The sequence below is a fragment of the Paenibacillus sp. FSL H7-0703 genome (assembly GCF_038003485.1).
Lineage (GTDB): Bacteria > Bacillota > Bacilli > Paenibacillales > Paenibacillaceae > Paenibacillus > Paenibacillus polymyxa_B.
Genome location: NZ_JBBOPF010000001.1, coordinates 2,611,372 through 2,669,042, shown reverse-complemented (window position 1 = coordinate 2,669,042; position 57,671 = coordinate 2,611,372). Strand labels below are relative to the sequence as shown.

At 46.7% G+C, this 57,671-nt stretch carries 52 protein-coding genes (2 of these 52 only partly in view); 36 read left to right on the top strand and 16 right to left on the bottom strand.

What is annotated here, in order from left to right:
- Window positions 1-649 carry the final stretch of a CoA-disulfide reductase gene (locus MHB46_RS11645; protein ID WP_341162400.1) on the top strand. The gene continues 1,016 nt to the left of window position 1, outside the view, so the window shows 649 of its 1,665 coding nt (coding positions 1,017-1,665); the start codon falls outside the window, past its left edge; its stop codon occupies window positions 647-649.
- Here the strand turns inward: MHB46_RS11645 and MHB46_RS11640 are convergent.
- Window positions 634-1,002: a VOC family protein gene (locus MHB46_RS11640; RefSeq protein WP_209940887.1), complete on the bottom strand. Its 369-nt coding sequence runs from the start codon at window positions 1,000-1,002 to the stop codon at window positions 634-636. The genes MHB46_RS11645 and MHB46_RS11640 overlap by 16 nt on opposite strands.
- Before the next feature lie 141 nt (window positions 1,003-1,143).
- Here MHB46_RS11640 and MHB46_RS11635 point away from each other — a divergent pair, with 141 nt between their 5' ends.
- The 6 genes from MHB46_RS11635 to MHB46_RS11610 all read left to right on the top strand — a co-directional run bounded on the left by MHB46_RS11635 (window position 1,144) and on the right by MHB46_RS11610 (window position 7,017).
- Window positions 1,144-1,473: a hypothetical protein gene (locus MHB46_RS11635; RefSeq protein WP_023986776.1), complete on the top strand. Its 330-nt coding sequence runs from the start codon at window positions 1,144-1,146 to the stop codon at window positions 1,471-1,473.
- A 338-nt stretch (window positions 1,474-1,811) separates the two neighbouring features.
- Complete coding sequence (locus MHB46_RS11630) at window positions 1,812-1,934, top strand: hypothetical protein (RefSeq protein WP_257785344.1); 123 nt, start codon at window positions 1,812-1,814, stop codon at window positions 1,932-1,934.
- A 99-nt stretch (window positions 1,935-2,033) separates the two neighbouring features.
- On the top strand, window positions 2,034-2,342 hold the full coding sequence (locus MHB46_RS11625; protein ID WP_023986779.1) for a hypothetical protein: 309 nt from the start codon (window positions 2,034-2,036) through the stop codon (window positions 2,340-2,342).
- 785 nt (window positions 2,343-3,127) lie between these two features.
- On the top strand, window positions 3,128-4,630 hold the full coding sequence (locus MHB46_RS11620) for an HD-GYP domain-containing protein (protein WP_341162399.1): 1,503 nt from the start codon (window positions 3,128-3,130) through the stop codon (window positions 4,628-4,630).
- 173 nt (window positions 4,631-4,803) lie between these two features.
- Window positions 4,804-6,249 (top strand): ATP-binding protein, encoded by a 1,446-nt coding sequence (locus tag MHB46_RS11615; protein WP_190298517.1) that lies wholly within the window; start codon window positions 4,804-4,806, stop codon window positions 6,247-6,249.
- A gap of 48 nt (window positions 6,250-6,297) precedes the next feature.
- Window positions 6,298-7,017, top strand: coding sequence for an NAD(P)H-binding protein (locus MHB46_RS11610; RefSeq protein WP_341162398.1), 720 nt, complete (start codon window positions 6,298-6,300; stop codon window positions 7,015-7,017).
- Window positions 7,018-7,094: 77 nt separating this feature from the next.
- On the opposite strand, the gene MHB46_RS11605 is transcribed toward MHB46_RS11610, so the two are convergent.
- Window positions 7,095-8,363, bottom strand: coding sequence for a DUF4179 domain-containing protein (locus MHB46_RS11605; RefSeq protein WP_341162397.1), 1,269 nt, complete (start codon window positions 8,361-8,363; stop codon window positions 7,095-7,097).
- Window positions 8,360-8,887, bottom strand: a complete 528-nt coding sequence (locus tag MHB46_RS11600; protein WP_165178857.1) for an RNA polymerase sigma factor — start codon at window positions 8,885-8,887, stop codon at window positions 8,360-8,362. The genes MHB46_RS11605 and MHB46_RS11600 overlap by 4 nt, the downstream gene beginning before the upstream one ends.
- Window positions 8,888-9,150: 263 nt before the next feature.
- Between MHB46_RS11600 and MHB46_RS11595 the strand changes: the two genes are divergently transcribed.
- On the top strand, window positions 9,151-9,531 hold the full coding sequence (locus tag MHB46_RS11595; RefSeq protein WP_069290971.1) for a RidA family protein: 381 nt from the start codon (window positions 9,151-9,153) through the stop codon (window positions 9,529-9,531).
- A gap of 329 nt (window positions 9,532-9,860) precedes the next feature.
- Here MHB46_RS11595 and MHB46_RS11590 read toward each other — a convergent pair whose 3' ends face one another.
- The gene (locus tag MHB46_RS11590; protein ID WP_165178859.1) at window positions 9,861-10,616 is read right to left on the bottom strand and encodes a tryptophan-rich sensory protein; all 756 of its coding nucleotides are present in this window, start codon (window positions 10,614-10,616) and stop codon (window positions 9,861-9,863) included.
- Between the two features lie 241 nt (window positions 10,617-10,857).
- On the opposite strand from MHB46_RS11590, the gene MHB46_RS11585 reads away from it, so the two are divergent.
- The 3 genes from MHB46_RS11585 to MHB46_RS11575 all read left to right on the top strand — a co-directional run bounded on the left by MHB46_RS11585 (window position 10,858) and on the right by MHB46_RS11575 (window position 13,883).
- Window positions 10,858-11,808 (top strand): bile acid:sodium symporter family protein, encoded by a 951-nt coding sequence (locus tag MHB46_RS11585; protein ID WP_165178860.1) that lies wholly within the window; start codon window positions 10,858-10,860, stop codon window positions 11,806-11,808.
- Between the two features lie 252 nt (window positions 11,809-12,060).
- Entirely contained in the window at window positions 12,061-13,185 is a 1,125-nt protein-coding gene (locus MHB46_RS11580) for an NADH-dependent flavin oxidoreductase (protein WP_069290975.1), read from the top strand.
- 110 nt (window positions 13,186-13,295) lie between these two features.
- Window positions 13,296-13,883 carry a GNAT family N-acetyltransferase gene (locus MHB46_RS11575; RefSeq protein ID WP_341162396.1) on the top strand — a complete coding sequence of 196 codons (588 nt, stop codon included), beginning with the start codon at window positions 13,296-13,298 and terminating at the stop codon, window positions 13,881-13,883.
- Here the strand turns inward: MHB46_RS11575 and MHB46_RS11570 are convergent.
- Window positions 13,849-15,483 (bottom strand): response regulator transcription factor, encoded by a 1,635-nt coding sequence (locus MHB46_RS11570; protein WP_165178862.1) that lies wholly within the window; start codon window positions 15,481-15,483, stop codon window positions 13,849-13,851. The genes MHB46_RS11575 and MHB46_RS11570 overlap by 35 nt on opposite strands.
- Before the next feature lie 7 nt (window positions 15,484-15,490).
- Window positions 15,491-17,305 carry a sensor histidine kinase gene (locus tag MHB46_RS11565; protein WP_341162395.1) on the bottom strand — a complete coding sequence of 605 codons (1,815 nt, stop codon included), beginning with the start codon at window positions 17,303-17,305 and terminating at the stop codon, window positions 15,491-15,493.
- A gap of 208 nt (window positions 17,306-17,513) precedes the next feature.
- On the opposite strand from MHB46_RS11565, the gene MHB46_RS11560 reads away from it, so the two are divergent.
- From MHB46_RS11560 to MHB46_RS11550, 3 genes are all read left to right on the top strand, one after another.
- Entirely contained in the window at window positions 17,514-18,395 is an 882-nt protein-coding gene (locus tag MHB46_RS11560; protein WP_025721893.1) for a carbohydrate ABC transporter permease, read from the top strand.
- A complete protein-coding gene (locus MHB46_RS11555; protein WP_025721894.1) occupies window positions 18,396-19,232 on the top strand; it encodes a carbohydrate ABC transporter permease in 837 nt (278 codons plus the stop codon).
- A gap of 86 nt (window positions 19,233-19,318) precedes the next feature.
- Entirely contained in the window at window positions 19,319-20,614 is a 1,296-nt protein-coding gene (locus tag MHB46_RS11550; RefSeq protein WP_341162394.1) for an ABC transporter substrate-binding protein, read from the top strand.
- An 82-nt stretch (window positions 20,615-20,696) separates the two neighbouring features.
- Here the strand turns inward: MHB46_RS11550 and MHB46_RS11545 are convergent, their stop codons facing one another.
- Complete coding sequence (locus MHB46_RS11545) at window positions 20,697-21,236, bottom strand: dihydrofolate reductase family protein (protein ID WP_341162393.1); 540 nt, start codon at window positions 21,234-21,236, stop codon at window positions 20,697-20,699.
- Between the two features lie 107 nt (window positions 21,237-21,343).
- On the opposite strand from MHB46_RS11545, the gene MHB46_RS11540 reads away from it, so the two are divergent.
- The 9 genes from MHB46_RS11540 to MHB46_RS11500 all read left to right on the top strand — a co-directional run bounded on the left by MHB46_RS11540 (window position 21,344) and on the right by MHB46_RS11500 (window position 31,616).
- Window positions 21,344-22,297, top strand: a complete 954-nt coding sequence (locus MHB46_RS11540; RefSeq protein WP_341162392.1) for a helix-turn-helix transcriptional regulator — start codon at window positions 21,344-21,346, stop codon at window positions 22,295-22,297.
- Between the two features lie 157 nt (window positions 22,298-22,454).
- Entirely contained in the window at window positions 22,455-25,580 is a 3,126-nt protein-coding gene (locus MHB46_RS11535) for a DEAD/DEAH box helicase (RefSeq protein ID WP_341162391.1), read from the top strand.
- 20 nt (window positions 25,581-25,600) lie between these two features.
- Window positions 25,601-26,326: a phosphoribosylglycinamide synthetase gene (locus MHB46_RS11530; RefSeq protein WP_165178867.1), complete on the top strand. Its 726-nt coding sequence runs from the start codon at window positions 25,601-25,603 to the stop codon at window positions 26,324-26,326.
- Between the two features lie 151 nt (window positions 26,327-26,477).
- The gene (locus MHB46_RS11525; protein WP_069079829.1) at window positions 26,478-27,383 is read left to right on the top strand and encodes a M15 family metallopeptidase; all 906 of its coding nucleotides are present in this window, start codon (window positions 26,478-26,480) and stop codon (window positions 27,381-27,383) included.
- Window positions 27,384-27,473: 90 nt separating this feature from the next.
- Window positions 27,474-28,031, top strand: a complete 558-nt coding sequence (locus MHB46_RS11520) for a hypothetical protein (RefSeq protein WP_341162390.1) — start codon at window positions 27,474-27,476, stop codon at window positions 28,029-28,031.
- Window positions 28,031-28,369 (top strand): hypothetical protein, encoded by a 339-nt coding sequence (locus tag MHB46_RS11515; RefSeq protein WP_023986799.1) that lies wholly within the window; start codon window positions 28,031-28,033, stop codon window positions 28,367-28,369. The genes MHB46_RS11520 and MHB46_RS11515 overlap by 1 nt, the downstream gene beginning before the upstream one ends.
- 1 nt (window position 28,370) lies before the next feature.
- Window positions 28,371-29,804, top strand: coding sequence for a glutathionylspermidine synthase family protein (locus tag MHB46_RS11510; protein ID WP_341162389.1), 1,434 nt, complete (start codon window positions 28,371-28,373; stop codon window positions 29,802-29,804).
- A 94-nt stretch (window positions 29,805-29,898) separates the two neighbouring features.
- The gene (locus MHB46_RS11505) at window positions 29,899-30,312 is read left to right on the top strand and encodes a DUF350 domain-containing protein (protein ID WP_341162388.1); all 414 of its coding nucleotides are present in this window, start codon (window positions 29,899-29,901) and stop codon (window positions 30,310-30,312) included.
- Between the two features lie 227 nt (window positions 30,313-30,539).
- Window positions 30,540-31,616 (top strand): Gfo/Idh/MocA family protein, encoded by a 1,077-nt coding sequence (locus MHB46_RS11500; protein ID WP_341162387.1) that lies wholly within the window; start codon window positions 30,540-30,542, stop codon window positions 31,614-31,616.
- A 165-nt stretch (window positions 31,617-31,781) separates the two neighbouring features.
- On the opposite strand, the gene MHB46_RS11495 is transcribed toward MHB46_RS11500, so the two are convergent.
- Together MHB46_RS11495 and MHB46_RS11490 are read right to left on the bottom strand one after the other, a co-directional pair.
- The gene (locus MHB46_RS11495; RefSeq protein WP_061829990.1) at window positions 31,782-32,282 is read right to left on the bottom strand and encodes an NAD(+) diphosphatase; all 501 of its coding nucleotides are present in this window, start codon (window positions 32,280-32,282) and stop codon (window positions 31,782-31,784) included.
- Window positions 32,283-32,417: 135 nt separating this feature from the next.
- The gene (locus MHB46_RS11490) at window positions 32,418-33,887 is read right to left on the bottom strand and encodes an MFS transporter (protein ID WP_165179027.1); all 1,470 of its coding nucleotides are present in this window, start codon (window positions 33,885-33,887) and stop codon (window positions 32,418-32,420) included.
- Between the two features lie 164 nt (window positions 33,888-34,051).
- On the opposite strand from MHB46_RS11490, the gene MHB46_RS11485 reads away from it, so the two are divergent.
- The gene (locus MHB46_RS11485) at window positions 34,052-34,474 is read left to right on the top strand and encodes a MarR family winged helix-turn-helix transcriptional regulator (protein WP_069290990.1); all 423 of its coding nucleotides are present in this window, start codon (window positions 34,052-34,054) and stop codon (window positions 34,472-34,474) included.
- 98 nt (window positions 34,475-34,572) lie between these two features.
- Here the strand turns inward: MHB46_RS11485 and MHB46_RS11480 are convergent, their stop codons facing one another.
- Window positions 34,573-35,151 (bottom strand): TetR/AcrR family transcriptional regulator, encoded by a 579-nt coding sequence (locus tag MHB46_RS11480; RefSeq protein ID WP_104497208.1) that lies wholly within the window; start codon window positions 35,149-35,151, stop codon window positions 34,573-34,575.
- Between the two features lie 189 nt (window positions 35,152-35,340).
- On the opposite strand from MHB46_RS11480, the gene MHB46_RS11475 reads away from it, so the two are divergent.
- Window positions 35,341-36,564 carry an MFS transporter gene (locus tag MHB46_RS11475; protein ID WP_025719764.1) on the top strand — a complete coding sequence of 408 codons (1,224 nt, stop codon included), beginning with the start codon at window positions 35,341-35,343 and terminating at the stop codon, window positions 36,562-36,564.
- Window positions 36,565-36,581: 17 nt separating this feature from the next.
- Here the strand turns inward: MHB46_RS11475 and MHB46_RS11470 are convergent, their stop codons facing one another.
- Window positions 36,582-37,010, bottom strand: coding sequence for a DUF3995 domain-containing protein (locus MHB46_RS11470; protein WP_209949314.1), 429 nt, complete (start codon window positions 37,008-37,010; stop codon window positions 36,582-36,584).
- 12 nt (window positions 37,011-37,022) lie between these two features.
- A complete protein-coding gene (locus tag MHB46_RS11465; protein WP_341162386.1) occupies window positions 37,023-37,586 on the bottom strand; it encodes a TetR/AcrR family transcriptional regulator in 564 nt (187 codons plus the stop codon).
- A gap of 549 nt (window positions 37,587-38,135) precedes the next feature.
- On the opposite strand from MHB46_RS11465, the gene thrS reads away from it, so the two are divergent.
- Window positions 38,136-40,049 (top strand): threonine--tRNA ligase, encoded by a 1,914-nt coding sequence (thrS, locus tag MHB46_RS11460; RefSeq protein WP_013308583.1) that lies wholly within the window; start codon window positions 38,136-38,138, stop codon window positions 40,047-40,049.
- Window positions 40,050-40,193: 144 nt separating this feature from the next.
- Here thrS and MHB46_RS11455 read toward each other — a convergent pair whose 3' ends face one another.
- Window positions 40,194-40,994, bottom strand: coding sequence for a GTP pyrophosphokinase (locus MHB46_RS11455; RefSeq protein WP_061829985.1), 801 nt, complete (start codon window positions 40,992-40,994; stop codon window positions 40,194-40,196).
- 274 nt (window positions 40,995-41,268) lie between these two features.
- On the opposite strand from MHB46_RS11455, the gene MHB46_RS11450 reads away from it, so the two are divergent.
- From MHB46_RS11450 to MHB46_RS11440, 3 genes are read left to right on the top strand one after another with little or no spacing between them, the layout of a single operon-like run.
- A complete protein-coding gene (locus MHB46_RS11450) occupies window positions 41,269-41,730 on the top strand; it encodes an S-ribosylhomocysteine lyase (protein ID WP_029515967.1) in 462 nt (153 codons plus the stop codon).
- Window positions 41,731-41,735: 5 nt separating this feature from the next.
- Window positions 41,736-42,506: an SDR family NAD(P)-dependent oxidoreductase gene (locus MHB46_RS11445; RefSeq protein WP_165178874.1), complete on the top strand. Its 771-nt coding sequence runs from the start codon at window positions 41,736-41,738 to the stop codon at window positions 42,504-42,506.
- A 25-nt stretch (window positions 42,507-42,531) separates the two neighbouring features.
- Window positions 42,532-43,416, top strand: coding sequence for a MetQ/NlpA family ABC transporter substrate-binding protein (locus MHB46_RS11440; RefSeq protein WP_023986814.1), 885 nt, complete (start codon window positions 42,532-42,534; stop codon window positions 43,414-43,416).
- Window positions 43,417-43,579: 163 nt separating this feature from the next.
- Here the strand turns inward: MHB46_RS11440 and MHB46_RS11435 are convergent, their stop codons facing one another.
- On the bottom strand, window positions 43,580-44,419 hold the full coding sequence (locus tag MHB46_RS11435) for an AraC family transcriptional regulator (protein WP_069290994.1): 840 nt from the start codon (window positions 44,417-44,419) through the stop codon (window positions 43,580-43,582).
- Window positions 44,420-44,660: 241 nt separating this feature from the next.
- On the opposite strand from MHB46_RS11435, the gene MHB46_RS11430 reads away from it, so the two are divergent.
- The 6 genes from MHB46_RS11430 (at window position 44,661) to MHB46_RS11405 (ending at window position 53,997) form a co-directional block, all read left to right on the top strand.
- Window positions 44,661-46,844, top strand: coding sequence for an alpha-galactosidase (locus MHB46_RS11430; RefSeq protein WP_069010820.1), 2,184 nt, complete (start codon window positions 44,661-44,663; stop codon window positions 46,842-46,844).
- 109 nt (window positions 46,845-46,953) lie between these two features.
- Window positions 46,954-48,735: a cache domain-containing sensor histidine kinase gene (locus MHB46_RS11425; protein WP_341162385.1), complete on the top strand. Its 1,782-nt coding sequence runs from the start codon at window positions 46,954-46,956 to the stop codon at window positions 48,733-48,735.
- Complete coding sequence (locus tag MHB46_RS11420) at window positions 48,732-50,282, top strand: response regulator transcription factor (RefSeq protein WP_341162384.1); 1,551 nt, start codon at window positions 48,732-48,734, stop codon at window positions 50,280-50,282. The genes MHB46_RS11425 and MHB46_RS11420 overlap by 4 nt, the downstream gene beginning before the upstream one ends.
- A gap of 87 nt (window positions 50,283-50,369) precedes the next feature.
- Entirely contained in the window at window positions 50,370-51,326 is a 957-nt protein-coding gene (locus MHB46_RS11415; protein WP_069010822.1) for an ABC transporter permease, read from the top strand.
- A gap of 14 nt (window positions 51,327-51,340) precedes the next feature.
- Window positions 51,341-52,279: a carbohydrate ABC transporter permease gene (locus MHB46_RS11410; RefSeq protein ID WP_165178879.1), complete on the top strand. Its 939-nt coding sequence runs from the start codon at window positions 51,341-51,343 to the stop codon at window positions 52,277-52,279.
- Window positions 52,280-52,317: 38 nt separating this feature from the next.
- Window positions 52,318-53,997: an ABC transporter substrate-binding protein gene (locus MHB46_RS11405; protein WP_341162383.1), complete on the top strand. Its 1,680-nt coding sequence runs from the start codon at window positions 52,318-52,320 to the stop codon at window positions 53,995-53,997.
- A gap of 219 nt (window positions 53,998-54,216) precedes the next feature.
- On the opposite strand, the gene MHB46_RS11400 is transcribed toward MHB46_RS11405, so the two are convergent.
- Complete coding sequence (locus MHB46_RS11400; RefSeq protein WP_341162382.1) at window positions 54,217-56,187, bottom strand: glycosyl hydrolase; 1,971 nt, start codon at window positions 56,185-56,187, stop codon at window positions 54,217-54,219.
- Between the two features lie 325 nt (window positions 56,188-56,512).
- Window positions 56,513-57,406 (bottom strand): AraC family transcriptional regulator, encoded by an 894-nt coding sequence (locus tag MHB46_RS11395; protein WP_322172567.1) that lies wholly within the window; start codon window positions 57,404-57,406, stop codon window positions 56,513-56,515.
- A gap of 157 nt (window positions 57,407-57,563) precedes the next feature.
- Between MHB46_RS11395 and MHB46_RS11390 the strand changes: the two genes are divergently transcribed.
- A protein-coding gene (locus tag MHB46_RS11390) for a DMT family transporter (RefSeq protein WP_341162381.1) crosses the window boundary here: on the top strand, window positions 57,564-57,671 show its 5' end (the start). 798 nt of this gene lie beyond the right edge of the window; the window shows 108 of its 906 coding nt (coding positions 1-108); it begins with the start codon at window positions 57,564-57,566; the stop codon falls past the right edge of the window.

Below are 57,671 nucleotides of genomic sequence, written 5' to 3'. Positions count from 1 at the left end.
AGCTTCTACAGGTAATAATGAAAAAACATTACAGCGGCTGGGCGTTCCTTATCAGGCTGTTCATATTCATCCTGGTTCGCATGCCGGCTATTACCCTGGCGCATCACCCATTGCTATGAAGCTGCTCTTTAATCCTGAGAACGGGATGATCTATGGGGCGCAGGCTGTTGGAGCTGATGGAGCAGACAAAAGGATTGATGTCATTGCGACGGCTATTCGTGGCCATTTGAACGTCCGTGAACTGGCTGATATTGAACTTGCTTATGCACCTCCCTATTCTTCAGCAAAAGACCCTGTGAATATGGCGGGTTACGTGGCTTCGAATATCATGGATGGGCTGGTCCAAACGATACAGTGGCATGAAGTTGATGATTTTCACCGCAATGGTGGTCTTATAATTGATGTAAGGGATGCGGTGGAGCTACAGGCAGGAGCCATTCCAGGTTCTGTTCATATTCCTCTGGCCGAGATTAGAGAGCGGATGGCAGAAATCCCTCGTGATCTGGAGATCGCGGTATCCTGCCAAGTCGGTCTGCGAGGCTATATTGCGGCCAGAATTTTGACTCAATACGGTTATCGGGTGAGGAACGTTGATGGTGGCTATAAGACGTATTCGGTTATGGCTGAACGTGATCATCTCTTAAAATAGTTCATCACCCATCCAATCTGGTTGAGGTGATCCGTTACTTCGCCGTGCAGCGCACCAAAGAAAGTATCTTGTAGCTCCACGGTAACGGTACCTTTTTCTGTTAGTGCGTGGTAAGCTTGCTTAAGCTCGTCCTCACTTTCACAGTCGAGAATGATTTGGACATGCTGCGCTTTCAGCGGTTTACCGTAGGAATCTGAAAAATGGATATGACTGCTACCCAGGTGAAGTTCAGCGTGCAAGAGTCTGCCTTCCTGCTTGTTTAACACTTTGATTTTCCCGCCTAACACCGATTGGTAATAATCAATGGACTGCTGCACATCGTTTACAATGACAAAAGGACTTGCACTTCTCATGGGATCATTTCCTTTCATGTCTTTGGTGTAGGATCGCTACTGTACATTATTTACGTTATCCGCAGGGTTTACCCCTTTTCTGATCAAATTATGGCTTGGTTCACTGTGTGACGTCTGTTACAATAGAATAGGCATATACGAATGGATAGAAAAGAGGTTGAACAGGTGGGCACTTCAGTGATTTGGGAAGCAGTTATATATTGGGTGATCTTGGTGATTTCCGCTCTGTGCGTGATCGCAGTATCTGGTACTCGGAAGACAGCAAGCACGATTATTTTAGCGCCCGTTGTTTTGTTCTGTACCATATTTATGATGCAGGGATCAGTGTTTACTGCCATGAATCACCCGACGATGGGGTCTAATGTCGGTTTGGGTATGGCATTTCTGACAACATGGGTGGTCAGCGGAATATTGTTTGCTGTAGCGCTTGTAATTGCTTTTATTAAATATAACAAGAAGAACAAGGCGTAATTTTAGCCTTAACCTCAGAGGGATAAAGGCTTTCGGTGATGTGCCGAAAGCCTTTTTTTGTATTTTTTAACGATGGAGGATGACTCTGCTTATCTGCGTCTTCTCATAAGCAATACAACGATCAGCACGACGATGATCACGATCAATAGGAATTTCATATTCAATAACCTCCTTGGTCTGTCTCATATTTGGTATTAACCACTTTGAGTTAGTATGTACCGATGGATCTCAAGCAAGTATCTATTGTCGAGGGCTTGGGGAAAATTAGAATGTGGGACTAAAAAGAGGTTTACAGGCTTAGCTGGAAAGTGTATACATAAAGTAAGGAGGCGATTGCCATGAGTGATCGTGCATTTCATTTGTTCTATATTATTTTCTTAACGGTTCTGGCACTTGGAAGTGTTGGTGGAATCGCCTGGTGGTTACGCTCTATTGGTCGTCAGGAGAAGGAAAAAAACTAAATTCAACATGGGCATACAAGCCCGAATGCATCTTCCAGTAGGAGGGTGCATTTTTATATGTTATAATGGGAACATATGTTCTTTGTAGGAGGGAAGACGATGTTGCCAGATTTGGAACGAAAGCTGCTACGTATTTTGTATAATTATTTCGCCCAGCATCGCCACATGCCCACAATGGCGGAATTGACCGTAAAAACAGGCAAGCGAGACGCTGAAATTACAGTCGCCTTGCGACATATGGAACAGGAGCGTTACATCACTTGGGAAAACAATTCAGGTACCCAGCATGTTGTTTTACTGGAAGGGTGGGAACGTCCCTCGACCCAAAGGCGCACCCAAGCGGAAACAAGACGTTCCACTACGCAAACGATGCCGCCCGATGGTACAGAATATTGGACGAATTATTAGAAGGTATATAAAACTGGAAAATTAATGAGTTTTTAAGGTGCATATCATTTAGTTTTAAGAAAGCGAGACTATAATGACCCTATTAACCCCTTTTTGATCAAGCTATAGGCCCTGCCGATGTATCGGCAGGGCCACTTTTTTGTTCATAGATATGCTTTCCGTATATGAAAAATCCCCCGGGGATCATCCGGAGGATGGTGCAGTTTGCATATACTGCACGGCCTGCTCAAACTTCATCGTTTGATGGCATAATATATATTCAACCCCTGCTACCTTGCATTATATGGTCAGCATGTTCATAAGGGGCAGTGTGATTCCACTGTTCATTTTCCAAACGACAAAAGCCCTACCTCTCTTTCGTCCTTGCGGCTCCGATGACCGCGCCAGTGTGAATGTGAAAATCTTCGGCAAAAGCTCAAAATTCTACATTAGGGTTATACATAAAATTTGGAGAAGCTCCATACGGTGATTAGGAGTAATAGCTTGTTGCGTGGAATCTTATGGGGTTAATACATATTCTAATAGTATAGCTAGAATGATTATAAAACACAAGTCATTTTTTGCTTTTTGATGATAGACTGGAAAAAATGTTGTCTAAAATGTCCTTCCCTCGCGAGTTTCTTAATTAAGAATAAGATGATTTTCCATCTATAAATTGCAGATTAAAAGCCGTCCTCGTATTTATGTAAAATGCTCGAGCAAGAAGGTAAACTTTTGATGGATGGACTCCGATATTGAATACACAAGATATTTTAGAGTGTACGGATGAAAAGAGGGGTAGCAATTTGCCGACCTATAAGCGTTTTATTCAGCATGTTATCCTGAACTATATTATAGGTTCGTTTATCGCTGTATTGTTGGTAGGTATGATTTTTGTATTTTCCACGTTAAATGTAGCCCACTATGAAATTCTGGGTCTTGTAAAAATTATTGCATTTTCCAGCGTCATTATGATTGCTTGTGAAACCATAGTGTTTCGAATGCATTTGAGACCCGTTCATCGTTTTTTTTACGGCAATCAGGAAACACTCAAGGATGTAGAAGCGGTGTATATCCGGGTTCATCATCTGCCTAATTTGTCAGTTTTACGTATTGTTGGACCGCATTTGTTAGGCTTCTCTATCCCGGCAGCCGTCATTGCCTTATGGATGATACATACTGGACAACTTACCTTTCCCTTGTATTATGTAGGAATCGCCTGTATAGGAGCTTGTCTGGTTGCTTCGATGCACGCACTGGTTGAATTTTTCCTGACAATGAGAGCAATCAAACCGCTTCTGGAGGAAATTCGTGATCGAACCTACCAGCAATATGGATTAAACCTGTCTCTGCGAGGACGAGTCCTGCTATCGCTTCGGCATAAATTTCAGTTAAGTGCGACGCTCATTGGTGCTTTTCCTTTATTTTTATTTTGTTTAGCTACACAGATTCGCCTGGAACGTTTGGAGGCGACGGATTCTAGCTCCTATTGGGCTTGGGCGGGTACGATTTTAATTTTTGGTGTAGCCTTTGCTTATCTGGGCGGCAGGTTGCTGACCCGTGAGATCGAACAACCGATCCACCATCTGCTGGAAAAAATGAATGAAGTGAAGGAAGGCCGCCTGAACAGTAATGCCAGCGATTTGTATTCGGACGAATTTGCGGAGCTGGTCGAAGGATTTAACATGATGATCGAGGGCCTGAAGGAACGGGAAGAAAAGAACGGTCAGCTATTGGACAGTTACTTCGCCACCTTGGCGGCAGCACTGGATGCGCGAGATGCCTATACAGCAGGACATTCTTTGCGTGTAGCTGAATACTCCGTACTCATTGGGCGCAAGGGAGGTTTGAATGAGACGGACCTCGACTTGCTGCGCAAAACAGCCTTGCTGCATGATATCGGTAAAATCGGCGTAGCTGACGCTGTGCTGCTCAAGGACGGCAAGCTGACGGACGAGGAGTTTGATCAGATTAAAATGCACCCGGTTATGGGAGAGAGCATTCTCCGGCAAGTTGAGCCGGCTTATGCTATGGCCCCTTATTTGCCCGGCGTGCGCTCGCACCATGAGCGTTATGATGGCAAGGGATACCCTGACCAGCTCGCAGGGGAAGATATCCCCTTATTCGGGCGAATCATTGCTGTAGCGGATGCTTATGATGCGATGACGTCTGATCGTCCCTATCGGCAAGGTATGAAGGAAGAGAAGGCGGTTATGATATTGGAAGAGGGAAAGGGAACCCAATGGGACCCTTATTTTGCCGAATTATTTGTCAAAGAGTGGCGCCGGAACAAAGGCATCACAAGCTGACTCTATAGGTATCAGTACTAGGGCGAGCCATTGAGGTTCGCTTTTTTTATATACGGATATAAGATCTTTTGACATGTCGAAAGATGGGGCTTCATGTTATGATGTACAAGAAAGGCAAACGCGGTTAACATAGGCCTGGCATCCAATTTTTTGCGCTATGGGAGTGTGAGTCCATGCAATTTTCAATGATGTTTTTAATGAATTTGGGGATGCTGATTGCCGTTGCCTATGTGGCGAACGTGATTTATAAATATGGTTTGAGTCGTACCTCTTCGCGGTTCAAATATGTCAGCTCGGTGCTGCTAGTGATATTTGGCGGATGGGTCAGCTCTTGCTTTGGTTTTAACTTTAGTGAAACAGTTATTTTTGATCTGCGTTTCGTACCGCTGATTATCGCGGCGTTGGTGTATCCTCGCTCTTATACGCTTATTATTATTGGGGTCGCAATCGGACTTACGAGATTTACCTTCGGCCTGCATATGGCGGCGTGGGTCGGCTTTTTGAATATGAGCATTCTGGGTGTCCTGTGCGCTGGATTGAATTACTGGATGCGCCGTTCCACCTGGCGTTTGATTATCAAGGCATCGGTAACCATTTTAGCGGTTAATATCGTAAATACGTTAAATATTGCCTGTCTAGGCGTCATTCCCTGGCGCTATTATGTAGCGGAGGTTGTTCCTCTTACACTGCCAATCGGCATCGTCCTCAGTTTTTTATTTGCTCTGATTTTACGGGACTTTCAGATGGAGCAACAGCGCAATCATCAGATTAAGCAGGCGAATGAGTTGTTATCTGAGCAGCGAGATGAGTTGCAGAAGGCAAAGGTCATTCTAGAGGAACGTGCCAAGCAACTGATGATGGCTTCCCAATATAAATCAGATTTTATGGCAACGATGTCGCATGAGTTACGTACACCTCTTAACAGCATCATTAATCTGGCGCAAATTATCAACGAGCAGGGAAAAGAGCTGGATGAGGACGAGCTAGACCAGTACAGTGATCTAATTTATGCCTCCGGGCATGATTTGCTCCAATTGATCAACGATATTCTGGACCTATCCAAGGTCGAGGCTGGGCACATGGAAATCGTAAGTGAGCCAGTCAGTGTGCGTGAGATTGCGCAGGTGATGATGATGCATTTTGAAGTCACAGCGAAGGATAAAAATCTGGAATTCAGCTTGAAGGAGCATGAGCCTATACCGAATGAAATCAGGTCTGATTCCAAACGCGTACAGCAAATTTTGCGTAATCTGTTGTCCAATGCCTTTAAGTTCACTCATGAAGGACGTGTATTGCTGGAAATCAGCACACAACATCTGGATCGAAAGGGACAAGAGGGAGATTGGGTTGTATTTGCTGTAAAAGATACGGGCATCGGCATTTCCAAGCTTCAGCAGCATGTTATTTTTGAGGCATTCCAGCAGGCGAACGGTTCCATTAATCGTAAATATGGAGGAACTGGGTTGGGATTGTCCATCAGCCGTGATTTTTCCCGCTTGTTGGGCGGGTTTATCCGTCTGGAGAGTGAGGAGGGCAAGGGAAGTACATTTTCCCTGTACCTACCGATGTGTCCGTCCAAAAGCAAGGAGGCGGACGAACAGCCGTTTAAATTAACCTAATCGCAATTGTAGGAGCAGGAGCGCTATGGCACAAAGGAGAGGTCTATCATGGAACGCAAAGCGGTCGTTGTGGGTGCAACAGGGCTTGTCGGGGGTTATGTTGTACGAGAGCTGCTGGTGCAAAAGGAATACAACCACGTCATGGTTATGGGCAGACGTCCATTGGACATCAAGCATCCCAAGCTGGAGCAGGCGCTCATCGATTGGGAACAGCCGCAGAAAGCGGCGTTCGCCTTCGAAGGAGTGGATGATGTTTTTTGCTGCCTTGGGACAACGATGAAAAAGGCGGGCTCCAAGGAGCAGTTCCGTCAGGTGGATCTGGACTACCCGGTGCTGACAGCCCAGTTGGGCAAAGAAGCTGGAGCGGTACAGATGCTTGCGGTCTCTGCGATGGGTGCCGATCCAGACTCACGCGTGTTTTATAATCGTATCAAGGGTGAGGCTGAAGAGGCGCTTGCTGCTGTCGGATTGCCTGCGCTGCATTTGTTCCGTCCGTCGCTGATTTTGGGCGCGAGACCTGAACGACGTTTGGGCGAAGCCGCTGCCGCTGTTGTCATGAAGGCACTGGACGGCCTGATGACGGGCAAGCTCGCTTCCTACCGCGCTATCCCGGCCTCGGTCATCGCACGAGCCATGGTACGAATTGCCCTCGCGCAGGCGAGCGGCGTACATATTTATCCGAGCGACATCATTCGAGTCATCGGAGGAGAACTAACATCCGATGATGAGAAACCCGGTACAGGAGCAGCTCCTGATGAGAACGTATAAAACCACGGCTAGGGTTTAAAATGACAATAACGCTGCTGCTGCCCGATGATTCGGACAACAGCGGCGTTATTTGTGTTTTATTGGCGGTTTGTATGTTGCGACACATCTATCGTAATCTCTAATTCATCAATATAATGACGTGTCCAGTTGCCATTAGCATCGAGTAGGGCACTGCCTCCTGGTTGTGTTGGCAAGATATAAGGCTTGAAGATGATCTTCTGGGGAGTGTCCACAAAAGGAGTAAAAAGGGTGATCATTTTGCTGTTACGTTCTTTGGTAAGGGGAACTCCAGAGCCGCTTAGGAGTTGGAGTTCTCTTCCCTGCTCGTCGAATACAGCATAATCAAGCATATCCAATTCCTTTTTGGTGTACTGGATCGTTTGTCCGTTTTTGATGTCATTGTACTCTCGCTCCACGGTGTAATCATCCGGCATATGTGCAATATCGGTCAGCATTTTGAATGACGTTGTGATCTTGGTCGTGATGGGTGTGATTTCTACCTTTTCTGCCATAAATGCAAGATACGGATTAGACTTACTCATTTGCAGCTGAAGTATCTTGTTATTTATTTTAGTTTTGTGAACCGTGGCTTGTATGCGAAACGGCTCGGCTACACCTTTTAACTTTGCATATATCTCTAGCTCAAACTGATCTGGTAAGGCGGGTTTACCACTGGCAGGGTCACGCATATACGCAATCAGCATAGAATTACTATCTTTGCCTGGGCGGCCATACATGAAATTAAAGGCGCCGTTATTGCTATTGACCGATGTCCCATTGATGAACAGGTCCACTTTCTCCAGAATGTCCTCTTCGGGCTGTCCTTGCGTTTGGATCGCCGGATATAGGGTTTGATGTTGTGAATCTCCGCCGCTCTTTTCCAACGCCACGACCAAGCGTGTCCCGTCAAATATGATTTGTGGTACCTTTAATGTAATACCGCTATGGGTAACACTGAGATTCGAGGAAGTTGCCAATCCTTTCTGATCAGCGGTTTGCAGCCCGAGATCCCCAGCAAGCTTGAACACGCTATCTACAAGGGGGACCTGCTTTAATGATTCTGCCATTGTAGGCGAAACAAAGGCGCTACCGATGATCATAACGCTAATGACAGCCGCAGAAGCAGCGGCAATTGCGGTTCCCCGGAGAAATTTTTTGCCCGGTCGATGTAAGGAAGGAGACTTGGATAACGGCCCCCCATCCGATTCCATTTGTGTGTAAAATGCATCTAAGCGTTCTCTTACCAAATCGGGAATCATTACCGTGTCTGCGTCCAAGTTTACTTTTTCTGATTGTAATTTCCGATCCAGCTCTTGATTCTGTTTCTCAATCTCTGAAGGGCTCATTGAAAGGTCACCTTCCTTTCTCCACGATTTTGTAGCAGGTCCATTAATATTCTGCGAGCACGGTGCAATCGTGTTTTGACGGCCCCCTCTGATACATCCAGTACCTCTGATATTTCTCTGATCGGCATATCGCGCAAATAGTGCAGGGAAATTACGGTTCGCATGGATTCCTCCAAGTGGTCGATGGCCTCGCGCAGTTCGATTTTTTCATATCCGCCCGAGGTGGAGGGTTCCTTTATAAATTCCGCCACGGGTAAGATCCGTTTTTGCTTGCGGATAATGAGATGGCACTCATTAATGAGGATACGAAGCAGCCATGTTTTAAAATAACGAGGTTCACGCAGCTCACCCAGAGACTGGTATGCCTTGAGCATCGCTTCTTGCATCGCGTCCGCGCAATCTTCATTGCTGCGAAGAATGGAACGCGCCATGCCATACATATCGGATTCCATATGTTTCATCAAGGCGACGAATGCCTTGCGGTCTCCCTGCCTTGCTTGGTGTAAGTTTGTTTCGAGATTCAAAGGATGGTGCCCCTTTCCCGTCTATACTAGCTATGTTCATTGTACCTGTATCTGGATTTATAAAATTTATTTTGTAGCTGGTTATAGGAGTTAGATGATACATAGGTGCTAAAGGTTACAGCGGAAATAAAAAAATATAGCACCGTCGCAATGGGGTGTCTTAAAAGAAACCCTGTGCGTTATTCCGTCGCACGGAATAGTGGCTTTGGACTGCACATGCTATAATACGGTGAACCAGTATCAGGAAGGAGAATCCAACCCATATGAAAAAAACAATTGCTACTGAAAAAGCACCCGGTGCTATCGGCCCTTATAGCCAAGCGGTAGAGGCAGGCGGGTTTATTTACACTTCGGGACAGCTTGGACTGAATCCGACAACAGGTGAGTTTGGTAAGGATGTACAGGAGCAGGCACGCCTGTCCTTGAGCAATGTACAAGCCATTCTGGAAGAGGCAGGCAGCAACATGAACCAGGTTGTGAAAGCGACTGTATTCCTGAAGGACATGAACGATTTTGTCAGCGTCAATGAGGTGTACAGTTCTTTCTTTGAACAACCCTACCCAGCACGCAGTGCGGTGGAGGTAGCTCGTCTGCCTAAGGATGCACTGGTAGAGATTGAAGTCATTGCATTGAAGGGCGAATAGTCTGAAAGATCCGTTCATAAAATAAAAAGTTTGCATGGCAAACGGGTGTCCCTGTTAAATAGAGACACCCGTTTGCTCAAATTTAATGTGTTTTGTTTGGAATCTGAACGATTTGTTGACATGATTCTTCGTATGTATGAAAAAAGGTCGGATTACATTTTCAATATGAAGAAAACAAATGCAGATCACTCGACAAGCAAGCTTATAGATTTGATTAAAGTCTATACCTAATCATATTGGATAAAATGAATAAACAAAGCAAGCGAGCTTGGGCTAGATGATTCAGACCCAAACTCGCTTGTTCTTGCTAGAGATCATATTCGTTTTCTTTAATCCCGGTCTCGATTACGGGCAAAGAATAGCCATAGCGCGTACACCAGAATGATTGCCGCCAAGATCAATGCGGCTAGCCGTGCATTTTCATTGTTGGGATGCTCGACGGCGATGGCGACATAGGCCCATACAAATACGAGAGGATAAATGCTGTCGCGATAAGGGAAGCTGACCATGATCGCCAATGCGGTGCCTATGAGCAGGATAATAATCGCCCATGTCGTATCGCTGAGTCCCCAGCCACTCCATTCATTCTTTTCCAGTGCCACTGCAATGTTGATAATAGTAGCAATGGATACCCAACCGAGATTGAGGCTGAACGGTAGCTTGACGAACCACATTTCTCCAAGGGTTGGCTGCGGCGTGCGGGTACGTACATACACGACGCTCAGGGAAAGTAAGTATAGAATAATGACGATGACACACAGCTCTACGTATACATACTGCCAGAGGAAAATCCAGATGATATTGAAGAGACAGCTTAGAATAAAAAAAATACCGATGGACTGAACGCTTGTCTTGGATTGCCCTGTAGGTGTAGCTTGGTACACGACAAAGCAGGCGAGCAGTACGTAGATGACCGACCAGATGGAAAAAGCATAACCCGCTGGTGTGATCAAGGTAGGGTACATGTTGGATACAGCAGCAGTGCTTCTGCCGCCGATAGGAAGTGTAGAAGCCAGAATGTTAACGAGAACGACAGCGATAAATGCAATAATATTCCACCATTTATACGGATGACTTCGTGACATAGGGATATCTCCTCCTCAACGAATGATGATCCAAAATGACCGACTGGTCACAACTTCTATTATGAATATACCCACTTTGCTTTCGAATATGTCCTAACGGAAAAAGTTTCTTGATCCCAGTATAATCATAAAAAGTTGTATGTATATGCAGTCATATGTAGTACAATGGTGAAAATTTTAAGCACTATATAAGCTGAAATTCCTCAGATTCGACTTATATAGAAGTAAGGAGATAAGTAGAATGAATGGCTTGGAGAAAGTAGGGAAATTTGTAGGAGGAACCTTTTCCATCTGGGTACTTTTATTTGCATGCTTGGGATTTTTCTTTCCTGCGGCGTTTACAGGGTTGAAAGGATACATACAGTTATTTCTGGGCATGGTCATGTTTGGGATGGGATTAACTTTATCTGCGGCTGACTTTCGTGAAGTATTCCGGCGCCCAGTGGATGTGGCTATTGGTGTGGTCGGGCATTATCTGATTATGCCGTTTCTGGCCTTTGGATTGGCATTAGTATTGCAGCTGCCACCGGATATTGCGGTAGGTGTCATTTTGGTAGGCTGTTGTCCGAGTGGAACTGCCTCCAACGTAATGACGCTCTTATCCAAAGGCGACGTGGCATTGGGCGTATCGATTGCTTCGGTGTCAACGCTGATTGCTCCACTGGCTACTCCGGCGATGATTAACCTGCTTGCTGGACGTTGGATGAATATTGATGCGAAGTCGCTGATCATGGATATTCTCATCGTAGTTATTGTCCCCATAGTGCTGGGTGTTATCGTTAAGTCGCTATTTCGCAAACAGGCAGAAGCCAGTGTTCAGGCGCTGCCGCTCATATCAACACTGGCGATTGTACTCATCGTGGCTATTGTGGTTGCAGGCAGCAAAGGCAAGATTTTGGAGACAGGTCCGATTATTTTTGGTGTGGTTATTTTGCATAATGGTATCGGGTTCCTGCTTGGATATTGGTTTGCCAAGCTATTCGGTATGAATCTTTCCAAGCGTAAAGCTGTTACGCTGGAAACGGGAATGCAGAATTCCGGACTGGGCGCTGCGCTTGCAGCAGCTCACTTTAACCCGATTGCTGCTGTACCAAGTGCGATTTTTAGCGTGTGGCATAATATTTCCGGCTCGTTGCTCGCGACCTGGTTTTCCCGCCGGGAGGAGAAGAACAGCACAGCCGGGAACCATTAAAAGCTTTGTCAGTGGCTTGTGATAAGTAGCTGCGGTTCAGCTTCTTCGAACAGTTTAGAGAAGGTCAGAAAGGATAGATTTGACTTTGTAGTTGCGGATCTTTATACTGTGGTTATTACAACCACTGTATTTAAGTAAGCAACAGGAGTTTAAGTTCGTTATGGAAGGAAAACTGCATCGAATTCGTATTCGGCTTCATGCTCAACAGCCTTATATTATCTGATCTGATTTAAACTGAAGGAGAGAGAACGAATGAACCCAAAATATAAGTCTCTATTTGAAACTTTTACCCTGCCATCCGGTGTTACGTTGAAGAACCGTATTACCATGGCACCTATGACTAACTTTGCTTCTCACGAAAATGGTGAAGTCAGTGACCAGGAGCTGGCATACTACCGTGAACGTTCCGGTGGTGTAGGCGCGGTTATTACCGCTTGTGTGTATGTAACTCCAGATGGCAAAGGCTTTGTCAATGAGTTCGGTGCGGACAAGGATGAAATGATTCCGAGCCTGCGTCGTCTAGCGGATACGATTCATCAGGAGGGCGCAAAAGCGATCCTGCAAATTTATCATGGTGGCCGCCTGTGTCCACCAGATCAAATTCCAGATGGACAGCCGATCAGTGCAAGCGCAGTAGCCGAGGAAAAAGAAGGTGCGCCTGTGCCGCGTGAAATGACCTCCGATGATATCCACCGCGTCATCCGTGCCTATGGCGAAGCAACTCGCCGAGCGATTGAAGCAGGCTATGATGGTGTGGAGCTTCACGGAGCGAACGGTTACCTGGTCCAGCAGTTCTTCTCCCCGCACTCCAATCTTCGTACCGATGAATGGGGAGGAAGTCTTGAAAAACGATTGACCTTTCCGCTGGCGGTTGTTCACGAAGTGAAGAAAGTGATCGCAGAACATGCAAAGCGGCCATTCATCTTTGGATACCGCTTGTCTCCTGAGGAAGGACACACACCAGGCATTACGCTGGAGGATACGATGGTGCTTGTAGACCGTCTGGCGGATCAAGGGCTGGATTACCTGCACATTTCCGTAAATCATTTCTTCGGTGGTTCATTCCGTGACCGCAGTGACGAACGGTCACGTACGGTTCTCATCCATGAGAAGGTAGGTAACCGTGTGCCGATTATGGGAGTCGGGTCGCTGAATACACCGGACGAAGCGCTTGCAGCACTGGAGACAGGTGTACCGCTTGTATCGCTGGGACGTCCGCTTTTGATGGAGCCACAATGGGTTCAGAAGGTACAAAACGGCACAGAAGATACCATTCGCACGACATTATCCAAGCAAGCCCAGCAGGAGCTAGTCATTCCTGACTACTTGTGGGGTGCGTTGACGACCCTTCCAGGCTGGATGCCTGTTACGGACTAAATTTTGAATGATGGAGATACCCTAGGCTGCTCTCATGCACCTGGGGTATTTTCCTGTCTTGTGACCGTGAACAATAATATAGGAATAACTGAGAAAGAAGGAAAATGACAATGTTACATAAAGCTAATGGCGCCATTTTGATAAAGTCCACCCATTTGGGGCTACAGATTCGATTGTTACAAGTAAGTGATGCAGAACGTTTATTAGAGATCAGACGTGAAAATTTTGATTTTTTCAAACCGTTCGAGCCAGAACGACCTGAAATTTACTTTACGCTGGAAGAACAGGCGCGTCTGATTTCTAACGGTTTGGAAGCGGCACAAGCCGGACAGGGATATACGTTTGGACTTTTTTTGCCGGAAAATGATAAGCTGATCGGCAGAATGGAGCTGTCGGGTATCGCTAGAGGCCCCTTTCAAAACGCCAGTCTGGGTTACTTTGTAGATCCTGCATACCACGGACAAGGCTATGCCACTTCCGCAGTGAAGGATATTGTACGCTACGCCTTAAATGAGTTGGAATTACACCGTATTCAAGCTGGAGTGATGCCAAGAAATACGCCTTCCAATCGAGTGATGGAAAAGGCAGGATTTCGCCGCGAAGGGCTGGCTCTCAACTATTTGAAGATTAATGGTGTGTGGGAAGATCACGTGTTGTATGCGGTCACGGCTGAGGATTTGCAGAATGGCGTTTTCTGAATTCGCCGGGCGTGACCCCCTCCAGTTTTTTGAACACCTTGCCAAAATATTTTTCATCCTGATACCCGACCATACCGGCAATATGATGAAGGCGTAGCTTGTCATTCAGCAGCAATAGTTTTGCCTTGCTCATCCTGATCTGACACAAATAGTCTGACAGATTAACCCCGTACTCCTGCTTGAATTTACGTGAAATATATTCCCGACTGAGATAAAAGCGGCTCGCCATATCCTGTAGAGAAATGTCCTCGTCATAGTGTGCATCCAGATAGCGGGCAATATCACGGATGGTCGGGTTGTTTGGGCTATGGTTTGGTGTAAGTGCCTGACCGGCTGCTAGCAGTCGGTTTTCAACCTGTCTTTGCCATAAGGGCAGGGAAAGCATGCCACGGTTGTCGACCGGCAATGCATGAATGGAGCCAGACTCATCTGCCAGTTCCTCGCCATCGGTATCTCCGGGTCTGTCATTCAGCCAACGGGCCAGCATCCAGTCCAACTCCTGATTCCAACTGGCTAGCTGCTCTGCTGTCACCGAAGGCAGCTCGGCTACGGCTGCTATCCAGTGGCCTACCGCTATCGACACACGATTGGCATTACAGCTGAGCGCACTAAGCCGTAGCTCTTCTTCCATCTCAGGCAACTGGGGAAGACGAATGTTCTGCCGTGTCTGGGAACTCTGGTGCATCCAGTCGGCGGTTTGCAACACATCCCGTTTCCACAACGCTTGCCGTGCCTCTTGGTAGGCAGTGGCTGCCGCTATGGGAAAAGCGCCAAAAGAGCCATAAGAGCCAACCCCGATGTGCATGTAACACCGCAAAGCCGTTTTGATCCCTGTGTGAATATCCTGCAAGAGCAGCGGCCAACGAGATGGCTCGCCCCAATATAGCAGAATAATTTCGTCCATACGCTCCAGATGACGGAATGCAATTCCGGTTTGAGAAGTTCCAAGAAATTCGTTGCAGATGTTAATCAGGGAAAAGCTCAAAAGCGCACGACGCGTTTTATATTTGTCCAGTATATCGGCATCCAGCTGCGTGGTACTCATCACAGCTGCATTACATATCTGAATAGCTGCGGGAAGACGTAACTCCTCACGTAAGGGTGTAATGGAAAGAGGGGTACTCGCTATACCGGAAACGATCTCAGTCAGGAGCTTGTCAGCATAGTGCGGCCTCATCCGGTTGACCTCCATGGCCTGCATCGTCTGCCTGTTCCGGTCTTGCTCCGCTGTCCGCCAGGCTTGAGTGGCTTTATTTAGAGCCTCGTTAATCTCCACTGGATCTACGGGCTTAAGAATATAGTCCATGCCTCCCCGGCGGATGACCTGTCGAACCAAGTCAAAATCATCATAACCACTGACCACCACAACTCGGGTTGCTGGGGAATTCACTTGAATCCACTCCATCAGTGCTACTCCATCCTTGCCGGGCATCCGCATATCCGTAAGTACAACGGGTGGGGAAAGGGCGGTAATGACCTCAATCGCCTGATCGCCCGACTCAGCTTCAAGTACCTCGCTCACACCGCACGCTTCCCAATGTACGAGCATCCGAATGGCATGGCGTACATGCTTCTCATCATCCACAATCAGGACTTTCATTGACAGATCACTCTCCCTTAATATGAATTTCTGCAGGGGCTTCAGTGCGAATTTCGAGTGTATAACGGACACCATGAGGCAGGATGTTGTCTACGCACAGGGTGTTGGAACCATCCTCCGAGTGAAGCTGAATACGCAATAGAACATTACGAAGGCCAATGGAATCCTGCTCGCTAGTGTCCGGCTCTTCGTAGGCTTTCAGCTGACGTTTTAACATATGCTGGAGCTGCTCCAATTCGGCCTGTGGAATGGAAGTTCCGTTGTTTTCCACGGTTATTTTCACAATGCCTTCCCGGATTCGTCTGCCTGTAATGCGAATTTCACCGGGCCCCAGCCGGGGATCGGCACCGTGTTTAAAGTAGTTTTCCACCAACGGTTGGAGAATCATTTTAGGCACCCGATCATTCAGGACCTCATCCTCCCACTGGTAAGTAACCTCTAATTGCTCACCGAAGCGTTCCTTTTGTAAATCAAGATATTGTTTTACATGTTCGGCTTCTTCCTTAAGTGTAACGACCGTATGGTCCCTCATATTATAGCGCAGCATTTTGGCAAGGGAAGAGAGCAACGAATAAATTCGCGGTACCTCATGCTGTAGAGCCAGGGTTCCAATAGACTGTAGCGTATTATATAAAAAGTGAGGATTAATCTGTGCCTGAAGCGCTTTCAATTGATGTGTCTTGTTAGCCAGCTCCAGCTTGTATTCCTGTAAAATGAGGTTATTGATGGTATCCATCATCTGTCTGAAACGGCGCGACAGTACTCCGATTTCATCGTTACTCATGGCCCGAATGTCTACATCCAGTTGACCGGACTGAATCTGGTTTATGTAGCGAGTCAGTCGCTTAATAGGTGCCGTGATTTTTATCGAAATCCATAACGTGGCAACAATGGCAAGTAGCAATGCTGCGCCTGTAATGACCGCATTGATCTGAGTCAGGCGGGTAGCCCGTAAATACAGCGTACGATGTGGAATTTTCTTGACGAGCGTCCAGCCTGACAGGTTGGCATCCAGCTTGCCGTACACGTGCAGTGCCGTATCATCCTCAATCACTCCGTGCTCGCCTTCTTTAGAAATTCGATTAAGCAGGTCAGATTCCTTCCAGTGCGTTCCAATCGCTGCTTCTTTTCCGCTATATATGATTGTTCCGTTCCGATCGATCAAAAACAGCTCTTCTGTATCCGCATCATACAATTGACGGCAAATACTGCGCAGCGGCTCCAGATCAACATCTATAGCCAGTACCCCAAGTGTCTCTGAGGCAGGAATGTTCCGAATCGCCCGATGAAGTGTAAATACCTGCTGCTTTGTGCTGTGCTCCGCATAGGAAACCGCCGAAAAGCCGTACAAATGCTTCATGTGCGAAGGCTGTATGAATAGTCCAGAAGGGCCGTAATGAATAGAACCAGTAAAGGGCTCCAGTCGGAATTCCCGTAGCGGGACTGTACTGGTAATCAACGTGGATTGCCCAGCCTCAAAAGAATGCAAATACACTTGGTCAATGCCTGCCGAAGCATTCATCATCGTTTGCAGTGTGGTGTAAATTTCAGCGACGGCCCGGTAATCATCTGGAATTTTGGCCAGATTACGCAGAAAATGGGGGTCATTATAGACTCCGATGGACGCACGATTCAGTCCCTGTAAATAGTTATCCAGATTCGTAATTCCCTGAAAAATAAGCCGTTCATTTTCTTGTGTGGCCTGCTCCCGCAAGGATTGCTTGGTGAGAACGAAGGTCATAGTCATCGACAGCAGTAGCGGCAGAGTGACCGCAATGAGCAAAAACCAGATCAGGCGGGAACGAATACTGTGAAATTTCATGCAGTGAGCTCCTTTCACAATTCAAGGCGAGCCAGAGGTCAATATTTTCCCCCCTAATGGTTCACGATCCTACGTGTTCTCCAGAGCGCTTATTCGACATAATGAACATGTGAATCGCATATCCGTACGGCCCAAGCATCATGCTGCTGAAAGAAAGCCGTAAGGGAGCGTTCCAGACACCAACAGACAACAAAAGGGGGGGATCGGATTGAATCGCGCCAAGTCGTCGCAATGGCTCCAGCAATGCATTTTTGTAGGGCCGTCGACGTTATTTTTCGTTATCATTATTGTAATCCCTTTTATGCTCGGAATGTACTATTCTTTTACAGAGTGGAATGGGGTAGCCAATGAGGCAAAGTGGGTCGGGCTGGATAATTTCAGTCACATTTTATGGAATGATGACAAATTTGGGACAGCGTTCTGGTTTACGGTCCGTTTTACGGTGGTAGGAGTGGTGGCTGCGAATATTTTTGGCTTTCTGCTGGCGTATTTTCTAACCAAACCGCTGAAAACAAAAAATGTACTCAGGACCATCTTTTTTATGCCTAATGTGATCGGAGGTCTGTTGCTGGGTTTTATCTGGCAGTTTATTTTCGTCAAGGGATTTGCAGCAATCGGAGAGAGCACGAACTTGTCCTTCTTCAACCTGTCCTGGTTGGGAGATGAGATCACGGCCTTCTGGGGAATTGTAATCGTGTTTATCTGGCAAACTGCCGGGTATTTGATGGTTATTTATATCTCTTCCCTGACCAATGTGCCCCGCGATATGCTGGAAGCAGCCGAAATTGACGGAGCAAGCCGGATGCAAATTTTGCGGTCGATTATACTTCCTTTGATCATGCCTGCCGTTACGGTATGTCTTTTCCTGGCGATATCATGGTCATTCAAAATGTTCGATCTCAATTTGTCACTGACCAAGGGCGGTCCCTTCGGGTCCACAGAGTCGGTTGCACTCAATATTTACAATGAAGCGTTTGTGAATAATCGTTATGGGCTGGGAACAGCTAAAGCACTCATTTTCTTTATCATTGTTGCTCTGGTTACGAGCCTTCAGGTACGACTGACGAAAAGTCGGGAGGTGGAAGCGTAAATGGAAACAAGCAAGCGCTACCGCTTTGGAACATGGGCGACCGAGATGGTGATGATCCTCGTCGCATTGTTATTCCTCGTCCCGTTTTACTTTTTATTCGTGAATTCGGTCAAAAGCTTTGGTGACCTGCTCACCGATTCTGCGGCCTGGCCACAAACCTTTGTATGGAGCAACTACGCTAGAGCGTGGAGCATCACGCGTTTTCCCGAAGCTTTATGGAATTCACTTGTAGTTACGGTAGTTAGTAATCTACTGCTCGTACTGATCAGCTCAATGGCTGCTTACCGAATGGTCCGGCGTCCGACGCGTTATAATCGAGTGTTGTTCAGCCTGTTCGTAGCTGCCATGGTCATTCCTTTTCAATCGGTGATGATTCCTTTGGTCAAGGTTGTAAGTACACTGGATTTAATGAACAGTATAAGTGGTCTGGTAATCTGTTATCTGGGATTTGGAGCCCCTATGTCGATCTTTCTCTTTCATGGATTCGTCAAAGGTGTGCCAGTCGAGGTGGAAGAAGCAGCTACGGTGGACGGATGTACGCCTTACGGAGTGTTTTTCCGAATTGTGTATCCGTTGATGCTGCCGATGATGGTAACTGTTATTATTTTAAATACGCTCTGGATTTGGAATGATTATCTCCTGCCTTCTCTGGTACTGCAAAAGGCTGAACTGCGCACGATTCCGATTGCGACCTATGCCTTTTTTGGACAATACACGAAGCAGTGGGATTTGGCTTTGCCTGCTCTGGTGCTGGGCATCTTGCCAGTCATTGTATTCTTTCTGGCCATGCAAAAATATATTATACAAGGTATTATGGCTGGTTCGGTCAAAGGTTGAGTGTGGCGATGAGCTGAAAATGTACACGGTGTGCCACTCCGCAAACGGAGGACACTTTGAAATTTAGAATAGAAAGGAACATAAAAATGAAAACGCATACTTTTAAAAAGAAAGTTCAAGCACTGATCTTGCTTCTCGCGGCCTTTGCCCTGGTTTTGGCAGGTTGTAACAGCAGTGGAGGACAAAACGCAGGCAAAGAGGAAGTGAAGGAAAAAACAATTCACATTTTTCAGTTTAAGGTAGAGATTGCAGAAGCGCTGAATCGCATGAAAGCGGAATACGAAGCGTCTCATCCAGGGATCAAGCTCGATATTCAGACCGTGGGCGGGGGCAGTGACTATGGAGCGGCGTTAAAGGCGAAGTTCGCCTCCGGGGAGCAGCCGGATATTTTTAACGTAGGAGGTTACCGCGAGCTGGATACGTGGCTGGAATATTTGGAGGACCTGTCTGACCAGCCTTGGGTTGGCGATGTGGTCGATGTCGCCAAAGAACCGATGACCAAAGACGGCAAGCTGTATGGCCAGCCGATGAATCTGGAGGGGTACGGCTTTATTTATAACAAGGATTTGTTCAAGAAGGCGGGGATTACGGAGACCCCTAAAACATTGTCCGAACTGGAGGGAGCTGCGCAAAAGCTCCAAGCCGCAGGGATTACTCCATTTTCTAATGGATATCAGGAGTTTTGGGTGCTGGGCAATCATTTGCTGAACGTGGCATTTGCCAATCAGCCGGACCCTTCGGCCTTCGTCAAAGGACTAAATGATGGAACAGCAAAGATTCCGGGCAACGCTGTATTCGCGGAGTGGGTTAAGCTGTTCGATCTGACAATGAAGTATGGCAATTCGAAGCCGCTCACGACCGATTACAACACGCAGGTAACGAACTTCGCCACTGGAAAGGCTGCCATGATGCAGCAAGGGAACTGGACTCAGGTCCAAATTGACGGTATTAATCCGAAGCTGAATCTGGGTATTTTGCCTATGCCGATTGGTGAAGACGCAACAGCCGGAGATAAGCTGTTTGTAGGTGTCGCTAACAACTGGGTAGTTAATAAAAATTCGACTGTCAAACCCGAGGCGAAGGAGTTCTTAAACTGGATGGTGACATCCGAGCAGGGTAAAAAGTATATCACCAAGGAATTCAAGTTTATTCCAGCGTTCAAGAGCATCGAAGGGGCAGAGGCTGATATGGGCCAACTGGGTGCGGAAGTGGTGAAATACAGTAAGGAAAACAAACTGTTGGGCTGGTTCTTTAGCCGCTATCCTGAAGGAGCACAGCAAGAATTTGGAAGTCAGATGCAAGCTTATGTGGCAGGTAAATCGGATGCCGGGAAGCTATTCGAGGATTTCCAAAGAACATGGGATAATTTGAAGACCAAATAATGAACAAAAGCACGCGATAAAGCCTTCATATTTCAGGGAGATTGTATGATCCTGAAATATGAAGGCTTTTCTGTAAACAAAATTATAAATGGTAATGGAGCAGAGCGATATCGCCACGGCATTCTATTTCTTTGAGCTTAAATGTACTTGGTAGCGTTCCTTCTGGAAATAACGGTATTCCTTGTCCAAGCACCTTGGGAATGATCGCAATGATAGCCTTCTCCAGCAGTCCAGCTTGTAAGAAGGCCTGAACTAACTGGCCTCCACCGACTAGCCATACCGCACCTTTCGATTGTTCTTGTAGACGTGGAACCAGTTCAGTCAGAGCTTCGTCCGTAAATGTAACATGTGGCGCTTGCTGTTGTTCCGTTAATGCTCGTGTGAGCACATAGCATGGCTTGCCAGCATAAGGGAAATCATCTGAGAGCTTCAACACTTCCTCGTACGTCAGCCTGCCCATCAGCACTGTACCTACGGTGTCGTAAAAGTCGGCATATCCATTGTCCCCGCCATCCCCTTTAACATCATACAGCCAGTCCACCGAACCGTCCGGCAAAGCTATATACCCGTCGAGACTCATGGCAATATACAGCACAACTGCGTTTGATTTCAAATCTTCCATAGTTCATTCACTCCTTTCTATTTCCTAATGTTACAATGTATTTATGACATAGTATGTCGTAGTTAAAACGGTCATTTAAAATTAATTTTGGATTCGAGGGGTACCTTATGAACGAACGCAGAATTGCTCTTATGAGGATACTGGATTCCCGAAAAAAATATACGGCGCGTGAGCTGGCTGAACGTTTTGGTGTCTCTGTCAGGACAATACAAAGAGATCTCGACTATTTGCAGCAGACCGGGTTACCCCTTTATACCGAAATGGGTCCTCATGGCGGGTATCGGGCACTCCCCAATCGGCTTCTTCCTCCCCTTCATCTTGCTCGCGACGAGGCTCTGGGTCTTTTCCTCATGCTGCAACTGTTGGAGAACATTCCAGATATCCCTTTTGGCTCGGTTCGTGGACATGTATCCGAGCACTATTATGCCGAGCTTCCACAGGATGTGCAGGACAGTATTGATCAATTAAAGGAGTACATTTCTTTTCGTATGCTACCCACTCACGCAGAGTCACCCTACACCTCAATCATTTTGGAGGCTGCGCTGAATAAGCGCCGGGTGAACATGCATTACCGCTCCGCTTCCGGTGAAAAGTGGACTGAAGTATATCCGATTGGACTGTATTTTGATCACGGATATTGGTACATGCCAGCGCATAGCAGAGACCGCATCATTCTGTACCGTTCAGATCGGGTGATTACAATAACGATGCTGGACGAAACCTTGGACAGCCTTCCCACACTTCAGGAATGGTTGGCTTCGGAGGATTCCCGTACAGGAATTCCGTCTAAAATAAAATTTACCGCATTGGGTGCCAGGCTGGCCGGATCAGATGCCCTCTTCCAAAATGTTTCCCATCAGGAAGGGAAGGGTCAGGAATGGCAGGGATATATTCCGGTCGAAGAGTTTAGATATGTGTCCCGACTTTTGCTAAAATACGGGCCAGAGGCTGAGGTCATATATCCGAAAGAACTGCGGATGAGGGTCAAGGAATTGCTGCAAGACAGCCTGAACCCTTATCTGAAGGATGCAAAAGCAGATGATGAAGAAAAAGACAATTAATCCTGTAAATTGATTCTCTTATTTATAGTTAACCACATGAATATTTAAGGTTATTAACTTATGACTTTCCATTTATTTTTGTGATAAAGTTTTGAAAAGAGCCCGTTTTCGTATATGATGAAGAGTAATAATTCAAAAGGCTGGACGGGAGACAGATATGAATCAACCGCTTTATGGAATATGGCTCGGAGATGTGTTTTTTTGCTTTTCTGGTGAGACGTCGGAACCACGTATCGATGCGTGGAGCAGTGTAATCCGCAGGCTGACGCTAAAGGGAGACCTTCGGCCGTTTCGGCAGGCTGCGTTGCGTCTTGCTGAGGTACGGATACCGAACACTGCTCGTGTGGAAACCGCGGGCAGAGGTGGCAAAAGACGTTCCATGCTGGGGCGTACATTGGAGGGTTTGGCGCTGGAACCGCGCGAGACGATGGCACTGCTGACCCGCATGGACGAGAAGGGCTGTGCGGCATCGGGCATTACGCTGGGCGAGGAAATGCAATATTGGCAAAAAGCCGCTTATTTTGCGCTAGAGCTGATGCAACGGGGCGAAATTGCGCCATCGCTTACAGAGGCGCGTCCATCGGGACCGCGTCGTCGTGGTCCGGAAGCGGCTGTCGGGGTGTGGATTCCTCGACTGTGTCAAGAGGAGGACATACGCCGCTTTCATGAGCTGGCTGCTGCGATGCCAGCTGTTTGTATGGCGGCTCCGGCCGTTTTTGCGGGTAAGGAGCCTGAAACACGCGAGGATGCAGCCGGAATCGTGCTGTACTCCTTCTTGTGTGCGGTCATCCATGCGGAAACGACCGCGGTGCTGGCAGCATCAGACCGTGAGCTGGGTCGATATCGCGCAGAGTATCGGCGCGGAGGATCGCCGCTGGCGGAGCTGTGGTGGAACAGTCTGCTGACAGGTTCCCGCCCGGTGGCGATTCAGGGAACGCCCGCGGAGATGGAGGAGCTGGTGCTTCAAGCGTCCTCTCTTGAGGGAAGCGCAATGCCTGTCACGGAACGGGAAGACAAGGAGCCGATAGAAGGGCAACTGCGGTTGTGCCTTCGTTTGGAGCCTTCCCTGGAAGAGAGTGTCAAGGATTGGCGCATTACCTTTTGGGCAGAAAGCGATGCTGAGCCGGGGTTGCGACTGCCTGCTCTGGCACTGTGGGCGCATCCTGAACGTGATCTGGTTCGAGGCGGAATTGTATATCGTCAAGTGCAGATGCAACTGCTAATGAGGCTCGGACAGGCAGCTGAAGCGGCACCTTTATTGCAAGAAGCGTTGAACCGCCCTTATCCCGAAGGGCTGACACTGGAGCCAGAGTTGTTCTTCCGCTTCCTGACGGAAGCCGTTCCCGCATTACAAAAGAACGGTATCACCGTGCAAATGCCTTCACGCTGGAGCCGGGAGGGCCGAAGACGTGCAGGTTTGCGGCTCAAAATGCGTTCGACAGAGCAGGGTGCCAAGCCAGATGGTGTGATTGCCGATACATCGTCTGTCGGCATTAACCGCATGATTTCGTTTGATGCCGAGGCTGTGCTGGGTGATACGACTTTGACGATGGAGGAGCTGGAAAGCATCGTCGCGGCCAATTTGCCGTATGTACGTCTCGGAGGGGAATGGATCGAGGTCGATCCTAAGGAAATTCGTCAGGTGCTGCGCTTTATCAAGCGCGGGGAAAACGGTGAGATGAGCTTGTCCGAATGGATGCATCTGGCTGCAGAAAATGAAAGTGCAGGCGAGGCCTCGTGGAAAGGCTTGTCCATCTTTGGCGCGGAATCCGCCGGATTGCTTGCGTCTTTGGCTGAGGGCGGCGTACTCCGTTCGGTAGAGCCGCGGCCTGTGCCGGAGACGCTGCATGGCGCATTACGGCCCTATCAAGAGCGAGGCTTTCAATGGTTGGCCGCGATGCGCGGATTGGGCTTTGGCGTCTGCCTTGCGGACGACATGGGGCTTGGTAAAACGATTCAGGTCATCACCTGCCTGCTCGACGGTGGCATCGGCGCAGATGATCAACGTCCGGCGTTGATCATCTGTCCGACGTCCTTGCTCGGCAACTGGCAGCGCGAGTTGAAGCGTTTTTCACCGGATTTGTCACTGTATATTCACCATGGCAACCAGCGACTCCATGGCGAGCTGTTTCAGGAAAGTGTACGTGAGTATGATATCGTCCTCACTACCTATCATTTGGCGGGCCGGGACGGCAGCGATTTATCTGCGGTATACTGGTCCTCTATCGTGTTGGATGAGGCGCAATATATAAAAAATGCACGAACAAAGCAAGCACAAAGCGTCATGAAGCTGTCTGCTCCACACCGGATTGCCATGACAGGTACTCCGGTAGAAAATCGGCTGAGCGAGCTGTGGTCTATTTTTCAATTTCTGAATCCAGGTTACCTCGGTACGGCTTCTTCATTCCGCCAGCGTTACAGTCTGGCAGGAGAGGAGCGGGGGTCCGCGTTGCGTGAGCTTCATCGCCTCGTCTCCCCGTTCATGCTGCGTCGTCTCAAAAGCGACCCAGATATACGCAAGGATTTGCCAGAGAAGCTGGAGTTGAAATCCTACTGTGTACTGACACCAGAGCAGGCCGGATTGTATCGGGGCGTGGTGGATCAATTATTGGGAACACTGGATGGGCAGATCGGTATGGCTCGCAAAGGGCTTGTTCTATCTTCGCTGACCAAGTTGAAGCAGATTTGTGACCATCCGGGTCTGATCATTCCGGGCCGGGCTGATAGTGGTAAAACTGAAAACTCGGGCAAAATGGAGCGACTGCTGGAATTGGTAGAGACGATTCGCGAGAACGGCGAATCGGCGCTGATATTCACCCAATATGTGTCGATGGGAGAATTGCTGGTCTCTCGTTTGGCCAAAATCTTCGGGGAAGAGCCGTATTTTCTGCATGGAGGACTGGCGAAAACCAGACGTGATGAAATTGTTCACAACTTCCAGCAGGGAGAAGGACCGAATATATTCGTACTTTCCCTGCGTGCAGGTGGCGTGGGCCTGAACCTGACACGCGCCAGCCATGTCATTCACTATGACCGCTGGTGGAATCCTGCAGTGGAAAACCAGGCGACGGACCGCGTATTCCGTATTGGTCAAAGCCGCAATGTACAAGTGCACAAGCTGATTTGCCAAGGTACACTGGAGGAGCGGATCGACGAGCTGATCGAGAGCAAAAAGGCACTTTCCGAGCAGGTTGTCGGCTCCGGTGAACATTGGCTCACCGAAATGTCTGATGATGAATTGCGCGGTCTGATTGCGCTGCAAAATGATGTATGGATTGAGTGAGCAGAGAAAGGATGAAGGCGATGACGAGGCCGCGAGTGAAGCTAAAAGTAACTGACGGTCAATGGATAGCGGAATTAGACGGATTGGGGTTGGAAGGCGAATCAACGGGTGTACCTTCCACACATGCTGTCCAATGGACTGGCCCAGCGCCTGTACTTAACCCCGAACAGCGGAAGGCATGGCTGGAGCAGCTAAAAGCAGATCCTTTGGATATCTACCATTTTTTGCAAGGGAAAACCTGTCTATCGCTGGATGAGATCGTTCAGCTAGCAGCTGAGACAGCCACTTCCAGCATGGAGGATGGCGTGGGTGTAGTCGACGAGGTGAAGAAAGCTCTTCAAGCCGGTCTGGAAAGCGAGCCGCAGACCTGTCTGGAACTAATCGGAATGACGCGGGAAGAGCTGCTGGAGTTCGTATTTAGTGCTTGGGCCGGAGAGTTATCCCATGTGCAGGGGACATCCCCTGCGCTTGAGTCTACCTCACGGCAGGAAGGCGGACGCAGCGGATCGGCAGCGATTAGCGAATGGATTGCAGAGTCTGCGGCAGAAGGAGCATTGCATCGTCCCGGTGCGGGCTTTCATGCGATTGAGATTCGTCTGCCGCAGAAGCTTGCTCCTAAGAAGGAAGCGGATATTACGGCTTTGCTGCCGGGTTTACCCCGTGCGGAAGAGGCATTGAAACTCATACGTGAACGGGTAGCCGAGCGGGCCCGAGCTGCAATCCCGCAAAAACGTCATACTCCGTAACAATTCGGGTATATACTTCCTTTTTCGAGTCTATTCGCCTTCATCGAACGGGATAATGGCTTCGAAGAGTGCTAAAAGTTCAGTTACAATGGGGAAACGGAAAAGTGACGGCAAGTCATGCATCAATTGCAATATTGGAGGAGATACCAGCATGAAACGACATATACAACAGACGCGAGCATCTAAGCGCTGGACCAAAGCACTCATTCCAGGGCTGATCCTGCCAGGGCTATTACTGGCAGCCTGCCAGCAGGGAGGATCAGGTGGACAGGAAAGCGAGCCGTTGAAGTCATCTACAGCGGTACAGGAGAATGTACAGCCTTCCGCCCAGCCGGATACGGGCAATGGCAGCACTAGCGCTGGACAAGCCTCTGCAGGTACAGAAAGTGGACAAGCCGACCCTGTGATGGCGTTGCGGAGCCAGAGTGCGCTGCAAGCCACGGTTAAGCAAGAGGATGGAACCGCGATCGTCACTAATGCGACTTCGGATACAGTCGTTGTGAACAAAAAGCGCAGCTTGCCTGTAGGCTATGTCCCCGATGACCTGGTGGAGCCGCAGGTGCCATTTTCCTTCGAGGGACCGCATGAAAAGCGGCATTTGCGTAAGGAAGCGGCAGAGGCACTGGAGAAGCTGTTCGACGGTGCGGAAAAAGACGGCATTGAGCTGCGTGCGGTATCGGGATACCGTTCCTATAAGCGTCAGGTATCTATTTTCAACAACAATGTAAAGACAAAGGGGCAGGAATATGCCTCTAAAGTTAGCGCTGTACCGGGTACGAGTGAGCATCAGACAGGATTGTCCATTGATGTATCCAGCCCAAGCGTAGGTAATGTGCTGGAGCAATCCTTCGGAGCTTCCAAGGAAGGCGAATGGCTGGAAAAACATGCACCGGAATACGGATTTATTATTCGTTATATGAAGGGTAAGGAAGATGTAACCGGCTATGTGTACGAGCCTTGGCATATCCGTTATGTGGGAATAGACATTGCGGAGGATGTAGCCAAGCAGGGGATGACGCTGGAGGAATATTTCGACGAGAACAATATCAAGCTGTAGCAGTGAAAACCAAGCCGTAATCCTAGGGATTGCGGCTTTTTGTCGTGTTTTTCTTCCAAATTGAACCTTTTCAAGGTAGAATCTCGTATAGTGAACGACGACATAAGCGCTTTGATTTGTTGCAAACCTCATGACAGAAGCGTACAGGAAGGGAAGGGAATCATCATTTATTATTCATTAACGTATCGCGAATGGTCGGAAGACACTCAAAAGGAACTGCGCAGCCTGACACGGGAATCCGTATCGGGGGATGAGCTGTTTCTACGCAAGCTTGTAGACGCTACGCGTCTCCATGACAAACTATGGTCGCATATCTCGAATGAAAGTGAGGAACATACGGATCATTCCGTCTATGTGACTGAATTTACAGGGGAACGTGCAAAGCCTTACGGTGCGTCCATCAAAGACCTCGTGCTTGCCAGTGAGGGAGGTTACACTTCCACATACAGTGCAATGTACTGGATATGGCATGAACCTGCATTCCGTAGTATGGATCAGCGGGAAGGTTCGGTATTTACTTTGGAGTTGGCCCAACGGCTATTAGATCACTATACAGTACTGGGTGGCAAAACATATGAATTTATATATTCGGTATTGGACCCTCAGCTGAAAAAGGTACATCTGTTTGTGAAGGAGGTCGATCTGTGATGGAGCATTCTTGGGAAAAGATGAAATCCAAGCCCGGCTCTCGTACACGGATGGCGGCTTTTGCCCTGATGTTGGCTGTCCCAGCTGCTCTGACGGGGTGCGGTGACGACGAGTATTATGACTGCGATGAGCTTCCTGTATCGGAACAAACGGCGTGTCGGGATTCAGGCAGCAGCGGGTATTACTATGGCGGATCGACTTATTATAGTGGAGGCTCCTCATACCATAGCAGTCGTTCATCTTCCAGCTCATACCGCAAAAGCTCATCCTCATCTTCCAGCTCACACAGCGGTTTTGGCAGCAGCGGCTCACGCAGCGGCTTTTTCTCTGGGGGTTAAGATGAGCATGCGTACGATTCGGCAATTGCCTTATGAACATGATGAGCTTTTTAAGGGTGAAATCAGCCGTATCATCCCGTATCACCGCATGTATGGCAAATCCTATTGCGTGCCGGCCTTAACGGTATATCGGGAAAGCGAGCTGGCAGAGCTTCAGGTTGCTTCTGAGGCGGTACATCGTATTTATCGCAAGGTTCAGCAATTCGTTCAGCGCTATATGCCTGATGAATACCTGGTGGAACGGTTGGGGATTCATCCGGGCTTGCTGCGTGCTGCACGTATGGAGGCCGAGCCGGATGGGATAACCCGCCAGGACTGGATTGTGGGGGAAGCGGGTATCAAGTGCATTGAGAATAACACCGATACCCCAACCGGGATTCCCGAGGTGGCTTATCTCGAAGGAAAGCTGCTGGAGGTGCTGAGTAGGGATGGAATGTCGGAAGATGACAATGCACTACATGGGCCCTCATCTGGAATGGACGAGGCGATTCAGTCTGCCTTGACGGAGCTTATTCATTTTTATAGTCGCAAGGGATTAGGGACAAAGGTGTATTTTGCTTGCTATGACTGGCACATCGAGGATCAGACCAACACCAAATATATTATGCATTTATGTGAACAAGCCGGATTCGAAGTCGTTTATGCTCCTTTGGAAGAACTGGAGATTATCCCGAATGAAGGATTGTATCACCGGGGAGAGCAGATCCACATTCTCTATCGCCTGTATCCGCTGGAATATCTAATTGATGACCGGGAAGAGAATACGGGGCTTGAGGTGGGGCAGGCGCTAATGGATATGGTGGCAGACGGGAAAATAGGATTAATCAACCCGCCACAGCATATCATTACCCAGAGCAAAGGGTTCACCGCAACCGTGTGGTCACTGTATGAGCGAAATGAGCAGACACCAGAGTTCTGCGGTTTTCGCTTGTTTGACGATCGCGAGCTGGAGGTGATACGAACCTACCTGCTGCCTACGTATTTTGAACCCTCGGTGTTTATGCAAAATAAAGAGCCTTATGTGGCCAAAGGTATATGGGGTCGGGAGGGTAAAGGGACGCACTTGATTGAACATCCTCAATCCGAGGAGATGCTGAAAGTCGCTTTGGGAGAGGTTGAACCTGCGCAGACTGACAACCCTGATCTGCTTCACCAAGCTGATACTTCACGAACGCCTGAGCAGGAGGAAGCCGCACATATTGCCGCTTATTACGAGGGACAGCCTAAGATTTATCAGCGGCTGTGGCCGATGCAGAGTGCAGAGGTACAGACCGAGGAAGGGCTATTCCACGGCTATGTGCTGACAGGTATATTCGTGATCGGGGGGCGTTTTGCGGGTGTCCTGCCGCGAATCGGTGAAAAGGTAACAGGTGATATGGCCTACTATTGCGCCGCCGCCGTTGCCACCGCACCTCCTAATCCGCACGTTATATAAGCTGAATTAAAAAAATGTAAAATATTCGAACTTATCTGTTCATTTACAAGTGAGGATTTGGCAAAATCCTGAAGTATCATAAGGAGGAAGAAAATTGGACTCTTATATCAGTTTGGGCAACGCATTGGGCAATGTAGGTATCGGCCTGCTTATCCTGTTTGCCATCTTAATCGTAGGTTATTATGTGTTCAGCTTGCTGACACGTTATAACGATAATCAAGAAATCGCACGCGGCAATGAGGCGGCAGGCATCTATATGGGTGCAAAGCTGCTAGGTCTGTGTATCATCGTGGGGATGGTGTCGTACAGCAGTCATTCATGGCTAGATATGCTGACCTGGTCGGCTGTGGGCATTGTAGTGCTGTGTCTGGTCTATGTGATTTTTGATCTGGTGACGCCGCGTACCAAGGTGTGCGAGGAAATTGCCAAAGGCAATGTGGCTCTGGCACAGCTGCTGCGCTCGATCATCGTCGGGGTGTCTTTTGTGGTAGGTACATTTTTGATGTAGTCGATATAGAGAAGGAATACCAAGGATCTGCAATACCGGACAACGGAGCTGCAGATCCTTTTTTTATGGAACATTGCATTCACTGCCCGGCATCAGACTGTTGAATTGAAGGTTGCAACGATCACTTCCTGTGGGGACTATTCTATAAAGCAACGGGTGATACTGCATAGCAAAAGGAATTTGCTACAGAGTTCAAACCAAATAGAAGAGAAGGGAATTCTGAACATATGAGTACCTCCACCTCCCCAACCAAACAAATTCGGATGGGTATCATTGGCCTGGGTCTTATCGCTGAATATCACATAAGATCACTGCACAGCATCTCGGGGGTATCTATTGTGGCCGTTAGTGATGTGAATCCCAATCGCCTTCAAGCCATCGGAGAACAATTGCAACTGCCTGCTTCCAAGCGGTACGCCCATTATGAAGCATTAATCCGTGACCCAGAGGTAGATGCGATTCTGTCGCTGACACCCAATGATGTGCATTTTGACATTATTCGTATTGCGCTGGAAGAACACAAAGCTGTACTGGCAGAAAAACCATTGACTCTCACATGGGAGGAAGCGGATCAGTTGAAAAAGCTATATACAGCGAATCCGGTGCCTTTACTGGTTCACTATAAGCATCGCTACGGCGCGGCCTTCCAATATACAAAGCAACTGCTGGATGAGCAAAAGCTGGGCAAAATCTATAACATTCAATTTCGTTATCTAATGGATGCATTTGCGCCGTATCGTCAGCATCCGTATACATGGCGTCACAATTTAGCCAAGGCTGGTTCTGGAGTAGTGGGGGATACAGCATCCCATATCATTGATCTGGCCCGTTTTCTGGTGGGTGAATTTAAAAGTGTCGCAGCGCTGCTACATACCATTACACCCGAGCGGTTCGATCCGATCACGGGTCTGCCTGTAAAAGTGGATGTGGAAGATCTCGCTGCCTTTCATGGCATCGTAGGCGACAATACCGTGGGAACCTTTATCACTCATAAAAATGCCATCGGCATACGGCACGATATCGAAGTCGATATCTATGGAGAACTTGGCACACTGCACGCCAGCCTCAATAACCCGGAAAGTATCCGCATCGTGCTGCGTGACCTGGAACACCCGGGTGCCGAATACGAGAGTTGGGCTGTCCCTGTAATCTATAATCATACGGCTTATGAAGATTTTGTTGAGCTGGCAAGGGGAAAGTCTGTGGATCGTGCTCCCATATTCGAGGACGGCTACAAAAATCAGTGGGTACTTGAGAAAATACTGCAATCCTGGAAAGAGAATGGACGTTTAGTAGAAATGTAGGAGATGTAAGGGGAGTCGCTGAAATTCCAGCAATGACAAAGAGTATAAACATGCTGTGACCCGCAAGAGGGTTCCTTGGAAAGAGCAGCCATCTTGCGGTTTAGCAATTCAATATCTGTAAAGACATCTTTTTCATCATTTTTGCATCGCCACGCTTATATCACTTCAAATCAATCCTGCCTCAATCTTTTCAATAATGGTCAGCAAGAAGGATTCAGCTAAGCTGTTTTTCAAAATGGCTTGCTTGGCTTCCTCCAGTGTAAACCAACGTGCTTGATCTACCTCCGTACTAAGAACATCTAACTGATCGTCATTCACAATGGATACAAAATTCAGCATCAGTGTATTGCTTCGTTCAAAATACTCGCTGCGCATATATTGATACTCATCGACTTGTAATCCTACTTCTTCCTTAACTTCACGCACCAATGTCTGCTCGGCGGATTCACCCTTGTTCACATAACCTGCCAATAAAATGAAGCCTTGAATATTGTACTGCTGTATGAGCAGCACCTTATCTCTCTGACTATTCAATACAGCGGTACTGATCGCAGTGCTGAATATCGGGAAACGAAAGACCTGGCATGTATGACAAAAGGGGATAGGGCCTTCGCCTTCACACTCCTTCACCATCAATTTTGTTCCGCATTCATAGCAATATTTCATGTAAGCTCCACCCTTGTATCCCATTTTTAAAATTGTAAATGTTGCTTTTAATGCTGTGTTTGTACTGCAATACTCATCATCTTAATTCTACGATCATTGTTCTGTCTACGGACGCTTTATTTCTTCTCTTGGTCTTTATCCCTTTTCTTGCTGCGTTCTTGCCCGTCTAGCCCCGATCAGCCGCCAGCCTGTTAACAATGCCGCCACAAGACAGATGGACGCGGACGTCATAAAGACTACATGCATGCCTGACAGAAAAATTTCTGGATGACCCGAGACCAAGCCGGTGACCCGATAACCAGCCTCTTTACTCATAATATAAAAGAGGATGGATGTGGCCAAAGTAATCCCCACAACCATACCGACGTTGCGAACCAGCGAATTGACACTCCCGGCTGAGCCGAGCTGTGTGCGGGGTACTGTAGACATAATCAGCGAGTTGTTCGGCGATTGAAATAAACCACTGCCAATGCCCAGCATGGCAATCCACAGACCCACGAGCGGGATAGAGCTGCCTGCATGCAATTGGGCCAATCCAATTTGGGCAATAACCATAACGACCAGCCCGGCGAATGTAAGCAGTTCAGATCCGATTTTATCGGAAAGCGCACCGCTGAGAGGGGCCACAATAACCATCGAGATGGGGAGCAGCATCAGCAGGAACCCGGCATGAAAAGGCGACAAGTTCAGCATATTCTGCGCATAAAAGGGCGAAATGATGTTAAAGCAAAAGTTAGCGACGAACACCAGAAAAGCACACAAAATACTGAGCGAAAATAACGGATTTTTGAATAGCGCGAGCTGTAAGAGCGGCCCAGGACGACGAAGTTCCAACCTAATGAACATGGCAAAAGCAACTACAGCCACCACCAGCGAAGCAACGATGCGTTTGTCGCCATACCCGACCTGCTGTCCCAGCAACAATCCGACGAACAAAGTGAGAATAAAAATAGCAAATACCAAGCTACCGGGAACGTCAATTTTATCTTTCACCTTGATCAAATCCTTCGGCAGAAGCTTCCAGCCAAGAAAGACAGCGACCAGCCCTACCGGTACATTGACCCAGAAAATGTACTGCCAGCCCAGCGACGAGACAATAATACCGCCCAAGCTTGGCCCGGCGATACTGCCCAGAGAAACGAAGGTTCCAATGAGGCCAAGTGCTTTGCCCCGTTCATTGGACGGGAAGATATCTGTCACGATCCCCTGGCTGTTCGCCATGGTCATGGACGCCCCAAATGCTTGAATAATGCGGGAAATCAGCAGCATAGAGAGCGAAGAGCTAAGACCGCACATTAGGGAGCCAAGAATGAATACGATTGTGCCGATTTTGAATATTTTGATTTTACCGACGATATCTCCAAGCTTGCCAAAAAATAAGATAGCGGTACATATCGCCATTAAATAGGCGGTTGTCACCCATTCAATCTGTGCCACGGGTAAATGTAGCGTGCGAGACAACACAGGAAGAGCGATATTGACGATGCTTCCATCCAATGTGGACATAAATGTAAACAGATTCAAAACAATTAAAATTAGCCAACGTTTCTTCTGGACTTCGATATTCTCTTGATAGGTTGTAGCAGCTGTAGCAGTTGAACTCATCATTACACCTCGTTATCGTTAACAATTTCTATTTAGTTGCACGCGCAACTAAATGAACGGTTCTAGTGTACAGCAAATTAGTTGCGTGCGCAACAATATTGTTGTAAACTTTGCTTTGGTCCCAACTGGGGATTTGTCATTTTCAAGCCAATGAGGTGTATTTGATGAGAAAAAAACCGATTGGAAAGCTAATTTCCCACTTGTACCGTCGAAATCAAAAAATACTGTCCAAAAAACTGGCCCCTTACGGAATCGGCAGTGGAGGACAACACAGCTTTTTAAAGCTCATTTTGCAGCGGCCAGGCATTACACAAGAGCAGTTGACGAATGAACTTAAATTTGACAAGGCAACCACGGCACGCTCTGTAAAACAATTGGAGGAATCAGGCTATATTGAACGGAAAACGGACCCAAATGACCGCCGTTCCTATCTTGTATCTCCCACGGCCAAGGCGTTAGAGTTTGCCCCTGTCTTACAAGGAATACTGGATGAGCTCAATGTCAGCCTTGTCCATAAACTATCCGAAGAGGAAGAGGATCTTCTTATCGACTTACTGCAAAAGATTAGTATAGACCCTGACGAATAAACAAATAAATAAGGAGTTAGCCAGAGGATCGTGGCAGGTAAAAGAAAAAGCAGCCCTCATAGAGGATACTCTGTGAGGGCTGCTTGATACCACGTCATTCAGTCCAAGCCAATTCCTTTGAACGCATTCGTGACTAATTGTCGCACATAGGAATCGTCTAATGGATAACCGGTTACCAGCAATCGATAAAAAACCGGCCCATAAATGAGATCAATACATAATTCAATATCGAGATTTTCCTTCAATTCTCCGCGCTCTATTCCGCGCTCAATAAGAAGCCTGGCCTCAAGTCGCCGAGGGTGGAAATATCGGGTCCGGTATGCCTCTGACAATCCTGAATCAAGTTGCCCTTCGCCTATTAACTCCGTAATGATTTTACCCTCTCGGCTTATTAAGAACCGCATTAAATTCGTGGCATGAATGAGAATGTCATCTAATACACAACCCGTGTCGGGCACGGGCAATCTTGCTATGGTGGCTGACAGGAAGCCATCCATTACTACTGCAGCTTTGTTGGGCCACCATTTATAAATGGTGGCTTTGCTAACTTTCGCTCGCTCAGCGATTTTTTCTACCGTCACCGCCCCAAAGCCTTGCTCCAACAGTAGATCATAGGAAGCGTTAAGGATAGATTTTTGCGTCTCGACATTACGTGGACGTCCTCTTTTGCTCTGCACTGGAATGCTCACCTTCTTAACAGATATAAGTAAACGCGTAAAATAAACTATACGTTCAGTATATCAAATATCATGTGAAATAAAAAAAGTTGATTTTGCCTATTTACAAAACGAAACGTTCAGTATATTATTTGATTATCGAATTAATGAACTATACGTTTAGTATTTAAATTAATGAGGAGGATTATCATGCAAAGAGAACAACAAGCCTTAGAAAGTAACCGTATCTCAAATTGGATGATGTTTTTGTTGGCAGCCGCATGCGGCCTTATTGTTGCCAACCTGTACTATGCTCAAACCCTTGTAGGACCTATTCACGTTGCTATGGGTCTTTCTTCTACAGCAGCGGGCTTCATTGTCACCTTGACTCAAATCGGTTATGTGGTGGGATTGCTATTTATCGTACCGCTCAGCGACATTATTGAAAATCGACGGCTCATGGTCATATCGTTAATCATTACAGTCTGTGCCTTGGTTGTTGCCGCTTTTGCCACCAATGCCCCGTTGTTCCTGACCGCATCCTTATTCATTGGAATTGGATCTGTGGTAGCCCAAATACTGGTGCCGTACGCCACCTATTTAGCATCCGAAGAGCAGCGCGGCCGCGTTGTTGGGAATGTCATGAGTGGACTCTTACTAGGCATTATGTTCGCACGGCCAGTAGCAAGCTTTATCACCAGCATCTGGGGATGGCAAGCCGTATTTATTTTGTCAGCCATTGTCTTGACGCTGTTGACGATTCTGCTCTCCCGAGCTCTTCCAGAGCGCAAGCCTGTGCCTACGGTATCTTACAGTAAATTAATTTTCTCGCTAGGCACTCTTTTAAAACAAACGCCTGCACTGCGCCGCCGTGCCCTGTATCAAGCCTGCCTATTTGGTGCCTTCAGCCTATTTTGGACTGTTGTTCCTCTACGTTTGGCGGATGATTTCGGAATGTCTCAACAAGGGATTGCATTGTTTGCTTTAGTAGGCGTAGGCGGTGCAGTAGCTGCTCCGATTGCCGGGAGATTGGCTGATAAAGGTTGGAGCAAAGGTTTAACCGGGTTAGCTATGATCATTGCAGCCTTGTCTTTTTTGCTCATCTATCTTTTTCAAAGTCATTCGACGGTTGCGCTCGTACTTCTCTTTATTTCAGCGATTACACTGGATATGGCTGTATCGGGAAACCTTGTACTTGGACAGCGTGTGATTTACTCCTTGGGAAGTGAGGCGAGGGGGCGTCTGAACGGATTATTCATGTCTATTTTTTTCATAGGCGGAGCGATTGGATCATCATTAGGCGGTTGGTCGTATGCGTTAGGAGGTTGGAATTTTAGTTCTCTGATTGGAGTCGTCCTGCCTGTGCTGGCTTTGCTGTACTTTTTCACTGAGAAAGAAACGAGTGGAGACGTGCGAAAGAAACAAACCACCTGATAGAGGTCAGCTTTAAGCTATGCCGTACGCAAAAACATAATGATTAAAATGGCTGTTCCCAAGAGAAAACAAAGGGGCGAGTAGAGCACAGTGTCCCACTTTGCAAAAACAGTTCCTTTTTTTCTCTTGAAAAACCCTACCCATTTGAAATCTCCTATAGAACGTAAAATAAATACGCACGACAACAAGCCTGCACCGTAGGAATGAAAGGTACTGAAAATCAGGAATTGTGTAACTCCACCTAGTTCTAGGACGAACCAAGCGGCTAAAGCTAGTAGAATAGCTACAATTGATGTCCCTATCTTGGAGGGCTCAAAGAGCAAAGCCGTTCCTGTGCTTGGGATCGCTGCCTTTGCACCTTTTTGTCCGCCAAATACCCAATATAGATGCATGCCGCTCAGTACCCATAGAATTCCGCCTACTGCCCATGTAAGTAACTCCAACATGTGGCATCCTCCTTAATTGAATTCATTCGAAATCCACTCTGTCCAAATCATGTGAATATGCTGTTGAATGGCTTCGTCACTTAATGTCTCTTGCTTGTGACGCTCATACCAGCCTAAGTAGTAATGGTACAACATCCATGATCTCTGAAAGGCTTTCTCTGGCTGCATTCCCTTCTGTATTAGAAGCTCTTTCATAAACTCCATTCTCATCTGTTCAACTTCATTGAGCAGGGAACGGTAACTATCATCCTTCAATGACAGTTTTCGCAGATAAAACAGAAAATCTCCTCGTCTCGTTTTCCCGAACATCTGGGTTAACAACTCTCTGATCCGCTCATCTGCGGCAGCATGGATGATGGACGCTGCAATAATCTGTTGTGTCGTCTGTTCCTTCCATGTCTCCACAATCTGTCTAATGTAGCTGCTGCGATTGTTAAAATACCAATAAAAACTGCTCTTACTGCACCCTAGAGAAACGGCCATTTTCTCAACAACAAGTTGATCTATTCCACCCTGTTCAAAACATTCGATTCCTTTCTGAATCCATTGTTCTTCTGTGACAATAATTTTAGGCATCTCTCCTTCCCCCTTTCTGTACGGTATCGTCTAGATAAGTATATATTATAGTGTTTCTAGAGCTGTGTAAATATGGGCACATGAGCTCCCTTAGCTAGCTGATGCATAGGAGGCATGAAATTACATAAACGCCCACTTGAAATACCTGCGAATTTGATCTATAATGCTGTAGCATATAGTGATATTCAAGGCATTGACCAAAGACATGATTTCCTTGAAGGGCCGTTCAGAGAGAAAAGACGAGGCTGAGAGCTTTTCCGGCAACCGCATGTGAAGTTACCCCTTTGTAGCCGTGACGTTGAACATGTAGCTGTGTAATCTGGCAGTAACATCAGTAAGCGCCTACCGCTTTATCCCCGTTAACGGATACCAATGGAGGGTCACGCATGTCGTGCATGAGCATGTTCCGATGAACATAAATGTACGCACAGGAGCGGGCCGAACTAGGGTGGAACCACGAGCTGAACGCACTCGTCCCTTGAGGGAGAGAGGCGTTTTTTTTGCGTTCAATTTTGATATAGAACACAATTTGAAATGGAGGCTTTAATCGTGAGTATTCAAGTGAAATTGCCAGATGGAGCCGTACGCGAGTACGAGCAGGGCGTAACGATCGCCGACGTGGCGGGTTCGATCAGCTCCGGGCTGAAAAAGAACGCCGTAGCAGGTAAAGTGAACGGGAAGGCTGTAGATCTGAACACCGTTTTGGATCAGAACGTTGACCTTGAAATCATTACGCTGGACGGTGCAGACGGTCTGGAAATTTATCGCCACAGTACAGCGCATTTGCTCGCTCAGGCGCTCAAACGCATTTACGGTGAGAAAAACGTGAAACTGGGTATCGGTCCGGTCATCGACAGCGGCTTCTACTATGACATTGATATCGAAAACCCATTGTCCGTTGACGACTTGGCCAAGATCGAGAAGGAAATGACGAAGATCGCACAGGAAAATCTGCCGATTACACGTCGTGTGGTCAGCCGTGAGGAAGCCACTCGTATTTTTGGAGAGTTGGAAGATCCACTGAAGCTGGAACTGATTCGTGATTTGCCGGAAGAAGCGGAAATTACGATCTATGATCAAGGCGAATTTTTTGACCTGTGTCGTGGCCCGCATTTGCCATCTACTGGCCGTATCAAAGCATTTAAACTGTTGAGTGTAGCGGGTGCATACTGGAGAGGCGATTCCAACAACAAGATGCTGCAACGTATCTACGGAACAGCATTCCCGAAAAAAGCACAACTGGATGAGCACCTGCATTTGCTGGAAGAAGCGAAAAAACGCGACCATCGCAAGCTGGGTAAAGAGCTGGAACTGTTCATGTTCTCCGAAGAAGCACCAGGCATGCCGTTCTATCTGCCTAAAGGTATGGTTGTCCGCACTGCATTGGAAGATTACTCCCGTGACATTCAACGTCTGCATGGCTATGAGGAAGTACGTACACCGCTGATGATGAACAACCGTCTGTGGGAACAATCGGGACACTATGAGCATTACAAGGAAAACATGTACTTCTCCGAAGTGGATGAAACTACATTTGCTCTGAAACCGATGAACTGCCCAGGGCATATGCTTGTGTTTAAAAATGAGCTTCACTCTTACCGCGATCTGCCAATTCGTATAGCCGAATTTGGACAAGTGCATCGCCATGAGCTGTCCGGCGCGTTGAACGGTATGATGCGTGTTCGTACATTCTGTCAGGATGATGCGCATATTTTCGTCACACCAGGTCAGATTGAACAAGAAATTACAGACGTAATTAAGCTGATTAACGAAATGTATAGTGTGTTTGGCTTTGACTTCACAGTGGAATTGTCCACACGTCCAGATGACTTTATGGGCGAGCCAGCACTGTGGGATCAAGCGGAACAAGCTCTGCAAAACGTGCTGGATCACCTGGGCATCAACTACCGTATTAATGCGGGAGATGGAGCATTCTACGGTCCGAAAATTGACTTCCACATTCTCGATGCGCTCAAACGCAGCTGGCAGTGCGGAACGATCCAATTGGACTTCCAAATGCCTGAAAAATTCGACCTGACTTATGTGGGCGAGGACAACCAGAAGCACCGTCCAGTCGTTATTCACCGTGCCATCTATGGTTCGATTGACCGCTTCATGGGCATCCTGACTGAGCATTTTACAGGTGCATTCCCATTGTGGTTGGCTCCTGTTCATGCGAAGCTGTTGCCAGTATCCGAGAACTATATCGAGACTGCCAATGAGATACAGGATGCGTTGCTGAAAGCAGGTCTGCGCGTCGAAGTGGATACTCGCAATGAGAAGCTTGGTTATAAAATCCGCGAGGCGCAATTGGAGAAGGTTCCATATATGTTCGTTATCGGGGAAAATGAAAAAACAACCGGTACTGTAGCGGTTCGTAAACGCGGCGAAGGCGATCTGGGATCACTCAGCATTGCGGATATCGTTGAGAAAATCAGCACAGAGATTCGCGAGAAACAGTAATATTTGATCAGAAAATGTGTAAAAGAGCCATCAGAACCATGATGAACGTGGTTTTGATGGCTCTTTTTTGTACCCAATACATAAGAATCCAGCGTAAGAATGAACCATAGTTGTTGCAGCCTCGACTGAATTCTTAAGTTATCTTTAGCAGGTTTGTGGCCGTGAAGTGGCGTGATCTGCAGGGAGGGAGAGTGTCTTCAAGGACGTCTCTTCGGATTGTTTCGCCGGGGATTCTTCCGCATCCTGTTCCTCGCTAAGCGATAAAATTTCGCCGCGCAACTTCAGCATTTTCTGATCCAACTCGTAGGTTGCACGTGCGGCTTCGGTCAATCCATTAACGACATGTTCAGGCACTTTCTTATCGAACTTATAGTACAAAATATGCTCCATACTAGCCCAGAAATCCATAGCCAATGTGCGCAATTGAATTTCAACCTTGATCCAGCGTGTGCCTTCAAACAGGATCAGCGGAATTTCCACAATGACATGCAGGCTCTGGTAGCCGTTGGGCTTAGGATGGGCTATATAGTCCTTGACCTCCAGAATACGAATGTCTTCCCGTGTGTGAAGATGATCCATCAGACGGTAAATATCTTTCACAAAAGCGCATACCACGCGCATTCCCGCGATATCATGAATTTCACGCAATATATTGTCCAAGGTCACTTCATGCCCTTTGCGCCGAACCTTTTCCACGATGCTGTGGGGCTCTTTGATCCGGGTTTTAATATGCTCAATCGGGCTAAAACCGTCTAACAGCTTCCATTCCGTCTGAATCAGCTTAATTTTATTCTTTAATTCCTCCAGAGCCAGCTGATAAAGGACGGGAATCTTTCTCCACTCCTCTAGTTGCTTGGCGTCGACACTGTTTTGATCCAGCTGTAGCTGAAATTCCTGCAAGGGTAATGGGACAGCATTCAGGTGCTTCCAATCCGGTTCATTCACAGAGCATTCTCCTAAATGAGGCTTATGATGTCCTCGATCTTTTTCGTAAAAATGCATTATCGTATACATTGTACACTATGTCAAAACCTACAGGCAAAGGAGAGACGTTCAAAGAAAAAAGAAATACGACAAGAATTATAGTGGTAAAACCGAGTAATCCGATGTATAATTACAAAAATGCTGATTTGGAGCATTTAATTCTTTAAAAAAACACAAATGTAGAGTATCCATCATTAGATTAAAAATATAAATTACAGAAAAGAGGAAAAGAAAAATGGCAAAAGTAGAAAGTTTTCAATTAGATCACACGATTGTAAAGGCTCCTTATGTAAGAGCAGCGGGAGTAGAGCATGACGAAAAAGGAAGCACAGTACAAAAGTATGACTTGAGATTTTTGCAACCCAATGAAGATGCACTTCCGACGGCAGCTGTACATACGCTGGAGCACTTATTAGCAACGTACCTGAGAGATGAAATCAAAGGAATTATTGATATCTCTCCTATGGGATGCAGAACGGGGTTCTACTTGATTTTGTGGAATGAACACGAGCCAGAGGAAATTGCACTCGCTTTGGAAAAAACTTTGAAAAGAATTCTGGAAACGACAGAGGTTCCGGCTGTTACTGCTTTGGAATGTGGGAACTACAAGGACCACTCTCTTTTTTCCGCGCAGGAATATGTGAAGATTGTATTGGAAGCTGGTATTAGCCGCGATCCTTTCGAAAGAGTACTTTAAAATCTATGATTTCGATTGACCTATCTCATCAGACAGCGGTAGTGACAGGCGGCAAGTCAGGCATAGGCAAGGGAATTGTAGAGCTTTTCATTCAAAGCGGAGCTAAAGTGATTTCTGCTGATATTTCTTATGAAGAGCCGTATAGAGTGGTCAATCCACAGTTGGTTGAAACGCAATTGGACATATCCAAACCGGATGATATCGAAAGATGGTGCGATCTACTAATCAGCGAGGCGGGAGTTCCTGATATATTGGTGAACTGTGCTGGTACTTCTACGATGGATTATGTCATTGATAGTGAGTTAGCTGATTGGGAGAAAGTATTTTCGATCAATTCAACTGGGCTGTATGTAGCGTCCAAACGGTTTGCCAAGGAAATGGTGGATGCGCGCAAACCAGGACGAATTATCCAAATTGCTTCGCAGGCTGGAAAAAATGGATATCGGGCCATGGGCGGATACTGTGCTTCCAAACATGCGGTTCTTGGCTTGACCAAGGTGATGGCCATTGAGCTTGCTCCGCATCAAATTTTGGTGAATGCGGTTTGTCCAGGTATCGTAGAAACGCCGATGAAACATCGTGAACGGATTGAAGGGGGCGTCATTCGCGGAATGACCGCTCAAGAAATATACGAAGAAGATTGTTCACAGGTACCTTTGGGGAGAACGGCCGAGGTGGAGGATGTCGCCAATGTGGTGCTGTTTCTGGCCAGTCCGCTCTCAGCATATATGACAGGACAAGCGATTAATGTTACAGGTGGAATGACGATGCACTAGCATACATGATCTGGGGGAAAACAACATGAAGAAATCGTTCGTTTTACTATTAGGGATTAGTTTATTATTGGTTGCCGCAGGATGCGGTAATAAAAGTTCAGACAGCAATGGCTCCAGCGCCGCTTCCGGTTCGGAAACGCAAAAAGTAGTCATCGGCTCCATGGGCTCTGACGCCCAGATCTGGAAGCATATTGCCCAGTCTCAGGCCGCCAAGGATGCCAAGCTGGACATTGAAGTGAAAGAAATTAACGGCGGAATCGAAACGAACAATGCGACCAAAGAAGGCGAAGTAGACGTGAATGCATTCCAATCGTGGGCGTACCTGGTTAGCTATAACAAAGAGAGCAAAGCTGATTTGAAGGCTATAGCCACAACCTACCTGGAACCCATGGGGATTTATTCGCAAAAATTCAAAAGCATCGATGAAGTGACCGACGGGGCTCTGGTAGCTTTGGCAGATAACCCAGCCAATACGGCAAGAGGTTTAAAGTTATTGGAAGCATCCGGTTTGATTAAGCTTAAGGCTGACTTTAATGATGCCTTGGGTACAGTCAATGATATTACTAGCAATCCTAAAAACCTGAAATTTGAACTCATTGATGACAAAACAGGACCACGAGTGATTCAAGATGTAGGCTTGGTGCTAATTGGGAATACGATTGCTTTAGAAGGGGGCCTGAATGTACTGAAAGATTCCTTGTTCCATGAGGAGATCAGTCAGGCAACCAAAAATAATATTAACGTTCTGGTTACTTCATCTGATAAGGCGAATGACAAAGGGCTGCAAAAGTTAGCGGATCTCTATCATAACGAGGATACTCAAAAATACATTAAAGATGAATTTGGCGGCACCAAAGTAGAGGTTAAAGAGCCGGTTTCTTATTTGGAAGGACAAACTACAACAAAATAAACTTATGAGATCAGCCAGTTTTTCTGGCTGATCTTTTTTGTTCGTAAGAGCCCCGTACCGGTAGTCGGGTAGAAGTCATCTCTGCTCTTGGACTCCACGCCGAATATGTGACAAACGTTGAGTTGATGTCTCCCATCTTCCACATGAGCCAGTGATTGTATTTTTAGTAGTCGACTTGAGTTTGAGTATGGGTTTCGGTTCGATAATGTTTGGGGGAGAGTCCCTTTACCTTTTTAAAAATTTTTGAGAAGAGTAAAGGGTCGTTATAGCCGACTGAACGGGAAATATCACCGATCGAAAGTTCAGCGTTTCCCATCATTTCACATGCTCTGTTGATCCTATAGCGAACCAAATAATCCTGAATACTTGTGTTCACTTGTTGTTTGAATAACGAACATAAATAGCTTCGATTGAGTCCGATAAAATTTGCAATGTGCTCAATGGTAATTTTCTGAGCATAATTCATTTCGATAAAATCCTTCACTTTTTCCACGTAAATTTCCGACCGGCTTTCCTTTTGTTCGGGAGGTGTTACCGGACCGAATTCTATAAGCTCCGATATCATTAAGCAAAGCAGACCGGTCAGTCTGGTTTCCCGAGCTTTATGGCATTCACTTGATTCGTTCATTCGCTGCAAATACTGATGAATCAAATGGTCTCCTTCAAAGTTGAGGATTGGACGCGTCATCGTTAGACCTGCTTGCTTGAGGAGTGTTTCTGCCAGTGCCCCGTCAAATCCAAACCAGCAATAAGACCAAGGATTCACTACATCGGCTTGATAATAAGTAATGACCTGGGGGCAGATTAGAAACCACTGTCCTTTCCGCAAGCGATAACTGAACCCACCGACCTCGAAGGTACCTTCTCCGTCCAAAATATAATGAAGCAGATAGTGATCTCTTATCGCAGGTCCAAAAAAGTGACTCGGTATGCATTCCTCTATGCCAAACTGAGTTAGATACAATTCAGAATGCTGTTTACTACGCGGCAAATATTCTATCACGCTAAATCTCCTTATGTAAATTATCAAGCATTATAACATAAATAGTGAGCACCATGCCATGTACTTCATATCTAAAGTTAATATATCATTTCTATAGAACCTATTGCGAATATTATGAGGAGATTATCAAGCTTTACACCATGTGAACTTAGTTGATGGCTGCTACAAAAAGGTTCTTCTATGTACCTTTTTAGGTGCGGATTTCCGAGAGGTATGATCTAGAGGAAGGGGTTATTTTTCCATGGGTATCATTGTTCAAGAGCAAACGGGGCTGTTTCATTTGCAGTCGTCGGACATGAGTTATATTATTCAGATTGTAGATGGATTTCCTGTACATGTATATTGGGGAGGCAGGCTGAAGCACCGTGAACCCATGGCCGATCTATTGCTTCACACTCCTGCAATGGTTGGATTGGATCGGTTGCCGCAAGAATATCCGCAGTATGGGAGCGGGGACTTCCGTAACCCGGCGTATCAAGTAGAGCTTGAGGATGGAACTCGTATCACGGAGTTAAAGTATAATGGCTACCGAATCACTAAGGGAAAGCCATCATTAACCGGGCTTCCGGCCGTATATACCGAAAATGAAGGCGAAGCGGATACGTTGGAACTGGAGTTACAAGATGACTTTTCAGGCCTTAAAGTTGTTCTTCTTTATACCGTCTTCACGGATCGAAACGTAATCGCTCGTTCGGCTCGTTTGAGTAATGCGGGAGCCAAGAATCTTCGGCTTCTCCGTGCTCTAAGTGCCAGTGTCGATTTTTCAGGTAAAAGCGATTTAGAGTTCATGTATCTTTCGGGAGCATGGGCTCGGGAGGGGAATATTACCCGCAAACCGATTCTTCAAGGTGAAACCCGAATTGATAGTAAAAGGGGCATGAGCAGCCATCAACTCAACCCTTTTGCTGCATTGGTCACTCGGGGAACAACGGAAAGCTATGGTGAGGTATTCGGCTTTAGCCTCGTGTACAGCGGGGGCTTTGAGGCGGGAGCAGAAATAGATTCATTCGGCTCTACACGGTTTAGCATCGGCGTGAACTCCTTTGATTTTTCGTGGTTACTGAGCCCAGGGGAGAGCTTCCAAACGCCAGAAGCCGTTATGGTTTACTCCGGTCAAGGACTGGGAGATATGTCGCGGACGTATCATCGCTTGTATCGGACTCGACTTTGCCGAGGGAAATACCGGGATGAAGAACGCCCTATTCTGGTCAATAACTGGGAAGCTACCTATTTTGACTTCAATGCAGATAAGTTGGTATCGATAGCGAAGGAGGGGGCAGAGCTAGGCATCGAACTTTTTGTCTTAGATGACGGTTGGTTCGGAAAACGGGATTCCGACAATTCGTCTCTCGGCGATTGGTACGAGGATCGTCGGAAGCTGCCAGACGGACTCGCGGATGTCGCGAACCGTATCAATCGGCTGGGCCTTAAGTTCGGGCTCTGGTTTGAGCCAGAGATGATCTCTCCAGACAGCGAGTTGTACCGGGAGCATCCAGATTGGTGCCTTCACGTTCCAGGACGGCGACGCAGTGAAGCCAGATGGCAGTTGGTGCTGGACTATACTCGCAAGGAAGTACGCGATTACATCTACGATTCGCTGGCTGCCATTTTCTCCAGCGCCCCAGTTTCTTACGTGAAATGGGATATGAATCGCTGCCTGACGGAAATCGGTTCCGCAGCTCTGCCGCCGGAGCGCCAATCTGAGACTGCCCATCGCTATGTTCTTGGATTGTATGAGCTGCTGGAGCGCGTCACCACCGAATTTCCGCATATTCTTTTCGAGAGCTGTTCAAGTGGCGGAGGACGTTTTGACCCAGGCATGCTTTACTACATGCCTCAAGTCTGGACTAGTGATAATACCGATGCGGTGGAACGCCTGAAGATTCAATATGGAACTAGCCTTGTCTATCCTGTAAGCGCCACCGGAGCGCATGTGTCAGCAGTTCCGAACCATCAAGTTGGACGCATAACACCCCTTGATTTTCGAGGTGATGTGGCCATGTCCGGAAATTTTGGATATGAGCTTGATCTCACGAAATTCACCGATGAGGAAAAAGAGACGGTCAAACGCCAAATCGCAGTATATAAGCAGATACGTGGCTTAGTTCAGAAAGGTGACTTGTATCGTCTAAAGAGCCCGTTTGAAGATAACGAATCGGCTTGGATGTTTGTTTCTGAAGACCAAGAGGATGCCATCGTCTACTATTTCCAAGTGATGGCTGTTCCGAACGCGCCTTGGCGAGCCCTGCGCCTTGACGGACTAAATCCAGAGCTCGAATATGAAGTTAAGTCAGGAAATAGCGGGCAAAAGTCTATCCATGGGGGGGATCGGCTTATGAAGTTGGGCCTCCCTCTTCTCTACAGACAAAAAGACTATGAAAGTGGATGGTTCAGGCTTCGGGCAATAAAGCCCGGTAAGGCTTAAAGGACAGTACAACTGCCGAAAGAGAAAAAATCGATTGAGTTATGCCCCTTTTTGTATGAAAAGGGGCATTTTGCGTGCAGCAGCAGTACTGATCGAGGAGGGGGAAGCCATGTTTTTTATACGAATGATGAATGACATGAAACTGAGAAAGAAGATGACGCTTACATTCATTTCGGTAGCTGTTCTTCCCTTGCTGTTATGTGGCCTGTTTCTGACGGGGAAGCTTCGAGAGTCCGTCATTAAGGACGCCTTTATGCAAGTGTCCAACAATGTCGAGCGGGTCCGAAATCGTACAGAAGAACTGATCAAAGTGCCGCTGGACATCTCGTATCGGCTAACCAATGACAATTGGATGAAAATGGTAGCCAGCCAAAAGTATGACAGCTACATCGAAGTCATTCAGGCCTACCGGGAGTATACAGGTATTCGTGACTACCTCCAATTGTACAAAGAGATATCCGGCATCCGTGTCTATGTCCCTAATCCTGGAGCACTTAATAATTGGGAATTTATCCAGCCGGACGAAAGAATCACAACCGCAGATTGGTACAAGGAGGCCATCGCGCAGAAAGGATTGGCCGGCTGGAATTTAATCAAGGATGAGAGGGACGATGCTGATTATCTCAGCTTGATTCGTTCATTTTCAGTGGATTCACCAGGGCGAAAAGGGATTCTGGTCATAAATGTTAACCAGCGCCAATTAAATTCAATCCTGAATCAGGAATCGTTCCCTACCTTAATCGTGGATAACCGGAATCAGATTGTCGCGTCCAATGAAGCAGAGTTGTTTGGGAAGAATCTTTCTGAAATTCATGCCGACGAAAATATACTTTTCCAACAGGAAGGAAGTTACAACACACTCATTAACGGAAAAGCATCGAAAGTGGTGATCGCAAATCTAACTCCACAGAACAGCTGGAATGGACTTCGCATTATTTCCATTTTTTCCGTTTCTGAGATTACCCGAGATGCTAATCAAGTGATATGGCTTGGCGGAATCGCGATCACAGCCAGCCTGATATTTGCAGCCTTGCTTATCTATGCTTCTGCTTCGCTATTATCCAGAAGGCTTCTTCGCTTGAGCAAGCATATGACCCAAGTAGGGGCGGGCTCATGGGAAACCTATCTCCATATCGATGGGAAAGATGAAGTGGGGCTATTATCGAGGGAATTTAACGCGCTCGTCAGTAGCGTGAACGATTTGGTTCAGGAGGTTCAAGAGACGAATCGCCAGAAAAGTCTCGTGGAGCAAAGACAAAACGAGATCAAGTTCAAAATGCTGGCAAGCCAGATCAATCCGCATTTTCTCTTCAATTCTTTGGAGTCTATCAGAATGGAGGCCCACATTCGCCAACAGGACGATATCGCTAAAGCAGTCTGGCAGTTGAGCGCGTTGTTGCGCAGCAGTCTGGAGGCTGGTAACGACAAGATTCCACTGCGTAAAGAGCTTGAGCAAGTGTGCTGTTATCTCGATCTTCAAAAGTTTCGGTATGAAGACCGTTTGGAGTATCGCTTAACCGTTGATCCAAATTTGGAGAAAATGTTGGTTCCACCTCTGATTATCCAACCATTGGTGGAAAATTCCATTGTACATGGTCTGGATAATCAAGCAGAAGGAGCTGTCATTGAAGTGAAAGTTAAGGAAATCCCGGAGGGGGTTCGAGTTATGGTATGTGACAACGGCGCTGGTTTCACGGCCGATCGTCTCGCCCTAGTACAAGCAGAGCTTGCTGCATCCGTACATGAACAGGAGGTCCAGCGAATTGGACTACGAAACGTAAATGATCGTTTAGTCTTACTGTATGGGACCTCAAGTGCTTTACATATTGAGAGCGAGCCTGGGAAAGGCACTTGTATTCAGTTTTTCATACCTGGAGGTGAATCCAAATGATTAAGGTAGTCATCGTTGACGATGAGCCGAAGCTTCGTCAAGGGCTTCAAACGCTGATCCCATGGGAAAGCCTCGGATTTATCGTTACAGCTACGGCAGCCAATGGAAAAGAAGCACTGGAAGTCATCGAGGAAAAAGCCCCTGATGTCGTAATCGTCGATATCCGCATGCCGGTTATGGATGGCCTACAGTTGATTGAGCACTTGAGATCCAACGGTCATCATTTGCACTTTATGATCCTCAGTGGATATGCCGACTTTGAGTATGCCAAACAAGCGATCAAATATGGGGTATTCGGCTATCTCGTTAAACCGGTCGACATTGATGAAATGTCGTCCAGTTTAAAACGGATACGCGAGCGGATCGAAGAGGAGCGTCTTCAAGGGGAGTGGCGTAAGAGAGAGGTTATAAATCGGGATTTATACCTGCATAGCCTGCTCGTCCCTCAAGAGAGAACTGAAGATCCGGCCAAGTTGAGAAGTAAGGCAATAGAAGCGGATTTGTTGTGGAGCAACTACGAAGTCGTGGTCGTCTACCCGCGTGTTTCTGAAGTGGACCGTTCTGATGTCGCATACCAGCTTTCGAATGGATTGAAGGCAAAGATCGAGGGGCAGATGATGGGGCTTGTCACAGTAATCCCACCGTATACAGTCCTGTTGCTCAACGCGCCGTTGCGTGGAAGAGAACGGCGTGAAATTCTGCACAATGAGATTCGTAATGCTGCGGATAATGTTAGGTTCGTCGCTGCAACCGGAGGGGCAGTATCTGCTCCTGAAGATATTTGTAAATCTTTTTTAAAGGCCCAGGAAGCGGTAAAACAATCCTTTTTCAGTGAGAAGAACCGACTGCTAGGTCCGTATCCTTTCTTTTCTCCTGCGCTGGATTCCCCCCGCTTGTCTGCTGATAAAGCTGAGGAAACGATGGAGGAATTCATCTTCCGCCTGTATTACAGTCTGGAAGTAGGAAACCAAACCGCAATACTGCCATTATTGAACGAGGCGGCTGCATTTTTTCTCCAACAGGGGCAAGATGAGAAGTCAATCAAAGAGTCGTTCTTTTTTATGTCCAATGCGGTCATTCATAAGCTGACCGCGGGTTTCTGTATCGAGTTGAAAGAGACGGAGGAAGTTTCCCGTTTTTTGAATGGGATATACCAGCATGATCATTTACATGATCTTTTGGAAGAGACCTACCGTTTCCTGCTAGCTTTGGCGAAAGACTCCGAACCTCGTGGAAAGGAGCAGGAATTCAAAAAAATGATCGACTTCATTCACAGTCATTATACAGACAACCTGAAGCTGGAAACGCTGGCTGGACTACTAAACTATAGTACTGCCTATTTAGGCCAGCTATTCAAGAACAAGACTGGGGAGTACTTTAACACCTATCTGGACAGAGTCCGTATCCACAAGGCAAAGGAGTTGCTGGACCAGGGAATGAAAGTTTACGAAGTCGCTGAAAGCGTCGGCTATACAAGTGTTAACTACTTTTATAGCAAGTTCAAAAGGTACGAAGGCTGTTCACCGTCGGAATATAGAAATCCATAATTTGTGGATGATTTTTCCCGAAATCCGTTGTATGGGCTCTGACTCTCCTCTGTTTTATGATGGATTTAAGAGAGGGGATGAAAAAAAATGAAAGCGGTAACAGCAAATTCGGAAAACGTATACAAAAAACCGAAGCGGAATGCTTGGAAGGTATTTAAAAGCCAAAGGTATCTTTATTATATGTCCATTCCGTTTGTGATCTGGGTCTTTATCTTTCAGTATTTGCCGCTATGGGGCTGGACAATGGCATTTCAGAAATACAGACCCGGTTTGAGTTTTTTTGAACAGAAGTGGGTGGGCTTGGAGCATTTTCGTACTTTGTTCCAAGATGATCATTTCTACCAAGTACTGCGGAACACGCTGGCTATGAGCCTTATGGGACTGGTCGCTGGTTTTATTGTACCCGTTGTCTTTGCTCTATTGCTCAACGAGGTCCGCATACAAGTGATAAAACGATTTGTTCAAACCGTATCTTATCTGCCGCACTTTGTTTCATGGGTGGTTGCTGCAGGCATTGTCACCAAAATGCTTTCAGCGGATGGCGGTGTCGTAAACGATATGCTCATGGGTCTAGGCATCATCGATCAGCCAGTCCAGTTTATGGCCCAAGGTAAATTATTTTGGTGGGTTGTAACTTTCGGAGACATCTGGAAGGAAACGGGGTGGAACGCCATTATTTATCTGGCTGCCATCGCCGGTATTGGTCCTGAATTATACGAGGCTGCGCGGGTGGACGGCGCTAGCCGATTACAGCAAATGTGGCATATCACGCTGCCGGGGATCCGGCCGACTATTATCATTCTCCTAATTATGTCTATTGGTCATCTGCTCGGTACAGGATTCGAGAAACAATTTCTGCTGGGCAATCACCTGGTCATTGATTACTCTGAAGTACTTGATTTATATGCGCTTAATTATGGTCTGGCAATGGGACGTTACTCTTTCGGAACGGCCATTAATATTTTTAATTCGGTGATAAGCCTGATCCTATTGTTTGCGGCTAATGGAATCTTTAAGCGCTATACCAACGAGAGCATTATGTAAGGAGGAGAATGGACATGGAGGCTGTCAAAAGCACTACGCCGGTCGGCGGATTAAACAACAAGCTTCAGGCGAAATCACCACAAGACCGAATCCTGGGGATAGTTGTTTATGTTTTCATGATTGTGGTCACCGTTCTGACGATCTACCCGTTCTTAAATGTGCTAGCTATCTCTTTTAACGATTCGGTAGACACCATTAGAGGTGGGATCACCATCTGGCCAAGGCAATTTACTTTGAAGAATTACGACTTGATTTTCACCTATGAGGGGTTAATCACTGGATTCAAAATCTCCTTTCTGCGAACCGTCATTGGCACCGTAGCGGGCTTGGTCAGCGGCTCGATGCTTGCCTATACGCTTGCACGAAGTGATTTTCAAGCTAGAAGGTTCATCTCCATCTTTCTGGCCGTCACCATGTATGTTTCTGGAGGGTTGATTCCAGGTTTTATCCTGATGAAGGAATTGCATTTAATTGATACATTTGCCGTCTATATTTTACCAGGTCTTGTAAGTGCGTTTAATGTCTTCATTATTCGTTCCTTCATTGATGGTCTGCCTTATGCGTTACAGGAATCAGCCAAGCTGGATGGTGCCAACGATTTCACGATCTACTGGCGCGTTATTCTTCCTCTTTGCAAACCGGCATTAGCGACCGTAGCGCTCTTCTTGGCAGTTGGGCAATGGAACTCTTGGTTCGATACTTATCTGTTTAATGGGTCTAACGAATCGTTGACGACTCTGCAATATGAATTGATGAAAATTCTGCAAAGTACGACAACAAGCGCAACCAATTCCCAGGACGCTGCCAATATGGCCGAGCGTATGGCACAGGTATCCCCGGAATCGGTCAAAATGGCAATCACCATCATTGTTACTGTGCCAATTCTTATCGTCTATCCTTTTCTACAAAAATATTTTGTTAAAGGTATGACGCTCGGGGCGGTAAAAAGCTAACACGAGGCAACATTCATTATAATGGGAGGTTTTGCTCCATGAAGCCAAGAAAAAATAGAATGGTCGTATCTTTCGTAATATCACTGACTTTAGTCGCGACCCTTGCAGGGTGCAGCGGTAATAATCCGTCTGAGGCTACCAAGGCCGTAACAACAGGAGACATCACACTTACTTATTTTTCGGAAGACTCCAGCACAAATTGGAATAGCATGAAGGATCAAGTCGGTAAGGTCATCGCTGAAAAAACCGGAGTAACTCTAGATGCTGAATTCGCTGTCGGAGACCCGGTCCAAAAGATTTCGTTGATTGCAGCCACAGGAAACTATCCTGATTTAATCGCTGCTAAGGCGGATGTCGGCAAACTTGTCGATGCTGGCGCAATCATTGATTTGACAGATTTGATCGACAAGCACGCACCGAACATCAAAAAAATGCTGGGAGATAAGCTTGTTCGGACAAAGTACAGTTTGGACGACCCATCGATCTATGTGATTCCGACTTGGTCCGCTGTAGAAGAGAAAAAAATCAAACCCGACGTAGGATTTAAACTCCAGCATCGTGTCGTCAAGGAAGCGGGATACCCCGACATTCGTACGGTACAGGATTTTGAAAAAGTCATTAAGGACTATATCACCAAGCATCCGACGGACGAAAATGGCAATAAAAATATCGGATTGTCCCTTAATGCCGACGATTGGCATATGTACCAGGTAACAAACTCAGGATTCCAAACGACCGGGGGACCAGACGACGGCGAATACTACATTGATCAAAAAACACATCAAGCGACCTATCACTTCCGCCGACCGGAAGAAAAAGAATATTTCCGCTGGTTGAATCACATGAACGCCACTGGATTGCTGGATCCGGAAAGCTTCGTGCAGAAGACCGATCAGTTTAAGGCGAAGGTGGCTTCAGGCCGCGTACTTGGCCTTGCCGATCCAGAATGGGACTATGGCGATGGGCAAAATGCGCTAAAAGCGGAGGGCAAATTCGACCAAACGTACGGTCATTATCCAGTCACCATGAGCAAGGAATATAAGGACACCAACTTTTGGCTTCCTGGCTTTGATGGGGGATATGGAATCTCGATCTCTAGCAAGTGCAAGGACCCGGTACGCGCTATCCAGTTCCTCGACTTTCTGGCATCGGAAGAGGGGCAAATCCTGAATAATTGGGGGATTGAAGGAAAGCATTACACGGTTAAAGACGGCAAACGGACGATTATTCCGGCTGTGCTGGAACGGATGAACAATGACAATGCAGCTTTCCAAAAAGAATCTGGAATCGGTCTATATTGGAACTTGTCGGTCCATTATGGTGATGGCATCAAGGACTCCACCGGCAACTACTTTACTCGTAGTTATCCGGAGATGCTGACAGCAACTTATAACAAGTCGGAGAAGGAAGTCCTAAAGGCCTATAAGATTGATCATTGGAAAGATCTATTCCCAAAAGAAGAAGAATTCCAACCGAGAGCATACGGAGCAGCCTACACGATGTCTCTCCCCAATGACGATCCGGCTGTTATTCTCGGAGCCAAGATGAAGGATATTACATGGAAACGAATTCCGGAAGCTGTCATGACCAAGCCGGAAAACTTCGATAAGGTTTGGGATACCTATATGGCAGAGCTGGAGAAAGCCGGAGTACAAGAAATGGAACAATCCTTTACCAAACATATTCAAAACCGGATTAAGCTATGGTCCACCAATTAATTCGTTTTGCATAAAAGAACGGGGCCGTTTCCACTTTCCAATTGGAGAGGAGACGGTCCTTTTTCATTAAGGTTTGCTATAGACTGCATTCGTTCAAGTTACAAACCAACAGCGGCCGCCTCGGTTATTTTCTGAGGTGGCCGCTGTTCTTTAGCGACAGGCTTCTACGCTGCTTCATAGTGCTGGGTGGAACGGTACGGTGAGTCCCGTAGGAGCGCCTTACTCCGCTTCATTCTTGGAGGAAGTAAATAGGTCTTGAGGAAGCTCATCCCTCGTGATCACGTAATCGCTGTTGAACACTTTTATGAGATGATCCAGGGAATTATATTGTCCGTTGCGGACGAAATCGCCCGTCCATGTGGTGAAAAAGAGCCAATGCGCTGAATATGCTTGAAGCAATTCGGGATCGCCAATTGGACCGTTTTCGGACAGACCAACCAGCTTCTTGTCTTGCACGAGATTCACCAAGCTGTCGTACTTGCCGATACTTGGACCGTAATTAGCCGCCGGGTTGTAGATATCCACACTTACAATATCGACGACATCGTCCCCCGGATACCATTCGGGGCTCTCGGAGTTCCATACCCAGATCAGATTGTTCAGGTGATGGTAGTGTGTTAGACGGTCGTACATGATACGGTACAGCTGCTTTGCGGAGTCTGGCCCTTGGGCGCCCCACCAAAACCATCTGCCTTCCGCCTCGTGCAGTGGTCTCCACAGCACCGGAACGTGAGCGTCTTGAAGGCGTTTCAACTGAGCGGCAATGGCATCAATGTCCCGCTGGATAAGCTGATATTCTTCCGACTCGGGATGATTAAGCGCATATTGAACGTCGAATGTAGTCGCCTCGGTGTAAAATCCGCGGTACCATTCTTTGCCTGGAATGTCATGTAGACCCTTAGGGGCATTCCAGTGCCATACAAACGTGACAATTCCACCTTCTTTGGCCCATTGGATCGCCTTGTCCACCTCAGTTGAAGTGGCACCGTGCTCGACGCGAGAGGGGGAGTAATCCATCATGTCCGTTGATAACATGGCAGGGTACTTTCCGGTGTGGTCTTTAATCCACTGGGCATCCTCCAGAGTGTGCTGACCGGAAAGAATGTTGCTCCCGTAACCCTCGACGAGATAACTCATGAGTGCCTTGGTTTCCATAGTCGCATTCGGGTTTACCGGCTTTTTCTCAATCTGATGCAGTTTCGGGGGGAGCACTGCTGACAGCTTGATGTAGTCGATATGATACTGGCCCAAGTCGACATTGAACTGTATTGTATTGTTTCCCGAATTCAGCATGATTTTACCGCCGGATACCTCGGTATAGCTTGCTGTTGTCGGAAGGGATATTTCGCTTGCCTGACCGTTGACCACCATATGGGTCTTTTTGTCACTATTAGGATTACTGTAACCGATTGCAAGATTGTAAAGACCACTTGAAGCTGCGTTATAGGCAAGGGTTAACGACCCTGTGCCTTTAAAGGCTGCGTAACCGGTACCAGAATAGCCCGTGCTGGCGGTTTCAGTGCTGACCTTACCAGTAATGACTCCGTCTTCGGCTTCAATTTTGATGTTTGTAGCAGGCAAACTGGCGAATTCAACCTTCACGTATTCGATCCCGTAATATCCCCAGCCTCTTGAAAAAGTAACCTCGTTTGTACCGGCATTCAACATGATCTTGCTTACCAACTTCTCGTTTACAACCGCACCTCCCGGAGGGGGAACCAGCGTTATGCTTTCAGCCATTGTACCATTGACCTCGAAGCTGGTATCCTTGGAGCCGGTGTCCGCCGGAATATAGTAACCGAGGCTCAGCTTATATAGACCTGCTGTCGGCACATTCACTTTAAACGTAGCCGTCCCGTCAGACTTGCCCGAATTTGGGTCATAATCATAAAAGAAGGATACATAGCCGTCGCCTTTATAAAGTGTATCGCCTGTATAGGGAGTATCCCGTTTTTCTACGCCGTAACCTTGAATAATTGCATCCTTGGAGCTGACAACTGTAGAAGGAGATTTGCCATTAGTGGATAAATCTTGACTTGCACCCATCGTCGTTTCGTCTTCAACATTGGTGACCAAGTTAGTTGATTCTGCTTTTGCTAAGCTTGAAATTAAATCGAGAGATACCAACAAAAAACATAAGAGAACAAAACTAAGAATACCGAAAAATCTTCTTTTCCACGGATCTGGCATATGACTCACTCCTTGAATTAGATGTTACCGTCTTAATTGTTCTATGGCGCAGATTTAAGAAACCGTTTTCAAAAATAAAAAAATTAAATAATTAACAACTGCTTCCATAATCCCATCTTTATTTGTATGCGTTTTCAATATTTCCTTTTAAGTTTTTTAGTTCATCACCTCGCTTTAATTTCATCATAAATTAGAGGCAAGGCAGGAACCATACAATGAATTTCGGAAGAAATCATCCTTAAATTATGGATTTTTAACTCCGATGGTAAACAAACTTCATATCTTCTGAATTTGTCTGGGCGAAATTTGCTGAACGAATTCTTCCTTAATTGATGAATTCATTTCTAAATTTCCGGAATTCTTTAGGTGTTTTTTTATGATGTTTCTTAAAAGACTGAATGAAGTGATTTACATGATTGAACCCCACTCTGTGGGCTATTTCAGTTATTGTAGAATCTGTTGAAATTAATAACTCGCTGCTTTTCTTGATACGGTACTTAATTAAGTAGTCGTAAGGTGTCATATGAATAGTTCTCTTAAAACTACGAGTGCATTCTGAAATACTTAAATGTGCTATAGCAGCAATTTCTTGCAGTGTTATATTGTCTGAGTAGTTTTGATGGATAAAGCTGAGCATCAATTGAAGTCGCTCCTGTTGCAATTTCATGTATTTAGGTGCTTCCTCAGAAGACAGCGAAATATTAGATATTAAGACTAACCATAATTGTGCCGTTTTGATGGAAACCTCGTATTCCCAGCCCCACTTTTTTTTCATATCAAATTTCTGTTTCATATCCCAAAGCATTTGCAATATTTGAATTTGCCATTCAACATCTCCTTTGATTACGAATGACAATAAGAGAGAGTTTGTATAAGGCAGTACATAATTTTTTTCCATCGCACTATCTGCATAAAAGGCCAACAGCTTCTCAGGGAAATTAAAACTGACATATTGACCGTTATGTGTAAGGTGTGTAGTAACGTGAAGAACACCTTTATTAATTAAAATGGCCTGACCTGTTTCTAATTCATGATCAATCCCGTTAACTTGTATCACTAGCTTTCCTTTGGTAACCAAAGTGATTTGTAGTTCCTCATGCCAATGTAAATCGTTGAACCCTCTACCTTCAGGATTACTTGCATGAATAGTATGGGTGTACATGATGTATGGAAATGAAACATCGGGATATAGAATGGTCTCATGCAATTGTTTTTCCATTTTAGCGAGGTCCCTTCTGATGACGATATTTCTATATAAATTAAAGATATAGTTACACAAATAAAATAAAAGTGGTGATATTATTATACCAGATCTTCGGCTTATCATTACAATCCTGTGCACAGGCGATTGGATAAGACATCTTGGAGGCGTACATGTGAAAATAAATCAATCGTCGTTACCGTTTCATCCGTATATCTTGCTTTTAATCAGCATATTGTCTGTTTCTATCTCATCCATCATGATAAAATCCTCTGATACTCCA

Bases quoted from the DNA above. Each gene is read 5' to 3' on its own strand.
- MHB46_RS11540 (WP_341162392.1), top strand. From the start codon at position 21,344: ATGAACGAACGCAGAATTGCTCTTATGAGGATACTGGATTCCCGAAAA.
- MHB46_RS11530 (WP_165178867.1), top strand. From the start codon at position 25,601: ATGACGAGGCCGCGAGTGAAGCTAAAAGTAACTGACGGTCAATGGATA.
- MHB46_RS11640 (WP_209940887.1), bottom strand. From the start codon at position 1,002: ATGAGAAGTGCAAGTCCTTTTGTCATTGTAAACGATGTGCAGCAGTCC.
- MHB46_RS11610 (WP_341162398.1), top strand. From the start codon at position 6,298: ATGGAACGCAAAGCGGTCGTTGTGGGTGCAACAGGGCTTGTCGGGGGT.
- MHB46_RS11500 (WP_341162387.1), top strand. From the start codon at position 30,540: ATGAGTACCTCCACCTCCCCAACCAAACAAATTCGGATGGGTATCATT.
- MHB46_RS11440 (WP_023986814.1), top strand. From the start codon at position 42,532: ATGAAGAAATCGTTCGTTTTACTATTAGGGATTAGTTTATTATTGGTT.
- MHB46_RS11400 (WP_341162382.1), bottom strand. From the start codon at position 56,187: ATGCCAGATCCGTGGAAAAGAAGATTTTTCGGTATTCTTAGTTTTGTT.
- MHB46_RS11395 (WP_322172567.1), bottom strand. From the start codon at position 57,406: ATGGAAAAACAATTGCATGAGACCATTCTATATCCCGATGTTTCATTT.
- MHB46_RS11510 (WP_341162389.1), top strand. From the start codon at position 28,371: ATGAGCATGCGTACGATTCGGCAATTGCCTTATGAACATGATGAGCTT.
- MHB46_RS11585 (WP_165178860.1), top strand. From the start codon at position 10,858: ATGAATGGCTTGGAGAAAGTAGGGAAATTTGTAGGAGGAACCTTTTCC.
- MHB46_RS11550 (WP_341162394.1), top strand. From the start codon at position 19,319: ATGAAAACGCATACTTTTAAAAAGAAAGTTCAAGCACTGATCTTGCTT.
- MHB46_RS11490 (WP_165179027.1), bottom strand. From the start codon at position 33,887: ATGAGTTCAACTGCTACAGCTGCTACAACCTATCAAGAGAATATCGAA.
- MHB46_RS11485 (WP_069290990.1), top strand. From the start codon at position 34,052: ATGAGAAAAAAACCGATTGGAAAGCTAATTTCCCACTTGTACCGTCGA.
- MHB46_RS11495 (WP_061829990.1), bottom strand. From the start codon at position 32,282: ATGAAATATTGCTATGAATGCGGAACAAAATTGATGGTGAAGGAGTGT.
- MHB46_RS11555 (WP_025721894.1), top strand. From the start codon at position 18,396: ATGGAAACAAGCAAGCGCTACCGCTTTGGAACATGGGCGACCGAGATG.
- MHB46_RS11430 (WP_069010820.1), top strand. From the start codon at position 44,661: ATGGGTATCATTGTTCAAGAGCAAACGGGGCTGTTTCATTTGCAGTCG.
- MHB46_RS11405 (WP_341162383.1), top strand. From the start codon at position 52,318: ATGAAGCCAAGAAAAAATAGAATGGTCGTATCTTTCGTAATATCACTG.
- MHB46_RS11415 (WP_069010822.1), top strand. From the start codon at position 50,370: ATGAAAGCGGTAACAGCAAATTCGGAAAACGTATACAAAAAACCGAAG.
- MHB46_RS11595 (WP_069290971.1), top strand. From the start codon at position 9,151: ATGAAAAAAACAATTGCTACTGAAAAAGCACCCGGTGCTATCGGCCCT.
- MHB46_RS11470 (WP_209949314.1), bottom strand. From the start codon at position 37,010: ATGTTGGAGTTACTTACATGGGCAGTAGGCGGAATTCTATGGGTACTG.
- MHB46_RS11580 (WP_069290975.1), top strand. From the start codon at position 12,061: ATGAACCCAAAATATAAGTCTCTATTTGAAACTTTTACCCTGCCATCC.
- MHB46_RS11625 (WP_023986779.1), top strand. From the start codon at position 2,034: ATGTTGCCAGATTTGGAACGAAAGCTGCTACGTATTTTGTATAATTAT.
- MHB46_RS11465 (WP_341162386.1), bottom strand. From the start codon at position 37,586: ATGCCTAAAATTATTGTCACAGAAGAACAATGGATTCAGAAAGGAATC.
- MHB46_RS11525 (WP_069079829.1), top strand. From the start codon at position 26,478: ATGAAACGACATATACAACAGACGCGAGCATCTAAGCGCTGGACCAAA.
- MHB46_RS11570 (WP_165178862.1), bottom strand. From the start codon at position 15,483: ATGAAAGTCCTGATTGTGGATGATGAGAAGCATGTACGCCATGCCATT.
- MHB46_RS11615 (WP_190298517.1), top strand. From the start codon at position 4,804: ATGCAATTTTCAATGATGTTTTTAATGAATTTGGGGATGCTGATTGCC.
- MHB46_RS11445 (WP_165178874.1), top strand. From the start codon at position 41,736: ATGATTTCGATTGACCTATCTCATCAGACAGCGGTAGTGACAGGCGGC.
- MHB46_RS11630 (WP_257785344.1), top strand. From the start codon at position 1,812: ATGAGTGATCGTGCATTTCATTTGTTCTATATTATTTTCTTAACGGTT.
- MHB46_RS11535 (WP_341162391.1), top strand. From the start codon at position 22,455: ATGAATCAACCGCTTTATGGAATATGGCTCGGAGATGTGTTTTTTTGC.
- MHB46_RS11410 (WP_165178879.1), top strand. From the start codon at position 51,341: ATGGAGGCTGTCAAAAGCACTACGCCGGTCGGCGGATTAAACAACAAG.
- MHB46_RS11590 (WP_165178859.1), bottom strand. From the start codon at position 10,616: ATGTCACGAAGTCATCCGTATAAATGGTGGAATATTATTGCATTTATC.
- MHB46_RS11545 (WP_341162393.1), bottom strand. From the start codon at position 21,236: ATGGAAGATTTGAAATCAAACGCAGTTGTGCTGTATATTGCCATGAGT.
- MHB46_RS11575 (WP_341162396.1), top strand. From the start codon at position 13,296: ATGTTACATAAAGCTAATGGCGCCATTTTGATAAAGTCCACCCATTTG.
- MHB46_RS11515 (WP_023986799.1), top strand. From the start codon at position 28,031: ATGGAGCATTCTTGGGAAAAGATGAAATCCAAGCCCGGCTCTCGTACA.
- MHB46_RS11425 (WP_341162385.1), top strand. From the start codon at position 46,954: ATGTTTTTTATACGAATGATGAATGACATGAAACTGAGAAAGAAGATG.
- MHB46_RS11475 (WP_025719764.1), top strand. From the start codon at position 35,341: ATGCAAAGAGAACAACAAGCCTTAGAAAGTAACCGTATCTCAAATTGG.
- MHB46_RS11420 (WP_341162384.1), top strand. From the start codon at position 48,732: ATGATTAAGGTAGTCATCGTTGACGATGAGCCGAAGCTTCGTCAAGGG.
- MHB46_RS11565 (WP_341162395.1), bottom strand. From the start codon at position 17,305: ATGAAATTTCACAGTATTCGTTCCCGCCTGATCTGGTTTTTGCTCATT.
- MHB46_RS11605 (WP_341162397.1), bottom strand. From the start codon at position 8,363: ATGAGCCCTTCAGAGATTGAGAAACAGAATCAAGAGCTGGATCGGAAA.
- MHB46_RS11450 (WP_029515967.1), top strand. From the start codon at position 41,269: ATGGCAAAAGTAGAAAGTTTTCAATTAGATCACACGATTGTAAAGGCT.
- MHB46_RS11635 (WP_023986776.1), top strand. From the start codon at position 1,144: ATGGATAGAAAAGAGGTTGAACAGGTGGGCACTTCAGTGATTTGGGAA.